The sequence below is a fragment of the Streptomyces sp. 8N114 genome (assembly GCF_052245835.1).
Lineage (GTDB): Bacteria > Actinomycetota > Actinomycetes > Streptomycetales > Streptomycetaceae > Streptomyces.
In genome coordinates, this window is the sequence record NZ_JBQQBT010000022.1 from 56,400 (window position 1) to 98,179 (window position 41,780).

At 69.5% G+C, this 41,780-nt stretch carries 38 protein-coding genes, 1 tRNA gene and 1 pseudogene (1 of these 40 only partly in view); 28 read left to right on the forward strand and 12 right to left on the reverse strand.

The features are described from left to right. Positions 1-123, reverse strand: the 5' end (the start) of a protein-coding gene (locus ACTWQF_RS30080; RefSeq protein WP_443282897.1) for an NAD(P)-dependent oxidoreductase. The gene continues 771 nt to the left of window position 1, outside the view; 123 of the gene's 894 nt are visible here — the first part of the coding sequence; the start codon lies at positions 121-123; the stop codon falls past the left edge of the window. A gap of 206 nt (positions 124-329) precedes the next feature. On the opposite strand from ACTWQF_RS30080, the gene ACTWQF_RS30085 reads away from it, so the two are divergent. The 3 genes from ACTWQF_RS30085 to ACTWQF_RS30095 all read left to right on the forward strand — a co-directional run bounded on the left by ACTWQF_RS30085 (position 330) and on the right by ACTWQF_RS30095 (position 2,963). After that, on the forward strand, positions 330-1,124 hold the full coding sequence (locus tag ACTWQF_RS30085; RefSeq protein WP_443282898.1) for an Fpg/Nei family DNA glycosylase: 795 nt from the start codon (positions 330-332) through the stop codon (positions 1,122-1,124). Between the two features lie 164 nt (positions 1,125-1,288). Further along, positions 1,289-2,404: a hypothetical protein gene (locus ACTWQF_RS30090; protein WP_443282899.1), complete on the forward strand. Its 1,116-nt coding sequence runs from the start codon at positions 1,289-1,291 to the stop codon at positions 2,402-2,404. Positions 2,405-2,762: 358 nt separating this feature from the next. After that, positions 2,763-2,963 (forward strand): hypothetical protein, encoded by a 201-nt coding sequence (locus ACTWQF_RS30095; protein WP_443282900.1) that lies wholly within the window; start codon positions 2,763-2,765, stop codon positions 2,961-2,963. Positions 2,964-3,089: 126 nt separating this feature from the next. Here the strand turns inward: ACTWQF_RS30095 and ACTWQF_RS30100 are convergent, their stop codons facing one another. Further along, positions 3,090-4,226, reverse strand: coding sequence for a hypothetical protein (locus tag ACTWQF_RS30100; RefSeq protein WP_443282901.1), 1,137 nt, complete (start codon positions 4,224-4,226; stop codon positions 3,090-3,092). A 243-nt stretch (positions 4,227-4,469) separates the two neighbouring features. On the opposite strand from ACTWQF_RS30100, the gene ACTWQF_RS30105 reads away from it, so the two are divergent. The 3 genes from ACTWQF_RS30105 to ACTWQF_RS30115 all read left to right on the forward strand — a co-directional run bounded on the left by ACTWQF_RS30105 (position 4,470) and on the right by ACTWQF_RS30115 (position 11,069). After that, positions 4,470-8,198, forward strand: coding sequence for an nSTAND1 domain-containing NTPase (locus ACTWQF_RS30105; protein WP_443282902.1), 3,729 nt, complete (start codon positions 4,470-4,472; stop codon positions 8,196-8,198). Positions 8,199-8,498: 300 nt separating this feature from the next. After that, a complete protein-coding gene (locus ACTWQF_RS30110) occupies positions 8,499-9,194 on the forward strand; it encodes a hypothetical protein (protein ID WP_443282903.1) in 696 nt (231 codons plus the stop codon). 1,470 nt (positions 9,195-10,664) lie between these two features. Further along, the gene (locus ACTWQF_RS30115; protein ID WP_443282904.1) at positions 10,665-11,069 is read left to right on the forward strand and encodes a hypothetical protein; all 405 of its coding nucleotides are present in this window, start codon (positions 10,665-10,667) and stop codon (positions 11,067-11,069) included. 613 nt (positions 11,070-11,682) lie between these two features. Here ACTWQF_RS30115 and ACTWQF_RS30120 read toward each other — a convergent pair. From ACTWQF_RS30120 to ACTWQF_RS30130, 3 genes are read right to left on the reverse strand one after another with little or no spacing between them, the layout of a single operon-like run. After that, positions 11,683-12,003, reverse strand: a complete 321-nt coding sequence (locus ACTWQF_RS30120) for a hypothetical protein (RefSeq protein WP_443282905.1) — start codon at positions 12,001-12,003, stop codon at positions 11,683-11,685. Further along, a complete protein-coding gene (locus ACTWQF_RS30125) occupies positions 12,000-12,464 on the reverse strand; it encodes an ATP-binding protein (RefSeq protein WP_443282906.1) in 465 nt (154 codons plus the stop codon). Before ACTWQF_RS30125 ends, ACTWQF_RS30120 begins: the two co-directional genes overlap by 4 nt. 45 nt (positions 12,465-12,509) lie before the next feature. Beyond that, a complete protein-coding gene (locus ACTWQF_RS30130) occupies positions 12,510-12,917 on the reverse strand; it encodes an NUDIX hydrolase (RefSeq protein WP_443282934.1) in 408 nt (135 codons plus the stop codon). Between the two features lie 114 nt (positions 12,918-13,031). Between ACTWQF_RS30130 and ACTWQF_RS30135 the strand changes: the two genes are divergently transcribed. From ACTWQF_RS30135 to ACTWQF_RS30180, 10 genes and pseudogenes are all read left to right on the forward strand, one after another. Beyond that, the gene (locus tag ACTWQF_RS30135; protein ID WP_443282907.1) at positions 13,032-13,820 is read left to right on the forward strand and encodes a GntR family transcriptional regulator; all 789 of its coding nucleotides are present in this window, start codon (positions 13,032-13,034) and stop codon (positions 13,818-13,820) included. Between the two features lie 205 nt (positions 13,821-14,025). Continuing rightward, positions 14,026-14,376, forward strand: a complete 351-nt coding sequence (locus tag ACTWQF_RS30140; RefSeq protein ID WP_443282908.1) for an SCO3933 family regulatory protein — start codon at positions 14,026-14,028, stop codon at positions 14,374-14,376. Between the two features lie 3 nt (positions 14,377-14,379). Continuing rightward, positions 14,380-15,745 (forward strand): annotated as a pseudogene (locus tag ACTWQF_RS30145) (FtsK/SpoIIIE domain-containing protein). 86 nt (positions 15,746-15,831) lie between these two features. Beyond that, positions 15,832-16,452 (forward strand): DUF2637 domain-containing protein, encoded by a 621-nt coding sequence (locus ACTWQF_RS30150; RefSeq protein ID WP_443282909.1) that lies wholly within the window; start codon positions 15,832-15,834, stop codon positions 16,450-16,452. 19 nt (positions 16,453-16,471) lie between these two features. Beyond that, the gene (locus ACTWQF_RS30155; protein WP_443282910.1) at positions 16,472-16,663 is read left to right on the forward strand and encodes a mobile element transfer protein; all 192 of its coding nucleotides are present in this window, start codon (positions 16,472-16,474) and stop codon (positions 16,661-16,663) included. 21 nt (positions 16,664-16,684) lie between these two features. Next, complete coding sequence (locus tag ACTWQF_RS30160; RefSeq protein ID WP_443282911.1) at positions 16,685-16,879, forward strand: hypothetical protein; 195 nt, start codon at positions 16,685-16,687, stop codon at positions 16,877-16,879. Positions 16,880-16,892: 13 nt separating this feature from the next. Further along, complete coding sequence (locus ACTWQF_RS30165; protein ID WP_443282912.1) at positions 16,893-17,177, forward strand: hypothetical protein; 285 nt, start codon at positions 16,893-16,895, stop codon at positions 17,175-17,177. A 156-nt stretch (positions 17,178-17,333) separates the two neighbouring features. Next, the gene (locus tag ACTWQF_RS30170; protein WP_443282913.1) at positions 17,334-18,644 is read left to right on the forward strand and encodes a replication initiator; all 1,311 of its coding nucleotides are present in this window, start codon (positions 17,334-17,336) and stop codon (positions 18,642-18,644) included. Beyond that, complete coding sequence (locus ACTWQF_RS30175) at positions 18,641-18,853, forward strand: excisionase family DNA-binding protein (protein WP_436585464.1); 213 nt, start codon at positions 18,641-18,643, stop codon at positions 18,851-18,853. The genes ACTWQF_RS30170 and ACTWQF_RS30175 overlap by 4 nt, the downstream gene beginning before the upstream one ends. Then, positions 18,853-20,034: a tyrosine-type recombinase/integrase gene (locus tag ACTWQF_RS30180; protein ID WP_443282914.1), complete on the forward strand. Its 1,182-nt coding sequence runs from the start codon at positions 18,853-18,855 to the stop codon at positions 20,032-20,034. The genes ACTWQF_RS30175 and ACTWQF_RS30180 overlap by 1 nt, the downstream gene beginning before the upstream one ends. A gap of 51 nt (positions 20,035-20,085) precedes the next feature. Here the strand turns inward: ACTWQF_RS30180 and ACTWQF_RS30185 are convergent. Beyond that, a tRNA-Gly gene (locus ACTWQF_RS30185) sits at positions 20,086-20,159 on the reverse strand. Positions 20,160-20,680: 521 nt separating this feature from the next. Between ACTWQF_RS30185 and dcd the strand changes: the two genes are divergently transcribed. The 3 genes from dcd to ACTWQF_RS30200 all read left to right on the forward strand — a co-directional run bounded on the left by dcd (position 20,681) and on the right by ACTWQF_RS30200 (position 23,498). After that, a complete protein-coding gene (dcd, locus tag ACTWQF_RS30190) occupies positions 20,681-21,256 on the forward strand; it encodes a dCTP deaminase (RefSeq protein WP_443282915.1) in 576 nt (191 codons plus the stop codon). 25 nt (positions 21,257-21,281) lie between these two features. Then, positions 21,282-21,785 carry a phosphoribosyltransferase gene (locus ACTWQF_RS30195; protein ID WP_443282916.1) on the forward strand — a complete coding sequence of 168 codons (504 nt, stop codon included), beginning with the start codon at positions 21,282-21,284 and terminating at the stop codon, positions 21,783-21,785. A 174-nt stretch (positions 21,786-21,959) separates the two neighbouring features. Continuing rightward, a complete protein-coding gene (locus ACTWQF_RS30200; RefSeq protein ID WP_443282917.1) occupies positions 21,960-23,498 on the forward strand; it encodes a ricin-type beta-trefoil lectin domain protein in 1,539 nt (512 codons plus the stop codon). 75 nt (positions 23,499-23,573) lie between these two features. On the opposite strand, the gene ACTWQF_RS30205 is transcribed toward ACTWQF_RS30200, so the two are convergent. From ACTWQF_RS30205 to ACTWQF_RS30220, 4 genes are all read right to left on the reverse strand, one after another. Next, a complete protein-coding gene (locus ACTWQF_RS30205; RefSeq protein ID WP_443282918.1) occupies positions 23,574-24,515 on the reverse strand; it encodes a YIP1 family protein in 942 nt (313 codons plus the stop codon). A gap of 159 nt (positions 24,516-24,674) precedes the next feature. Beyond that, entirely contained in the window at positions 24,675-25,079 is a 405-nt protein-coding gene (locus ACTWQF_RS30210; protein ID WP_443247557.1) for an ATP-binding protein, read from the reverse strand. Beyond that, entirely contained in the window at positions 25,073-25,225 is a 153-nt protein-coding gene (locus ACTWQF_RS30215; RefSeq protein ID WP_443282919.1) for a hypothetical protein, read from the reverse strand. The genes ACTWQF_RS30210 and ACTWQF_RS30215 overlap by 7 nt, the downstream gene beginning before the upstream one ends. Positions 25,226-25,484: 259 nt before the next feature. Continuing rightward, complete coding sequence (locus ACTWQF_RS30220; protein WP_443282920.1) at positions 25,485-27,824, reverse strand: (Fe-S)-binding protein; 2,340 nt, start codon at positions 27,822-27,824, stop codon at positions 25,485-25,487. Positions 27,825-28,095: 271 nt separating this feature from the next. Between ACTWQF_RS30220 and dnaK the strand changes: the two genes are divergently transcribed. From dnaK to ACTWQF_RS30240, 4 genes are read left to right on the forward strand one after another with little or no spacing between them, the layout of a single operon-like run. After that, on the forward strand, positions 28,096-29,967 hold the full coding sequence (gene dnaK, locus ACTWQF_RS30225; protein WP_443282921.1) for a molecular chaperone DnaK: 1,872 nt from the start codon (positions 28,096-28,098) through the stop codon (positions 29,965-29,967). Next, complete coding sequence (gene grpE, locus ACTWQF_RS30230; protein ID WP_443282922.1) at positions 29,964-30,701, forward strand: nucleotide exchange factor GrpE; 738 nt, start codon at positions 29,964-29,966, stop codon at positions 30,699-30,701. Before dnaK ends, grpE begins: the two co-directional genes overlap by 4 nt. 27 nt (positions 30,702-30,728) lie before the next feature. After that, complete coding sequence (gene dnaJ, locus ACTWQF_RS30235) at positions 30,729-31,940, forward strand: molecular chaperone DnaJ (protein ID WP_443282923.1); 1,212 nt, start codon at positions 30,729-30,731, stop codon at positions 31,938-31,940. Between the two features lies 1 nt (position 31,941). Further along, a complete protein-coding gene (locus tag ACTWQF_RS30240) occupies positions 31,942-32,415 on the forward strand; it encodes a heat shock protein transcriptional repressor HspR (protein WP_443282924.1) in 474 nt (157 codons plus the stop codon). Between the two features lie 63 nt (positions 32,416-32,478). On the opposite strand, the gene ACTWQF_RS30245 is transcribed toward ACTWQF_RS30240, so the two are convergent. Next, positions 32,479-33,426, reverse strand: a complete 948-nt coding sequence (locus ACTWQF_RS30245; protein WP_443282925.1) for a D-alanyl-D-alanine carboxypeptidase family protein — start codon at positions 33,424-33,426, stop codon at positions 32,479-32,481. Positions 33,427-33,648: 222 nt separating this feature from the next. On the opposite strand from ACTWQF_RS30245, the gene clpB reads away from it, so the two are divergent. Both clpB and ACTWQF_RS30255 read left to right on the forward strand, forming a co-directional pair. Further along, a complete protein-coding gene (gene clpB / locus ACTWQF_RS30250; protein WP_443282926.1) occupies positions 33,649-36,288 on the forward strand; it encodes an ATP-dependent chaperone ClpB in 2,640 nt (879 codons plus the stop codon). Between the two features lie 137 nt (positions 36,289-36,425). Continuing rightward, positions 36,426-36,956, forward strand: coding sequence for a YbjN domain-containing protein (locus ACTWQF_RS30255; protein ID WP_443282927.1), 531 nt, complete (start codon positions 36,426-36,428; stop codon positions 36,954-36,956). A gap of 243 nt (positions 36,957-37,199) precedes the next feature. Here the strand turns inward: ACTWQF_RS30255 and ACTWQF_RS30260 are convergent, their stop codons facing one another. Beyond that, positions 37,200-38,414 (reverse strand): pyridoxal phosphate-dependent aminotransferase, encoded by a 1,215-nt coding sequence (locus ACTWQF_RS30260; protein WP_443282928.1) that lies wholly within the window; start codon positions 38,412-38,414, stop codon positions 37,200-37,202. A gap of 146 nt (positions 38,415-38,560) precedes the next feature. On the opposite strand from ACTWQF_RS30260, the gene ACTWQF_RS30265 reads away from it, so the two are divergent. The 3 genes from ACTWQF_RS30265 to ACTWQF_RS30275 all read left to right on the forward strand — a co-directional run bounded on the left by ACTWQF_RS30265 (position 38,561) and on the right by ACTWQF_RS30275 (position 41,506). Next, entirely contained in the window at positions 38,561-38,833 is a 273-nt protein-coding gene (locus tag ACTWQF_RS30265; RefSeq protein WP_443282929.1) for a hypothetical protein, read from the forward strand. 542 nt (positions 38,834-39,375) lie between these two features. After that, complete coding sequence (locus tag ACTWQF_RS30270; RefSeq protein ID WP_443282930.1) at positions 39,376-39,954, forward strand: DUF2617 family protein; 579 nt, start codon at positions 39,376-39,378, stop codon at positions 39,952-39,954. Between the two features lie 55 nt (positions 39,955-40,009). Continuing rightward, a complete protein-coding gene (locus ACTWQF_RS30275) occupies positions 40,010-41,506 on the forward strand; it encodes a polyamine aminopropyltransferase (RefSeq protein ID WP_443282931.1) in 1,497 nt (498 codons plus the stop codon). The last annotated feature ends 274 nt before the right edge of the window (positions 41,507-41,780 follow it).

Below are 41,780 nucleotides of genomic sequence, written 5' to 3' on the forward strand. Positions count from 1 at the left end.
GTTCCACACCGTGGTCGGATGGCCGCCGCCCAGGAACGCCGAGGCAAGCGCCCCTCCCATCTCGCCAAGCCCCAGCACACTCACCGGTGGTGTGACGGCCGTGTGCTCGTCGGTACCGGTCATGGTTCCCCTCTCCCCGCTGCTATGCCGGGCGTGATCGCCCGTCCGTGCAGCGAGGCTCCTTCTTGAACCTGGGTTCAAGTCAACCCCCGCACGTCGCACGCACGCCCGCGGAGCCCGACCCGCTGCCCGTCTGCCCACATGCGGCGGACCCCGGGCGCTCTTACGCTGGTCGAGTCCGCGACCACCGGCAGCGAGGTGCGGTGACCATGCCAGAACTCCCCGACGTAGAGGGCTTCCGGCGGGTACTGGCCGACTGTGCGCAGGGCCGGACGATCCAGCGGGTCGAGGTGCGGGACGCAGGCGTCCTGCACGGCGTCAGCGCGCGCCGGCTCAGCAGCGATCTGGAGGGCCGGAAGTTCACCGAGCCGGAGCGGCACGGCAAATGGCTCCTCGCGCACACCGGCGGGCCCACCCTTCTGCTGCACTTCGGCATGACCGGCCGCCTCGTCTGCGCAGCCGCCGACGACGAGCCGCACCGCCACGACCGCGTACTGTTCACGCTCGGCGACGAGCGCCAGCTCCGCTACCGTGACCAGCGCAAACTCAAGGGCATCTGGCTCGCCGACGACCCCGAGGCCGCCCGGCTCCTCGACGACCAGGGCCCCGACGCGCAGACCGTCCCGCGCACCGACTTCGACGCCGCCCTCACCGGCCGCCGCGGACGCCTCAAGGCAGCGCTGACCGACCAGTCGGTACTCGCCGGGCTGGGCAATCTGCTGGCCGACGAGATCCTGTGGCAGTCCCGGCTGCACCCCTCCCGCCCCACCGGCTCCCTCACCGACGACGAGCGGGCCACCCTCTACCGGACGATGCGCCGGGTGCTGCGTACTTCCGTGGAAGCCGAGTGCGTCCCGCCCCGCGACAACTGGCTGACCGGCCACCGCGACGACCCGGGCCGAGCACCCTGCCCGCGCTGCGGCACCCGGCTGCGCTCGGCCCGCGTCGCCGGCCGCACCACGCTCTGGTGCCCGCACTGCCAGCCGGATCCGGCCTCGTCGTAGCAGCACTTGCGGCAGTGCAGCCCGTGCAGGCAGCGCATCGCCCTCGAGGCCCGGGAGACATCGCCCTCAAGGCCCAAGACCAGTACCTCTTTCGCCTGAAGTACCCGGAGCAAGCGGCCCTCGCGGACCGCCGTTCAGCCGTAGCAGTCGTAAGGATCAGCGGCATGAGCAGCGACAGCAGTCCCCCCTTGCCCGGGCCGGAAGAGAACGCTGACAACGAGAACGGGAAAAGGATCCCGGCGAGGGAGTACGGCCCGTGGGAACTTCGCCAGGTCCTCCTCGCGCGTACCAACGAACTCCAGGCCCTCCTCGAAGACCGGTGGCGTACGCACGGCAAGGACCGGAACGACCTGCTCGACAAGGCGAAGGACGAGCTGAACCGCGCCCGCAGCGTGCTGTCCCATGCGCACAAGAGAAAAAGAGCCGCCTCGCATATTGCGGTGGGGCAGATCCATGTCGACACCGCGCACAATCTCTTGCTGCGCCTTTCCGACCCCGAAGAGATCGTGTCGATGATGCCGGGAGTGCTGGCGTCGGTACGCGAGGCACTGCCCGCCGAGGACCCCCGCCGTGTCGCCGTCGAGAGAATCTCCCGGTCCCCCGCGAAAATCACGGAGTCCGAGCGGGAGTCGCTCCTGGACGCGGTAAGCGTGGCCCGGCACGTCCGCATCCAGAAGACGCTGCGTGTCCGCAGTTTCGTCAACATCGTGCGCTGGGTCGCGGGGGGCCTGGCGGTCGGTGTGGTGCTGGTGGCCGTCCTGGGATGGTTCTTCGACGACACCGTCCCGCTGTGCTTCTCGCCCGACCGGGTTTCAGGCGGCGACGAGTACCACGTCGTCTGCCCGACGAGATCGTCCCCGGACGCGAAGGCGAAACGCGTCGACGCGAGCCTTGCGACAACGACCGCCCCCGCGGACTATTTGGCCGTCGAATTCGTCGGGCTGGTGGCCGCCGGAATTGCGGCAGCCGCCACCATCAGGCGTATCGGCGGAACCGCGGAACCGTACAACGTGCCCTTCGCCCTTGCCCTGCTGAAGCTTCCCATGGGTGCGCTGACCGCCGTACTCGGACTACTCCTGATGCGCGGCGGATTCGTCCCCGGGCTGACCGCGCTTGATTCCTCCGCGCAGATCATCTCCTGGGCCATCATCTTCGGTTACGCCCAGCAGATCTTCACGCGGCTCGTCGACACCCAGGCCAGAAACGTCCTCGCCGCCGCAAGCGGCTCGTCAACCCCCACCCGCCCTCCACCGCCAAAACCCGCCAACCAGGGGGACTGACAGCCGGTGGATCGTCACCTGGGGCAGCCCGGGAGCCTGTCGGGCCACGTCCCCGGCGCGGCCCGCGGAGCGTGGCCGAATCATGACGCTGGACCGGATTGGCTCTGTACCGGAGGGGTGCCAGGCCGCTAAAGTAAGACCGCTCTCACAATTCTACGGAGAAGGAGAGGAGGAGTGCCGTGCTGATTCATATGCGTGACTGGGCCACCAAGAGTCCCCGACGGGGAAGCGTGAGCCGTAAGTGGCGGGAAGCTGCTGGAAGGGCCGGATCCTTCATCTTCTCCGCCCCAGGAATTCAATTCCTGTCAGAGTGAATCGCAGAGAGCGCGCCCGGCCCGTGCGCGGGGAGGCGAGCGCGATGTTCCTCGAACTTCTTACAGCCTTGGGTACTTTCTTCGGCGGCCTCGGTGCTCTTATCGCGGCTACCACTCAACTCCTCACCTTCTTGAAGAAGAAGGATGGTGCGAGGGAGATTGAACAGAGCGGTGTCGGTGGCGACGGGCCGAACCCGTGGATGATTCCTGCAGCGGCGGTCATACACCTGGCCGTAGCAGCTTGACGGCTCCTCCTCAAGGTCCCGTTCGGGCGCGCCAGAAATTGCGAGGAGACGCGAACAAGATGAGACAGCGAATAAACGGAGGGCGGGACCACTCGCCCTCCGTTTATTCGCGCTGACGATCAGCCGCTAATGCTGATCGGCTCGGCCTTCGGTGGCGTCCTTCAGCGCGTGGTAAGCCTTGACGTCGGGTGAGGACTCGGCGTCCTCGAGCCTGCTGGTCCGCGCGTCGAAGAACGCCATTTCCACCACGCGGATCTCGCCGGGGTCGTCGTGGTCCGCGATCTGCGGGAGGCTGCCCCGCACGCTGTCGATGCAGTCCGCGCGATGCTGCGCGTTCCCGCGGCCCTCCAGATCGCACCCGTACTCGGCGAAGATGTGCGGCTTCGACGCGTAGTCGTGCTTCTCGTCCGACCAGTCCTCGAACCATCGCTTCCGTTGGACCATGCGTTTGCCCAGTTCGGCGGCCGGGGTGCCCTGCGCGATGTACGGGTCCTGGCCCACGATGTCCACCTTGTCGTTTCCGGGCCACAGATTCGCGTGGAAGTCCTTGTCGTTCCGCCAGCCCTGGACGATCCAGACCAGCCGCACCTTGTCCGCGCCCACCGCTTTCCGGGCCTTCGCGACCTGGTTCCACATCCCACGGAAGTCGGCGTACTGATAGCCCTCGCAGGGCTTGATCTCGCCGCAGTTCTCCCGGAAGTCCAGCTCCGGTTCATGGGCGATGGACAGCCAGATGTCCGAACAGGTGTCGTGCTGCTCGCAGGTGGCCTGCAGTCGTCGCATCACGTTGCGGAGCTTCTGTGCGTTGGCGCCGCTTGCCGTATAGGCCCAGTTCTGGCCGGCGGGGTAGGGGCGCCAGGAAAGGTGCAGTTGCTTACCGGCGGCGAGCGCGGACCTCTCGTCGTCCCCCGTCGGCTTGTCGTCGAGAGGTTCTTCGCCCGGCGGACGGTAGTTGCGCCAGTGTCCGGCGAACGGTCCGTACTGGTCCTCCGCCGCACGCATCCGGTCCCCCCACGTCCCTCGATCCGCGGGGTGGTTGTTACGGAAGTGCCCCAGCACCGGCAGCCCTTGCTGCGCGGCCCGGGGCGACGCGGTCTCGGCCCGCCCGGTCTCGGCCCGCCCGGTCTCGGCCCGCGCGGTCTCGGCCCGCGTTGTGGCCGACGCGGTCTCGGCCGGCGCAGTCCTGCCCTGTGCGCCCAGTGAGGTGGCCAGCAGCGCCGCGGCGCCCAGAACCGCGGCCGTACGCGCAAATGAAACCGGCATCGTCTGCCTTCCCTTCTGTGCCGTTGGGTGGCGGTCACAGGTGCTGCTGCCGGGCCCCCCGACCCGGCAGCAGCGCTCCCCCGTGTCCCCCGTGGTCCCTCGTCCCACCTTCTTGCTTCTCGCGCTTCGCTGATCCCGACTCTCGTTGCCCCGAGCATTGTCTGTAAGCCCAGTTCGGGGGGTAGACAAAGGGGCATCGCGTGGCGGACGGGGCCGCCGCCAGGGGCAAGGGGGAACGGGGCAATGCCGGGACGGACGGAGAATCCGCTGGATCCGTCGGAGGGGCCGGTGCAGCGGTTCGCGTACGAGCTGCGCAAGCTGCGGCAAGAGGCCGGGGGGCCGACCTATCGGGCAATGGCACGGCGGGTGCCCTATGCGACGGCGACGCTCGCGCAGGCCGCCGCCGGTCGGAAACTGCCCTCACTGCCCGTAGCCCTGGCGTATGTGGCCGCGTGCGGCGGCGCCGCGGAGGAGTGGGAGCGGCGCTGGCACGAGGCGGAAGCGGCGCAGCGGGACGAGCCGCGGCCCGCCGCCGAAGACGCCGTACCGCCCTACCCGGGGCTGCGGCGCTTTCAGCCGGAGGACCGGGAGCGGTTCTTCGGCCGGGAGCAACTCACCGCCGACCTGATCGCGTTGGTACGGGCACAACGGCTCACGGCCCTCGTCGGGCCCTCCGGCAGCGGGAAGTCCTCGTTGCTGCGCGCCGGACTGATCCCCGCACTGCGCGAAACGGCGGCGCCGGGGGAGCGGCCCGTCGCCGCACTGCGCGAAACGGCGGCGCCCGGGGAGCGGCCCGCCGCCATCCGGATCCTCGCACCCGGCCCGCATCCCGCCCGTACCCATGCGCGGCTGCTGACGCCGGACCCGGCGGGCGGCGACACGGTCGTGGTGATCGACCAGTTCGAAGAGATCTTCACCCTGTGCCACGACGCGGCGGAGCGGGCGGAGTTCATCGGGCTGCTGCTGACGGCCTGCCGGCCCGGAAGCCGCTTACGGGTCGTCCTCGCCGTACGGGCCGATTTCTTCGGCCACTGCGCCGGACACCGGGAGCTCGCCGACGCGCTGCGCGATGCCACCCTGCTGGTCGGGCCGATGACGCCGGAGGAACTACGGAAGGCCGTCGTCGGACCGGCCACGGCCGCTGGCCTGACCGTGGAACGCGCCCTGACCGCACGGATCGTGGAGGAGGTCAGCGGTGAACCGGGCGCGCTTCCGCTGATGTCCCACGCGCTGCTGGAAACGTGGCACCGCCGCAGCGGCGGACGGCTGGGCGTCGCCGGATACGAGGCGGCGGGCGGCCTGCACGGCGCCGTCGCGCGTACCGCCGAGGAGGTCTACCGGCAGCTCCCGCCGGAGCAGGCCGCATGCGCGCGCCGGATCCTGCTGCTCCTGGTCACCCCCGGCGAAGGCGCCCAGGACACCCGGCGCACCGTCGGCCGTACGGAACTGGAGCACGGCCCCGGGGAGGAGGAGGGCGTCGTCGGCGCCGTCCTGGATCGCCTCGCGCGCGCCCGGCTGCTCAGCCTCGACGACGGCACCGTGGACCTCGCCCACGAGGCGCTGATCACCTCCTGGCCCCGGCTGCGCGGCTGGATCGAGGAGGACCGCGAGCATCTGCTGGTGCACCGGCGGCTGACCGGGGCCGCCGCCGAGTGGGAGGCGCTGGCGCGCGACCACGGCGCGCTGTACCGGGGCAGCCGCCTGGCCACGGCCGAGGAACACTTCGCGGAGACCGGGCGCGAGGCCGAACTGACCGAGCGTGAGGCCGCATTCCTCGCTGCGAGCATCGAGGCGCGGGACGAGGAACAGCGCGCCGCCGTACGGCGAGGCCGTCGGCTGCGCGCCCTGACGATCGGCCTCGCGGTGCTGTTGGTCGTGGTCACAGGCGTCGGTCTGATCGCGGTGCAGCAGCGGCAGCGCGCAACGGACACCCGGCGGGACGCCGTCTCCCGCCAACTTGCCGCACAGGCGATGCAACTGGCCGACCACCAGCCCGGAACGGCCATGCTGCTGAGTGTGGAGGCGTACCGTACGGCGCCCACGCCCGAGGCGCGCGGCGCACTGTTGACGATGTCAGCGCATCGGTCCTACCGGAAGGAAATCGTCGCGCACCCGCAGGCGCTGACCGGCGTTGCCTTCAGCCGGGACGGCGCCCTGGCCACCGCGAGCGGGGAGGAGGTACGGCTGTGGAACCCCGACCGCCGCAGCCGGCGGCCGATGGCCACCCTGCCTACGAAGTCACCGGTTCAGGCGGTGACGTTCAGCCCGGACGGACGGCTGCTGGCCACCGGCGGCGACAACGGGGACCTGGTCCTATGGGACGTGGAAAAGCGTGCGAAGGCGGCAACCCTGCGCGGGCACGACGAGGCCGTCAGAAGCGTCGCCTTCAGCCCGGACGGCCACCGCGCGGCCAGCGGCGGCGCTGACGGAACCGTACGGCTGTGGGACGTCGAGGACCGCACCTCGCGTGACACGCTCACGGAATCCGAAGGGCCGGTCAACGCGGTGGCCTTCAGCCCGGACGGCCGTACGGTGTCGGCGGTCGGCAACGACGGCGCGGTACGCATCTGGTCCGCGGGCCCGTCCACCGCTACCGGTAAGCGGCTCGCCACCCTGAAGGGCCACACCGGACCCCTCGACACGGTGGCGTTCAGTCCGGACGGCGACCACCTCGCCACCGCCGGGCGGGACAACGCCGTACGGCTGTGGGACGTGCGGCGCCGCGAGAGCGACGGCGTGCTCAGCGGGCGCAGCCAACGGGTCAGGGCCCTCGCGTTCAGCCCGAACGGGCACACCCTGGCCACGGCCGGGAACGACACCACGGTCACGCTCTGGGACACCGGACGCCGGGCCCGCAAAGCCACCCTCAGGGGGCATACCCGCAACATCTACGGGCTCGCGTTCCACCCGAAGCGCAATCAGTTGGCCTCGGCCGACGAGGGCGGGCGCGTCATTCTGTGGGACCCGTCGCAGATCCCGCTGTCCGGACACCGCACCCGGCTGAACGACGTCGCCTTCGACCCTGACGGCAGATCACTCGCCACCGCCAGCGACGATGCGACGCTCGCCGTGTGGGACACCCGGCGGCGCACCCGCAGCACCCTGCTGGGCCGGGGCAGGGGGCCCGTACACGCCGTGGCGTTCAGCCACGACGGGCACACCGTCGCCGCAGCCACCGGCGATCCCCGGTGGCCCAGAACCTCCACACTCACCCTGCGGAATCCCAAGGGCGACTCCCGCCCCGTCCGGCTCACCTCCGGCCACAAGGGCCGCGTCATGGGCGTCGCCTTCAGCCCGGACGGCCGTACGGTCGCGACGGTGGGCATCGACGGGAAGGTCGTACTCTGGAACGCCCGCCGCCACACCCGGCTGGCCACTTTCGACAGCGGAGCCCGCTGGAGCGACGCCGTGACCTTCAGCCCGGACGGCCGCCTGCTCGCCAGTACGCACAACACCGGAACCATCCTCTGGAACGTGGCGGAACGCACTCGCGCGGCGACCCTCCGCAGACACAAGAGCTGGGTCACGGATGCCGCGTTCAGCCCGGACGGCCGTACGCTCGCCACCTCGGGGCGGGACGAGCGGGTGATCCTGTGGGACGTGGCCGACCGCGAGCCGAAGGCCACGCTGACCGGCAGCACGGGACCCGCGATGGACGTCGCGTTCAGCCCGGACGGCCGTACGCTCGCCACCGCCGGCGCGCACAGCGCGGTCACCCTGTGGGACATCGATGACCGCGAGATCCTGGCCACTCTGTCCGGCCACACCCAGCTCGTCACCGCGCTCGACTTCAGCCCCGACGGCCGCACCCTCGCGACCGCGAGCAACGACACCACGGCCCGCCTGTGGGACACCGACCCGCAGCGCGTGACAGCCCAGCTGTGCGCCGCCCTCGACCGCAACCTCACCCACGAAGAATGGCGGCGCTTCCTGCCCGACTCCCCCTACCACCACACCTGCGTACCCCGCTGAAACCCAACTCGCGAACTGCCACGGCGAAGCCGGGCACCCACGAAGCAGTAGCGCACGCGCCAAGTCCCTCCACCGTGGCTTCCGCCAGACCGATCTGGCGGACCGACAGACCGTCCAAGCCAGAGGGCGGTCGGGCCTCTCAGCACCCGCCCCGCGTATCGCGCGTGCGCCACACGGCTCTCCGAGCGATCACGGAGGTCGATTCGAGTCGTCAGTCGGTGATCCGAGGGGCGGTGACCTTTACGTGAGCGTCGCGGAATCCCCCGCTTCGCAGGCTGGTGTGCACGTTAACGTCTGCGTGTGCGATACGACGATGACAACTGGCCCTCCTCCTGGGCGGGTCCGCTCCCTGACGAGGACGCCGAGTGGTTCGACATCACAGGCCGGGGCATCGTGCCCTCCGTCGTGATGTCCTGCGTGGCGCTGGTGATCGGCTGCGCCGCGCTGCGGCTCGTCTTCGCGGATGGCAGCGAGGTCTCCTCCAGGGTGGTGCTCTGCGTCATCGCCCTGCTGCTCCTCGGGGTTGCCTACGGCTTGCTGCGCACCGTGGTGAGTGTTCTGCGCAAGGGCCGTATCCGCTTCGGTGTCGACGGGCACGGGGTGTGGTGGTGGATGAAGGACGGCGCGGCCTTGGTGCCGTGGGAGGAGATGCACGGACTAGGCACCGCGAAGCTGGAGCGGCCGCTCGGCACGGCGGGCAAGATGCGGTTCACCGACCGCGTGGAGGTCTTCCCGTACGCGGCACCGGACGCCCGGCATCAGGTACTCCGCCACTTCCACCGCGGCGGCGAACCCGCGCGGGAGGGGCTTCGGGGGCCGTACCTGCAACTCGTCCTCCCCTCCTCCACCGCCCCCGGTTCCTCCCGGCGTAGCCGGGCCTCGATCCGCGTGGAGGAGGCCGTACGCCGCCGCTGCCCCGCCCAGTGGCTTGGGCACGAGACCCGGCAACTCACTCCCGACGACCGCGCGGTGACGACCCCCGGCACCCGCCGGTAGCGGCGAGGTCACCGCCGGGCCGGCTGGCTGGTGCGCGCCGAGCGGAAGAAGGCCACAACCAGCGACACCGACGACGGCGAACCGCCTTCTGGCACGGATCTGGCACGAGACGCCTGAACCGGTCCGGACAACAAACAACCCCCGGGCCGCCTGGCCTGGGGGTTCGCATTGGAGCGGGCGACGGGAATCGAACCCGCGCTCTGAGCTTGGGAATCACGGGGCGGGTGCGGCTGATTGCGAGACTGAGCTGGGCAGATGCCGGATTCACTGGATCACCGCGAGGTGCCTCGATGTCCGGTGTTGACCGCTGATCACCGGTCGTTCTGGTGCGCATCTGGTGCGGCAGTCATGCGCAGAATCGCGATGTGGGAACGCCCGGGTTGCCTTACGATCGTCCCGCCTGCGTCGGCCGGACGCTGTAGGCCCGGAGCCCCGGCCCGTTGTGGAGGGGGCCAGCCCGTTCGAGCCGGGCCAGGTGGGCTGACACCTGCTTTAGGAGTTTGATCGGGCGGCCTCGTGGGTTGGCTGCTGCGACGCCTGCATGACGTTGACGGCCGCCCGATGTTGCTGGTGTTCGGCGTCGTTGATGTCAGCCGTGGATGTCACGATGCCCTCTATCGTCCTGGTCCGCTGAGTCTTACAGTCCGAGGCATGGGAGGACTTGGTGCGTTCTTAAAGAAGCAGTGGGGCGTGGTGATCCTCGTACTCGGGATCCTGGCCTGGGCTGCGGACGTTATCGGGCCCCAGGTATTCATCTTGGTGGCCGTCGTGTCGGTCTTCTACTTCTTGATGGCTGCTCCGCTCAGATGTATCGCCAGGGGGCGACAGGGGCGATGCCGGAACAACGCCCAGGGGCTTCTGCGAGGGTGCTGGATCCGAGAGCACAAGTGGCAGGGACTGAAGGCGCTTCGTGGCGCAGAGGGGGAGTCGCAGGGGCCGCGTACTGCACTCATGCAGGATAGGCAGCAGGTGAGCGCATCCCTGGGCGTTGCGGTTGGGGTGCTGTCAGCGATCGTCGCGTGCGCGGACTTCATCTTTAAATGATCTCGAAGGTCTGTCGTGGCAGCGATGTGTGGGGCCAAATCCCACTGCCTTTCGCCGCCATGAGGAGAGGACCACGGCCCCCGCCCAGTGGATGGACGGGGGCTTTCCCTTTGTGCGTCCGCTGTGGGCGCCCGGTCTTCCCCGCGGCTTTCCGGCGGATCGGGCGCGAGGTGCCACTTGGGCCTCAGCTGTGGAGAGGTCGGTCGGTGGGGTTCATACCGGTCGCGCGGTGCCCCGAAAGGAACGCTACCGGATGCTACTGGTTGCTGTGGTTGCTGTACTGCGTTGCTGTACGCCCGTGCGACTGGCTCCACCCCTTGGCTGGCCGCCTCGGTGAGGCGTCAATGCTAAGGGGCTACTGCGCCTCAAGGTCCCCCGCACTGGCTGGTTAACCTGTCCTGTAATCACCTCAGTTGGGGAGGACAGGTGTCTGATGTTACCGATTGGCTCGCGGCTGCGGGGGGCATCGTGGGCGCGATTGGTGGTCCTGCTGGGCTTTGGGCCGCTCGGAATCAACACCGAGCGAACAACAAACCACCGGCCGAGTTGTTCGATGCTCTGTTTGCTGTTGAGCGTGCAGCAATCGAGATCGCAGTGGCGCACGAACCCTCGGCCCACGGTATCGAGTGGTTCGAGGCACGACACGACGATCGCTTGGAGCAGCTGAGCATGAAGATCCGCAACTCTGAGCTATCTCGTGCTGTATGGGACCTGTGCCTCATGTGCAAGTCGATGCCTTATATGCCGTCAAACTCGGCAGCGCGAAATGAGGTTTTGAAGGTTGCAGACGAGGCGAAACGAGTCACCTTGCTGGCTCGTAAGCACCTGTGATCTGCGTCCGGGCTGGCGCGCCACGACGGTCGACCGAGCGCATACACGCGGCCGAGCGAGCGGCTTTGAGTACTGGCTGCTTGGGCGCGAGAGAGCGGAGGACTACCGACCGCCGACGGAAGGGGACGGGCTCCTCACCGGCGCGCAGTGCCGACTCTTCGAGGGCCTGACCCCTCAAGCGGAGAAAGTCAGCCACGACGGCGGGACACACGCCGAGCACCAGCTCGTGGTCCCCTCAGCCACCCACCGACATCAGCCACGCTTATGGTCTTTGATCTTTGACCTGCAGACGCCTCCGCGAAGCCCCCAGCCGACCACTCAGCGATGGCGCGACCGGCCCGCAGACCGTGATGAGACCGGGCGCCGCGCCACGGGCCTTGTCGGCGTCGTGCACCTGGTCGTGCTCGTGCTGGCGGGCGTCCGACCGATGACCGAGCCTTATCGAATGAAGCGGGCCGTGCTTCTGCGACTGGCTGGTTGATGTTCCGGGTTGCGCGCTGAGCGGCCCGGGGTCGGCGCGGAGCGGGGCGGAGACAGGAGCGGGCGGCGGCCCCGGGCCGCCAGCGCGCGCGGCCCGCGTCAGCGGGCCGCCTTGAAGTCGTAGAGAAAGTTGTTACGCACGCGCCTCGTGCGCTGGTGGGCAGGCTATCGGGCTTACCGTCCAAGTGGCTGCTGTGGTGCGCTGCTTGAGGGTAAGGGTGTGCCGCTTTCCCTGTTCGAGTTCACGGGCTGCTGCTGGTTGGCCGTGGTCGAGCCATGCTCGGGCTTCTCGGTAGGGTTCTTCGTCCAGCGTGACGGCGATCATCATGAGGCTGATGCGGACCCAACGCAGGGCTTCGCGGGGGTTGTAGGCGTCGTAGGTGCCGAGTCGGCGTTCGTTGACGTAGCACTCGCAGTAGTAGACCCAGTTCGGCGGAAGCGGTTGGGCGGTCATGGTGTCGGCCTCCGTGCGGGCAGTGCCATGCGTCCGCCTGGCAGAGCTGGTTCGTCAGGCTCGTCAGCCATCTCGACGGTGACCGTCCGGCCGTAGTCGTCTCCGCTGACCCGTACACGGCTGGCCAGTGCTGTCACGAGGCCGAGACCGCGGCCGTTGGTGTCGTCCTCGCCCGGCGTCTCGACGTGAGGCTTCGTCGTACTGCCACCTGTGTCCGTGACCGCCAGGACGACGGTTCCGAGTGAGCGGTGCAGGGAGACGTGGAAGCTGCCGTTGGGGCTGCCGCTCGCCGAGTGCATCAGCGCGTTGGAGCCCAGCTCGCTCACGATCAGTGCGGCGTCGTCGGCGGCCGGGCTGTCGCGGAGGACATCGCGGGTCCAGCGACGGGCTCGGCCGATCTCTTCGGGGAGTCCTGGGCAGGTGAGTTCCCAGATCCGCCAGTCACTCATATACTCGTGCATACAAGTTCCTCCATGCTGGTGGCCGCTATGGGTAGTGGAAGTGTTCTAGATGAGTCGCACGCCGTCGTGCGCCCGGACGGCCGGCGGGGATGCCCCGTCGAGCGCATCCAGGACGCGGACCGCGTATGCCTCGTCGGCAAGCTGGGTGACCTCTTCGCGGGTGGCCCAGCGAAGCGCGTAGGTCTCCTCGCCCGTCGTCGCGGAGCCGTCGGCCGCCTCGCAGCGGAAGACCATCGAGACGATCAAGCCGGTCATGTTCTTGTAGACGCCGGTCAGCGTCGCCGGGAGTGCGATCTTGAACCCGGTCTCTTCGAGGACCTCGCGCTGGAGCGCGTCGGGGATGGTCTCCCCGGGCTCCAGGATGCCGCCGGGCGGCTCCCACTGGCCGTTGTCGCGGCGCTGGATGAGCAGCGCTCGGCCCGCGTCGTCAACGATGACCCCTGCGACGCTCACGGAGTGGGGGCGCTCTGCGCTACTCACGTTCCTCGGTCCCCTCAGATGGCTAGGCTTCTCCACCGTAGCAACAGCACTCAGCATCTCGTCTAGATATCCAAAGGAGTACACACCATGGCGGCTCTTCCCTCCGGCATTCTCGGGGCGCTGGACCCCACCAGCGACCGAGCGGTCTTCCGGCAGATCGCCGACCAGATCCGGGAAGCCATCGACAAGGGCCGCTTCAAGGAGGGCGCCAAGCTGCCGTCGGAAGCGGAGCTGGTCGAGCACTTCGGGGTGTCCCGGATGACCGTCCGCAACGCACTGTCCATCCTCCAGAGTGAAGGGCTGGTCTCCTCCGAGCACGGCAAGGGCGTCTTCGTCCGGCCACGGCCCCCGGTGCGGCGGCTGGCCTCCGACCGGTTCGCTCGGCGTCATCGTGATCAGGGGAAGTCTGCGTTCACGGTGGAGGCGGAAGCCGTGGGGAGCAAGCCTGAGGTGGACAGCCTGGAGGTGAGGGAAGAGAAGCCGACCCCGGACATCTCCGCGCGGCTCGGATCGGCCCGTAAGGTCCTCGCCCGGCGTCGGCGCTATCTGCTGGACGGTCGGCCGGTCGAGTTCGCCGTCTCGTACCTGCCTCTGGATCTGGCGCGCGGTACACAGATCGCCGAACCCAACCCCGGCCCTGGTGGCATCTACGCCCGGCTGGAAGAGCTGGGGCACCGCCTGGACCACTTTGACGAAGAGGTCCGCGCACGGATGCCCTCCCCTGCCGAGGTGAAGACGCTGCGGCTGTCCTCCGGGGTGCCCGTGATCAGCCTGATCCGCACCGCCTACGACACCGAGGGCCGAGCGGTCGAGGTCTGCGACACCGTAATGGCCGCCGACGCCTATGTGCTGGCCTACCAACTCCCCGCCAACTGAGGCTACTTGGGGGCTCTGGCAACCATGGCGCTGGGTCATCTCTCCGGACTCGTACACACCCAGAGGCATACTCGTATAGACGAGTGGGCAAGAGTTGTGGCACAGTGGTTCGCACCCCGGCGGCTCGCCGGGGATCTACCACGAGAGAGCTTGTCTAGACGACTAGCTCTCGCCCCTCGGTGTACGTACGAAGGAGAGAACGACCTTGCGCACCATCCGAGTTGAGACCTCTACCGCCACAATCCTGCTGACCGAAGCACCTGCGCCGAAGGTGCGGGACCGCCAGACGGGCGAGGTGGCAAAGGACGCCACCAGCGGCGAGACGCTGATGAAGGTCGGCGTTGTCTACATCGATGAAGGTGAGTCCTCGCTGATCCACGTGACCGTGCCTGAGAGCGGCATTACCGAAGGGCTGACGCTGGGGGCTCCGGTCTCCCTGCCGGGTCTGGTGGCTCGGCCGTGGGAGTCGGTGTTCAACGGTCAGCAGCGGCACGGCATTGCCTACCGGGCTGCCGCAGTCGCCCCGGGCGCTGTTCCGGCTGGTGTGGGGGCCTGACCCGTGTCCGAGCTGATGACGCTGATGGAGGTGGGCGGCCCGGTTGCCGCACTGGGTGGCGGTGCTGCCTACCTCCGGGCTCGGCACCCGGCCGCGTACTGGTCCACGGTGGGCATGCCTGCCTCGGCTCTGCGCCTGGTGGGCTCGTACGGGTCGGTCATGGACTCGTGCGGGCTGACGGTGGAGCCCTCCCGCCTGCGTGCCCTGGCTGTGCGTGCGACCACGCGCCGTGAAGTGCGCCCGGTACCGCCTCGGCGGGGGATGCTGCGGCCGACTTCGACTGGTCTGCGGCTGCGGCTCCGGCTCGCGCCGGGCCAAGAGCCTGCCGACGTGGCCGCCTCTGCGGAGCGGCTGCGGCATGCCTGGGGTGTGCATGGCGTCTACGTCGAGCCGGTCAAGCCCGGTGTGATCGAGCTGCGGCTGGTCGGCTTCGACGTCCTGCGTCGCGTGCGAATGCCACGTAAGTCGGGAGGCGGGTTTCTGCGGGTGCCGTTGGCGCTGCGGGAGGATGCGACCGCGTTCGTACGGGACTTCCGCGCTGTTCCGCATGAGCTGGTGCTCGGGGCCACGTTGTCGGGCAAGTCGATGTACCTGCGGCACCTGATCGCCGGGCTCGCCACTCAGCCGGTGGCGCTGGCAGGTATCGACTGCAAGCGCGGGGTGGAGCTGGCACCGTTCGCACCCCGACTGTCCGCTCTGGCCACCGATCCGGCGCAGGCTGCTGAGCTGCTGCCCGTACTCGTACGGGAGATGGAGGACCGCTACGACCTGATACGCGCTCGGCAAGGCATAGCCCCGTCCACCCCGGATGAAGAAATCACCTCGGATGTGTGGGGCCTGCCGGAGAGTGAACGGCCGGTGCCGATCGTGCTGTTCGTGGACGAGGTGGCCGAACTGTTCCTCGTCGCCTCCCGCAAGGACGAGGAACGGCGAGACGAGATGGTCACCCAGCTCATCCGCCTCGCCCAGCTCGGCCGCGCTGCCGGAATCTATCTGGAGGTGTGCGGCCAGCGCTTCGGCGCCGAACTGGGCAAAGGCGCCACCATGCTCCGTGCCCAGCTCTCCGGCCGCGTCTGCCACCGCGTCAACGACGAACCCTCGGCCAAGATGGCGCTCGGCGACATCGCCCCCGAAGCGGTCGGCGCCGCCTGCACCATCGCACCCGAACGCCCCGGGCTCGCCGTGATCGGCGACACCTCCGGCGGCTGGTCCCGCATCCGCCCCCTACCTGTCCCTAGCCGACGCCGCCGCCCGCTGTGAGAGCACCGCGCACTTGGCGCCGGACCTGCCTGCGCTCCAGCCCTTCCGGCCCGCCGTCCCCATCGCCCGGCCTCCCTCGCTGACCAAGACTCGGCCCGCTACCGCCTGACCTTCCCTTCTCCGATTCGGCCGGCGCGTCCGCGTCGCGCCAATTCCCTGCCCCTCCCATGCCGAAAACAGAAAGGAGGTGCCCCGATGCGCGCCCAACTCGCCCGCGTCGATGCCGTGCTCGTGCAAGCGGTCATCGCTGCCGCGCTGTCCTTCGCCCACCTGCACGACCTGGCCTCGGCCGCCGGGCAAGACGGCTGGAAAGCCTGGGCCTACCCGGTCTCAGTCGACCTGCTGTTGGTCGCGGCCTGGCGTCGGCTGCGCTCCGGGCGTGACCGTGTGGCGAGCTGGTGCTGGTTCCTGGTCGCCCTGGCCGCTTCCCTGGGGGCCAACGTCGCCACTGCTGGGCTCCTCGACCTGGGTGACGTGCCCGACTGGTTGCGCATTCTCGTGGCCGGGTGGCCTGCGCTGGCGTTCCTCGGCGGAACCCTCCTCGCCCACAGCACCGAAGAGCCCGCGCCTGACACCGCCGACGAACCAGAGCCCATGCCTGCCGCCGAGCATTCGCCTTCGTCCCTGGATTCGGACGCACCAGCCGCGCCCGCACAGTCGAGCGCCCTGGTACCAGCTGCCCTCATCGAGCACGCCCGCAAGATCGCAGACAACCATCAGACACGCACCGGCACCCCCATCGACGCTGACACTCTCCGCGCTCGTCTCGGCGTCCCAGCGCCCCTCGCCGACCAGATCGCCGCCCAACTCACCTGACCGAACTGGAGGCCTCGCCATGCCCCTCAACCGCCGCTTTCGCGCCGTGACCCGTATCGGCCCCGTACAGGTCGGCACCGCCAATGACGGCCGGGGCCGTGAGAAGCACACCGCCGCCTGCACCGCCCCGCGCTGCGGCTTCTCCGCCGACTACGACTCCCGCGCAGCCGCCGAGCTGGCCGCCCGCACCCACCGCTGCCCCGTCCGCTGACCCGCGAAAGGAAACCCATCCGTGAACGTAGAGCTGCCCCTGGTCGTCGTCCTCGGCCTGCTCGTGTGGGGCGCTGTGAAGTTCCTCGGCGTCCGCGTCTGGCTCGTCGCCGTGATCGCCCTGTTCGGCTTCTACCTCGCAGACACCTTCCTCGCCCCCGCCATCGACAACGGCACCCGCAACGGGGTCGAGACCGTCAACGGCAATCACGACTGAACGGAGATCCGCCATGCTCCTTCGTCCGCAACTCCCGGAAACGCCAACCCCAACGCCCCCGGCCACGACAACGCAGCACACACACGCACCCGCTTGCTCCTGTCAGCACTCGCACATGCCTACTGCTCCGGCTCGCCGGTCGCTGCCCTCTCCCAGCACACGTGCTGTCGGCCTAGTTCTGGTTGGCGGCGTCGTCCTGACCGCGCTCCTGACGGCTGTTGCCGTCTCGGCCATCTCCGTAGCCGTTGCCGCCGTCGTCCTGCGCTCGCTGCTGAGCGCCCAGAACCGCCGCCGCTGAACGGCTCCCGGGGCGGCCATGAAGCCGCCAAGCATCCGCCGCCCCGGCAGCCCAGCCCCTTCCCGACCCGTAAGCCTGAGAAGGAGTACAGCCATCATCACCCGCGCCACCCCGCCCCCGCTCCCAGAGCTGGCGAACCTTGCCGCAACCGGCGCCTTGCCCGGTATCCTTCGCCAGCTCTCCGGCCTGGGCGGCTGCACCAATCCCATCCGCCTGGCCGGCCACCGCACCGAACACCAGGTAGACACCACAACCGGTGAGATCGGCCCGGCCCTGCGCCGCCTCGACTCCGCAGAGCTGCCCGCCGGTGACCTCCTGGTCCGCTGCGGCAACCGCCGCACCACCCGCTGCGCTGCCTGCGCCGAGACCTATCGCCGCGACACCTTCCACCTGATCACCGCTGGCCTGCGCGGCGGCAAGGGCACTCCAGAAGACGTCACGACGCACCCGCGCGTCTTCGCGACGTTCACTGCCCCGAGCTTCGGCCCGGTCCACAACCGCCCCGGCACCCGCGCCTGCCGCTGCGGCCGTCAACACGTCCCCGACGACATGGCTCTAGGCGCACCGCTGAACCCGGAACGGTACGACTACGAATCCGCGGTGCTCTGGAACGCCCACGCGGGCGCACTCTGGCGCCGCTTCACCATCCACCTCCGCCGGGAGATCGCACGCCGCGCCGGACTCACCCAACGGGAGCTCCCAGAACGCGCCCGGGTCTCCTTCGCCAAAGTTGCCGAGTACCAGAAGCGCGGCGCCGTCCACTTCCACGCCGTCATCCGCCTCGACGGCCCGGCAGGCGGCGAGTCGCGGCCCCCGCACTGGGCCTCCGCCGAGCTGCTGACCGACGCCATCCGCGCCGCCGCATCTCGCGCGGTCGTGCCCGGCCCGGTCCTCGACGGCCGCACCCACACCTTCGCCTTCGGCCACCAGCTCGACATCCGCACCATCCACGGCCCCGACCTCGACGGCGGCCAAGCACTCACCGACCGCGCTGTTGCGGCCTACATCGCCAAGTACGCCACCAAGGGCTCCGAGACGGCGACGGGCACCCTCGACCGCCGTCTGCGCTTCATCGCCGAACTGGCAGGCATGAACCTGCCCGCACACGCCGAACGCCTCATCCGCACCACCTGGGCCCTCGGCGCCCGAAAAGACCTCGCCCACCTCCGCCTACGCGCCTGGGCTCACATGCTCGGCTTCCGGGGCCACTTCTCCACCAAAACCCGCCGCTACTCCACCACCCTCGGAGCGCTCCGCACCGCCCGCGCCGAGTGGCAACGCCTCCAAGCCGCAATCGCACGCGGAGACAACCCACACCCTGTGGACGACGCAGACGAGACGACGACGCTCGTCCTCGCCCACTGGACCTACGCCGGAACCGGCCTCACCCCCGCCGAGCAATGGCTATCCGCCTCCCTCGCGGATACCCCCAACACCGGCACCCCGGAAGGAGACGACGCCCGATGACGGACCGATACCTCAGCGTCGACCAGGTCGCCGAAGTCCTCGGCACCACACCGCGCTTCCCGCGCCGTCTCATCGCGGAACGCCGCATCACCTTCGTCAAGGTCGGCCGTCACGTCCGTATCCCGGAAAGCGCACTGGTCGCGTACATCGAAGCGCACACAGTCCAGCCGCTCCGCCCCCGCCGTTCTCGCTACCGGAAGGCTGCCTGATGGGGAACAAGAAGGGTTCTCGTCGCCGCTTCGGTGCCGTCCGTCAGTACCGGTCCGGGCGCTGGACTGCGAGCTACCTCGACCAGTCCGGGCAGGAGCATCGGGCACCCCAGACCTTCGCCACGAAGAAGGACGCCGAGATCTGGCTCTCGCAGATCGAAGCGGACCTAACCCGGGGCGACTGGCGTGACCCGGACGCGGGGGCGGTGAACTTCGGGGAGTACGCCCTTGAATGGCTCGACCAGAGGGGCCTCGCGCCCACCACGGAGGAGCTGTACCGGCGGCTGCTCCGGCTGCATCTCCTGCCCACCTTCGAGACGTACGACCTGGACGAGATCACCCCGCCCCGCGTCCGCGCATGGCGCACGGAACGGCTCAAGACCACGGACGCCAAGACCACGGTGGCCAAGTCCTACCGGCTGCTGAAAGCCATCATGGAGACGGCCGTCGATGACGAGCTGATCCGCCGCAACCCATGCCGCGTCAAGGGCGCAGGCAAGGAGAGGGCAGCCGAACGGCGCGTCGCCACCGTCGCCCAGGTGGACGCCATCGCGGACGCCATGGGTCCGCGCTGGCGCCTCATGGTCTACATCGCCGCGTACGGTCCGGCCCGGCCGGAGGAACAGGCCGCGCTGCGTCGCCCGGATGTGGACCTCGACCGCGTCGGCGTCTGGATCCGGACCGCCGAGCCAGAGCTGTGCACCGGCCGCCGCGCACCTGGCGAGACCAAATCAGACGCAGGGAAGCGGTTCCTCGTCTTCCCCGGCTTCATGAAGAAGGACCTCGAACGGCACCTCGCCTGGTTCGCCGAGCAGGAGCCGGACGGGCTTCTCTTCGTGGGGGAGCGGGGCGGTGCTTTCCGCCGTTCCACTTTTGGCCGGAAATGGCGACGGGCGCGCCAGAAGGCTGGTCTCCCGGACGACTTCCGGTTCTACGACCTTCGTCACACCGGGCACACCCTGTCCACCCGATCCGGGGCCACTCTGAAGGACACGATGGTCCGAGCCGGCCAGTCGTCCGAGCGAGCGGCGCTGATCTATCAGCACTCCGACGACGACCGTCAGACGGAGGTCGCCGCCGGGCTCGACAAGCTGGTGCGTGCCGAGCGGCAGAAGGCCACAACCAGCGACACCGACGACGGCGAACCGCCTTCTGGTGCGCATCTGGTGCAAGGTGCCTGAACCGCCCCCGACAACAAACAAGACCCAGGTCGCTGACCTGGGTCTTCGTCGTGGAGCGGGCGACGGGAATCGAACCCGCGCTCTGAGCTTGGGAAGCTCATGTTCTACCATTAAACTACGCCCGCGAGGAGCCGGATGTGGTGGTGGCTCGTCGTCGGACACTGTACCTCATGGGAGACCCTGGCCGCATATGGCCTGGGTCTTTCTGCTGTTCCGAGGGGGTTGCCGGATCTGTTCCGTGGGGCGTGGCAAGTGAGTTGGGGGACGTACGGTGGGGGTGGAGTGCCGGTCGCGGGGGCGTCGGACTCATCCCCTAACGTGGCTTTTGTCGTCCACGCATCCACGTGACTGGGGAGAGGGAAGCGATGGAATCCACTGTCGTCCGGTGTGCCGAGGGGCATGTGTTCAGCACCATGACGTTCCCGATGCAGCAGCTCGGATCCTCCCGGATCGGACCAGGACGGCTGTTGCGCTGTCCCCGGTGCGGGCGGCTGCGGCAGGCGGTGCCTGTGGGGCGGCAGCGGAAGAGCTGAGGGCTGCGGCCCGAGGGCTGAGACGGTCGTTCGGGGGATGCCTGCGGGCTCCCTCACCGTGGCGGGGCCGGTCCGATTGGGCCGGCCCCGCTTCGTGCGCGTAGTCTCGGCCCGTGCTTCTCTCAGACAAGGACATCCGGGCCGAGATCGATGCCGGCCGGGTGCGGATCGATCCGTACGATCCGGCCATGGTGCAGCCCTCCAGCATCGACGTCCGGCTGGACCGCTTCTTCCGGGTGTTCGAGAACCACCGCTACCCGCACATCGACCCCGCCGTGGAACAGCCCGATCTGACGCGGCTGATCGAGGCCGAGGGCGACGAGCCGTTCATCCTGCACCCCGGGGAGTTCGTGCTGGCGTCCACGTACGAGGTGATCTCGCTGCCGGAGGACGTGGCCTCGCGGCTGGAGGGGAAGAGCTCGCTGGGGCGGCTGGGGCTGCTGACGCATTCGACGGCCGGGTTCATCGACCCGGGCTTCTCCGGTCATGTGACCCTGGAGCTCTCGAATGTCGCGACGCTGCCCATGAAGCTGTGGCCGGGGATGAAGATCGGCCAGTTGTGCATGTTCCGGCTGACGTCGCCCGCGGAGTATCCGTACGGGTCGGCGCAGTACGGTTCCCGCTATCAGGACCAGCGCGGGCCCACCCCCTCCCGTTCGTACATGAATTTCCACCGGACCCACGTCTGAGCGCGAAAGGGTAAGAGAGCCACCTGTGAGTGACGAGCGCGAGCGCGAGAACCTGACGTACAGCCTCTTCGGCCAGGCCATCCGGGAGCTGGCGCAGCGGGTGGCCGACGACGGGTACGAGCCGGACATCATCCTCTCGATCGCCCGCGGCGGCCTCTTCGTGGCGGGTGGACTCGGCTACGCGCTCGACGTGAAGAACCTCCATGTGATGAACGTGGAGTTCTATACCGGTGTGGGGGAGACGCTCGCCATGCCGGTGATGCTGCCTCCCGTGCCGAACGTCGTCGACCTCAGCCGTAAGAAGGTGCTCATCGCCGACGACGTCGCCGACACCGGCAAGACGCTCAAGCTGGTGCAGGACTTCTGTGCCGAGCATGTGGCCGAGGCACGCAGCGCGGTGGTCTACGAGAAGTCGCACTCGCTGGTGAAGTGCGACTACGTCTGGAAGCGGACGGATCTGTGGATCAACTTTCCCTGGTCCGTCGAGCAGCCCGTCGTCCGCCGTGCGGGTCAGGTTCTCGACGCCTGAAAGTGGCCTGAGAGCGGGGCGAGGAGAGTCAACTCCCCGGCGTCCGGAGGGCGTCGGGGTTTGAGTGCTGCGCAGTGTTCTCCGCACGGGTGGTTCCCTTCTTCGGTACCTGCGGGTAGGTACCGCTGGTAACAACAAAGTTGCCGGCCGTAGGGAGATCACCTGATGGCGCGTATGGCGCGTATGAGACCCGTGACAGCGCTCGCGGCAGCTCTGCTCATGGTGTTCGGGGGTGCGGGTGCGGTGGCTGCCGTGCCCGTGAGCGGGGCGGGAACGAAGGCCGGTACGGGCAGCAGCGCGAGCACGCCGCTGCCGGCCGAACTGGAGAAGATCCGGGCCGCGGAGGCCCGGAAGCTCTACGGCAGCCCGGACGAGCGGCCCATGGCCGACCGCAAGACCGGCCTCATCTCATTGGGCGACAGCGAGATCTCGGGCGAGGGCGTCGGTACGTACGAGCCGGGCACGAACGGGCCGGACAACTGGTGCCACAGGTCGCCCGATGCGGCCGTACACCGTACGGGTGTCGGCGCGGACGTGACGTACAACGTCGCCTGCTCCGGTGCGAGCACCGAGAACGTCCGGATCGGCGGCACCAAGCAGTACGCCGACGAACTGGTGCAGAGCGACAGCCTCGCCATCAAGGCCCGCAACACGCGGCTCAAGCAGATCATGCTCGTCGTCGGCGCCAACGACGATCTCCAGTTCGGGCCGGTGATGACCGACTGCGTCACCCGCTACCTCACGCTCCAGGGACCGTGCGAGCCCAAGTACGACTCCGGCTGGCAGGCCCGTATCGACGGGCTCGTACCCAAGGTGGAGCGCACCGTGGGGGACCTCAAGTCCGTGATGCGCAACGCCGGTTACGCCGACGGCGACTACCAACTCGTCCTGATGGCCTACCCCAGTCCCATCGGCCCCGACATCAAGGACAACCCCAAGTTCCCCGGCAAGCTCGTCGGTGGCTGCGTCGGCTACACCAGTGACGCCGCCTGGGGCCGTAACGCGGCGGTGCCGAAGTTCGAGAAGGGCATCCGGACGGTCGCCCAGCGCACCGGCGTCAGCTATCTGGACGCCTCGCGCCTCTTCCACGGCCACGAGGTGTGCATGGAGAACCCCTGGGCGCGCGGACTGTACGTGGACCTCAGCAACCCGTTCCCGCCCGACTCCAACTCGGTGCGCCAGTCCTTCCACCCGAACGAGCGGGGGCACGGCGCGTTCGCCGAGTGCTTCACCAAGATGTACCAGGCGGGGCAGCAGGGCGTACGCGAAGCCTCCTGCGCCGACCCCGTGGGCGCCGGGCAGCCGAAGCTGTACCAGCTCGCCTGGGACGACACGTTCAAGCCGCTGCGCAACGAGGGCACCGGCAGCTGTCTGGACGCCGACGGCGCCGCCAGCGCGGTCGGCACCGATGTGCGGGGCTGGGCCTGCGCGGCGGACAAGCGGAACCAGCAGTGGTGGTACGACGCGGCGGGCAAGGCGCTCTACGCGGGGCAGACGCACGACCGGTGCGTGCAGAGCGAGGGCGGCGTCAAGGAGGGGGCCGGGCTGGAGCTCGGCAACTGCTCCGGGGCCGGTGCCCAGCAGTTCGTACGGAACGGGGCGACCCTGCGGCCCGCCTCGGACACCGGGCTGTGTGTGACGTTGCCGGGCGCGGAGGCGCGGGCGAAGCTCGCCACCTGTGACGGCTCGGCCGCGCAGCGGTTCAGCAGCTGAGGGGCGGCAGACGAACGCCGGGCGGGCTCTTCACAGCCTGCCCGGCGTTCCCGGCGTCACGGCCCGCCCGGCGTCTTACAGCGTGCCGAGCTTGATCAGGAAGAGCAGGGCCAGCAGCTGGATCGCCGAGGCGCCCAGCGCCTTGGGCCAGGGCAGGTCGTGCGAACGGCTCACCATCGAGGTGAACAGGAACCCGGCGAGCACCCAGGTCGCCCACCCGAGGGCCTGCACGAGGGTGGCCGTCCCGCCCAGGAACAGCGCGAACACCAGTCGCGGCGCATCCGACAGCGACATGATCAGCATGGCGAGCCCGACCGTGGGCTGCCAGGCCCCGTCCCCGCCGAACTGGCGGGCCAGCGTGTGGGTGACGGCTCCCAGTACGAGTCCGGCCATCACCACGGCGACGCCGGTGACCAGCACATACGGAACGGCCTGCGAGAGCGTCGTGTTGAGGACGTCTGCGCGGGCCTTGTCGAGGCCGAAGACCGCCAGCAGCCCGTAGACGAACGTGACGATCAGCGCGGGGCCCCACATCGCGTAGTCCCGCATCTGCCAGAACGTGGCGTTCGGCCGCAGGACGACGCCGGTCAGCAGCTCCTTCCAGTGCAGCCGGGGCCCGGACGGCGGCGCGGGGGTGTTGCCCGCGTGGTACATGGCGCCGTCGGTGTACCCGCCGTCCTGGCCGCCGCCCTGCGGACCGTGCCCGTCGTCGGGGCCGTACGGGTCGTGGATGCTGAACGACTGGGTGTGGCCGGGGTTGTTGGCGTACGGGTCCTGCCCGTGCCAGCCCTGTGGCCCCCCGGGCTGCGTTCCGTGCTGACCGGGACCCTGCGGCGCCCCGTAGTGCGGCGGTTGCTGCGCGTGCGGGTCACCGAAATACTCCGGCTCGTCATTCCTCGGGCCCCCCTGCCACGGACCCTGCTGCGGGTACGGCGGACCCGAGGGGTGCTGAGGGTACTGCCCATGCTGCTGCGCGCCCCGGGAGTCCCGGCCGCGTCCGCTCCTGAAACCAGCCACGCGATTGAACGTACCGTGTTCCATGGCCTCTGCGTGCCACAGCCGGGCGAGATGGCCGGACATCGCTGCTGACCTGTGACATCCCCTAGGGGAACCCGGCCGTGCGGCCCCCACCAAGGGTGGAGAAGCCCCCACCGGGCCCTCACCCAGGAGGAGGGCTCACTCCCCCGGAAGGCGGACGGCGAAGGTGACGACGGAGCCCTGGCCCGCGGCGTCCGCGACGGTGAGCCGGTCGGTCACCAGCCTGGCCAGCCACAGCCCTCGGCCGCTGGTCGCCCCGTCCAGGCCGGGCAGCAGCTCCGGGATGACGTCCTCGGTGAAGCCGGGGCCGGAGTCGGCGACCTGGCACTCCAGCTCGTCGCCGAGGTGCCGCAGCACGAGCTGGCCGCCGCCGCCCGCGTGCTCGACGGCGTTGGTGGCCACGGCGTCGACGGCGACGACGAACTCGCCCCTGCGCGGCTCGTTCAGTCCCGCCGACGCGGCCCGCGCCTCGACCTCGGCGCGCAGCCTGGGCAGGTCGCGCAGGGTGAAGCGGAGGCGGCACAGCAGCTCGGGGGTCAGCATCCGGCACCCTCCCGTACGGCGGGCAGTGGCCGGGCCCGTACAGCACGCAGGAAGCCGGTGACCGCGCTCGGGTCGTGGCCCGGGGGCCGGTCGTCTTCGGCCGGTCCGTCCTGGGCCGTACGACCCGGGGCCTCACGGTCCGCCACCTGGTGCTCCTCCTCGCCTTTCCAGCCGCTCCGCCGCGTGCGTGAGCGCGGTTAGGAGGCTAGGCCCGGCACGCTGCAATGGGTATACCGCGACAGCGGTTTGGCTCGTGTGGTGCATTAACTGATCGCATTTGACCACGACTTGCCGGAAAACGCGCAACGGCCGGCCCCGTGGGTACGGGACCGGCCGTTGCGGACGGTATGAAGCGCTCGGTTCAGGCCATCGGAGGCTCGCGGGCCGGGCGGCCGAACCAGGTGGCTACTTCGCGGGCTCCGGTTCCGGGTCGGGCTGCGGCTCCGGGTCCTTCGCCGTCTCGCCGTCCGCCGCCGGCGGCTCGCCGGGCGTCCTGACCGAGTCCAGCAGCAGCTGGGCCACGTCCACGACCTGGAGTTTCTCCTTCGCGGCGGCACCCGTGGCGGAGTCACTGCCGGCAGCGGCCTTCTTGCCGTTGACCGAGTCGGTCAGCATGACGAGGCAGAACGGGCAGGCCGTCGAGATGATGTCGGGGTTGAGGGACAGCGCCTCGTCCACGCGCTCGTTGTTGATGCGCTTGCCGATCCGCTCCTCCATCCACATACGGGCGCCGCCGGCGCCGCAGCAGAAGCCGCGCTCCTTGTGCCGGTGCATCTCCTCGTTCCGCAGGCCGGGTACCTTGCCGATGATCTCGCGCGGGGGCGTGTAGACCTTGTTGTGGCGGCCCAGGTAGCACGGGTCGTGATAGGTGATCAGCCCCTCGACCGGGGTGACCGGCACCAGCTTGCCCTCGTCGATGAGGTGCTGGAGCAGCTGCGTGTGGTGGATGACCTCGTAGTGGCCGCCCAGCTGCGGGTACTCGTTGGCGAGCGTGTTGAAGCAGTGCGGGCAGGTGGCGACGATCTTCTTCGCGGATTTCGGCTTCTGGGTGGAAGGGTCGTCGTCGTCTTCACCGAAGGCGGCGTTGAGCGTGCCGACGTTCTCCTCGCCCAGCTGCTGGAAGAGGAACTCGTTGCCCAGGCGGCGGGCCGAGTCGCCGGTGCACTTCTCGTCGCCGCCCATGATGGCGAAGTTGACGCCGGCGATGTGCAGCAGCTCCGCGAACGCCTTGGTGGTCTTCTTGGCGCGGTCCTCCAGGGCGCCCGCGCAGCCGACCCAGTACAGGTACTCGACCTCGGTGAGGTCCTCGATCGTCTTGCCGACGATCGGCACCTCGAAGCCCGCCTCCTTCTGGAGCTCCTTCGTCCACTCCAGCCGCTGCTTCTTGGCCAGACCCCAAGGGTTGCCCTTCTTCTCCAGGTTCTTGAGCATCGTCCCGGCCTCGGAGGGGAACGCGCTCTCGATCATCACCTGGTAGCGGCGCATGTCGACGATGTGGTCGACGTGCTCGATGTCCACGGGGCACTGCTCGACGCAGGCGCCGCAGGTGGTGCAGGACCACAGCACGTCCGGGTCGACGACGCCGCCCTCTGCGGCGGTGCCGACCAGGGGGCGCTCGGCCTCGTCCAGCGCGCTCTGCGGAACGCCCTTCAGCTGCTCCTCGGTGGCCTTCTCCTCGCCCTCCATCGTCTTGCCGCCGCCGGCCAGCAGATACGGCGCCTTGGCATGGGCGTGGTCCCGCAGCGACATGATCAGCAGCTTGGGCGAGAGGGGCTTGCCGGTGTTCCAGGCGGGGCACTGCGACTGGCAACGCCCGCACTCGGTGCAGGTGGAGAAGTCGAGGATGCCCTTCCAGGAGAAGTCCTCGACCTGGGAGGCGCCGAAGCGGACCTCCTCCTCGTTGTCGTCGTCGAGGGCCGTCTCGAAGTCGATGACCTTGCCGCCGGACATCATCGGCTGAAGCGCGCCGAGGGCCGCTTCGCCCTTGGCGTCCCGCTTGAACCAGATGTTGAAGAAGGCCAGGAAGCGGTGCCAGGCCACACCCATGTTGGTGTTCAGGCCGACCGTGATCATCCAGATCATGGTCGTGCCCAGCTTGATCAGAGCCCAGAAGTAGACGAGATTCTGGAGCGTGCCGACGCCCAGCCCGTGGTACGCCGCCACCAGCGGATACGAGAGGAAGTACGCGGGCTCGTAGCTGTCCACATGGTGCAGCGCGCCCTCCAGGCCGCGCAGCATGAGAATGGCGACGCCGATGATGAAGATGATGTACTCGACGAAGTAGCCCTGCCACATCTTCGAGCCCGTGAAGCGGGACTTGCGGCCCGCCCGGGAGGGCAGGCTCAGCAGCCGGATCACCATCAGGACCGCGATGCCGACGGTGGTGCCGGCGCCGATGAAGTCGATGTACATCTCGTACGGCAGCCAGCCGCCGATGACCGGCAGCGTCCAGTCGGCCTGGAACAGCTGGCCGTAGGCGTTGATGATGGTCGGCGGCAGGGTGAGGAAGCCGATCGCCACGAACCAGTGGGCCACGCCGACGACGCCCCACTTGTTCATCTTCGTATGCCCGAGGAACTCCTTGACCAGCGTGGCCGTTCGCTGCTTGGGACTGTCCTTACGGACGCCCGCGGGCAGTGGCTGCCCCAGCTGGACGAAGCGGTAGATCTGCGCGATGGCACGGGCGAACAGCGCAACGCCGACCGCGGTGAGCAGCAGCGTGACGACGATCGCGGCGAGTTGCATAGCGGCTCCTCGGAGCACGGAGGCGGCGTTTACTAAGCAGTAACTTATCCGGTCCGTTCGAGACTACCCACTTGTCGCAGATCGCTGTACCGCAAGCCTCGGTGATTTGCGTCGCCCCGTCGGCCAAGGGCCCGATACTCCGTCGCAGGCGGCCATGCGCGCACCGTAATCACACACCTTGAGTCGCCCCGACTCAGTCTTCTTGACGCAATTTCCCCGGTCGTGCACTCTTGAGTCAGCTTCACTCAAGACCAAGCTGGAGGAACCCGAAATGGCACGTGCGGTCGGCATCGACCTGGGTACGACGAACTCCGTCGTCAGTGTTCTCGAGGGCGGTGAGTCCACCGTCATCACCAATGCCGAGGGCGCCAGGACCACGCCGTCCGTCGTGGCCTTCGCGAAGAACGGCGAAGTGCTCGTCGGGGAGGTGGCCAAGCGGCAGGCGGTCACCAACGTCGACCGGACCATCCGGTCGGTCAAGCGGCACATGGGTACCGACTGGAAGATCGGTATCGACGAGAAGCCCTTCAACCCGCAGCAGATCAGCGCGTTCGTGCTCCAGAAGCTGAAGCGGGACGCCGAGTCGTACCTGGGCGAGAAGGTCGCCGACGCGGTCATCACCGTGCCGGCGTACTTCAACGACGCCGAGCGGCAGGCCACCAAGGAGGCCGGCGAGATCGCGGGCCTGAACGTGCTGCGGATCGTCAACGAGCCGACCGCCGCGGCCCTCGCCTACGGGCTGGAGAAGGAGGACCAGACGATCCTGGTCTTCGACCTCGGTGGCGGTACCTTCGACGTCTCGCTGCTGGAGATCGGCGACGGTGTCGTCGAGGTCAAGGCGACCAACGGTGACAACCACCTCGGTGGTGACGACTGGGACCAGCGGATCGTCGACTACCTGGTCAAGCAGTTCCAGTCCGGCCACGGCGTGGACCTGGGCAAGGACAAGATGGCCCTCCAGCGGCTCCGTGAGGCCGCGGAGAAGGCGAAGATCGAGCTGTCCTCGTCCACCGAGACGACGATCAACCTGCCCTACATCACCGCGTCCGCCGAGGGCCCGCTGCACCTGGACGAGAAGCTGACCCGCGCGCAGTTCCAGCAGCTGACCCAGGACCTGCTGGAGCGCTGCAAGACGCCGTTCCACAACGTGATCAAGGACGCGGGCATCCAGCTCGGCGAGATCGACCACGTGGTGCTCGTCGGCGGCTCCACCCGGATGCCGGCCGTCGCGGAGCTCGTCAAGCAGCTGACCGGCGGCAAGGACGCCAACAAGGGCGTGAACCCGGACGAGGTCGTCGCCATCGGTGCCTCCCTCCAGGCGGGCGTGCTCAAGGGTGAGGTCAAGGACGTCCTGCTGCTGGATGTCACCCCGCTGTCCCTCGGTATCGAGACCAAGGGCGGCATCATGACCAAGCTGATCGAGCGCAACACCACGATTCCGACGAAGCGTTCGGAGACCTTCACCACGGCCGAGGACAACCAGCCCTCGGTGCAGATCCAGGTCTTCCAGGGTGAGCGGGAGATCGCGGCGTACAACAAGAAGCTGGGCATGTTCGAGCTGACGGGTCTGCCGCCGGCTCCGCGCAATGTGCCGCAGATCGAGGTCACCTTCGACATCGACGCCAACGGCATCATGCACGTCTCCGCCAAGGACCTGGGGACGGGCAAGGAACAGAAGATGCAGGTCACCGGCGGCTCCAGCCTGCCCAAGGACGACATCGAGCGCATGATGCGCGAGGCGGAGCAGTACGCCGAGGAGGACCACAAGCGCCGCGAGGCCGCCGAGACGCGGAACCAGGCCGAGCAGCTGGTCTACACGACCGAGAAGTTCCTCAAGGACAACGAGGAGAAGGTCCCCGCCGACACCAAGTCGGAGGTGGAGTCCGCCCTTGAGGACCTGAAGGAGAAGCTCAAGGGCGACGACACCGCGGTGATCCGTGAGGCGTCCGAGAAGGTCGCGGCCACCAGCCAGAAGCTGGGCCAGGCCCTCTACGCCGAGGCCCAGCAGGCCCAGGCCGGCGGTGCCGAGGCCGGTGCCGACGCGGCCGGCGCGGGTGCGGGCAAGCCCGAGGGCGGCGAGGATGACGTCGTGGACGCCGAGATCGTCGACGAGGACCAGAAGCCGAAGGATGGTGCGGCGTGACGGAGGAGACCGCGGGCTTCCAGGAGCCCGACGTTCCCGCCGACGCCGGTGAGCTGACCGATGCCGACCGGACCGCCGCCGAGCAGGAGGCGGCCGGTGCGGCGCCGCCGGCCGGCGAAGCGCACGGCAGTGAGGCCGAAGTGAGCGCGCAGGACCTGCGGGAGGCGGAAGGCGCAGGCCCGGAGGGCGAGGCCGCCGAGGGCGGCCCGGCCACCGAGCTGGAGGCCACCAGAAAGGCTCTCAACGAGCGCACCCAGGACCTGCAGCGGCTCCAGGCGGAGTTCCAGAACTACCGCCGCCGCGTCGAGCGGGACCGTGTGGCGGTCAAGGAGATCGCCGTCGCGAACCTGCTGACGGAGCTGCTGCCGGTGCTGGACGACATCGGCCGGGCGCGGGACCACGGTGAGCTGGTGGGCGGCTTCAAGTCGGTCGCCGAGTCGCTGGAGATGGTCGCGGCAAAGATGGGCCTGATGCAGTTCGGCAAGGAGGGCGAGCCCTTCGACCCGACGGTCCACGAGGCGCTGATGCACTCGTACTCTCCGGATGTCACGGAGACGACGTGCGTGCAGATCCTCCAGCCCGGGTACCGAATCGGCGAACGGACCATCCGTCCCGCACGGGTCGGGGTCGCCGAGCCGCAGCCCGGTGCCGCCGGCGGTACGGGCGGCAAGGGCGAGGCCGGTGCCGAGACGTCGGCCGCTGAAGAGGAGAACGGTGGCCCGGACGAGGGCTGACCGCGTACGGGAGGAGGGACGTCGAGGATGAGTACCAAGGACTTCATCGAGAAGGACTACTACAAGGTCCTCGGCGTCCCCAAGGACGCTACCGAAGCCGAGATCAAGAAGGCGTACCGCAAGCTGGCCCGGGAGAACCACCCCGACGCCAACGCCGGTGACCCCAAGGCCGAGGAGCGCTTCAAGGACGCCTCCGAGGCGTACGACGTGCTCGGCGACCCGAAGCGGCGCAAGGAGTACGACGAGGCGCGCACCCTCTTCGGCAACGGTGCCCTCTTCGACAGGCAGGGTCGGCCGGGCGGCGGTCCGGGCGGGCCCGGCGGCGCCGGAACGTTCAACTTCGACCTGAGCGACCTGTTCGGTGGCGGTCAGGGCGGGGGCGGCGGTGCCGGCGGACCGGGCGGGTTCGGCGGCGGGCTCGGCGACGTCTTCGGCGGGCTGTTCAACCGCGGCGGCACCGGGACCCGTACGCAGCCCAGGCGCGGCCAGGACATCGAGTCCGAGGTGACGCTCAGCTTCACCGAGGCGGTGGACGGGGCCACGGTCCCGCTGCGGATGTCCTCCAGCGCCGCGTGCAAGGAGTGCGCCGGAACGGGGGACAAGAACGGCACCCCGCGGGTCTGCCCCACCTGTGTGGGCACCGGGCAGGTCTCGCGTGGCACGGGCGGCGGCTTCTCGCTGACCGACCCGTGCGTGGACTGCAAGGGGCGCGGCCTGATCGCGCAGGACCCGTGCGACACCTGCAAGGGGTCCGGGCGGGCGACCAGTTCGCGGACGATGCAGGTCCGGATTCCCGCGGGCGTCACCGACGGGCAGCGCATCCGGCTGCGCGGCAAGGGCGCCCCGGGCGAGCGGGGCGGACCCAGCGGTGACCTGTATGTCGTCGTGCACGTCGACAAGCACCCGGTGTTCGGGCGCAAGGGCGACAATCTGACGGTCACCGTGCCGGTCACCTTCCCCGAGGCCGCACTCGGCGGCGAGGTGAAGGTCCCCACGCTCGGCGGGCCGCCCGTCACGCTGAAGATCCCGCCGGGTACGCCGTCCGGGCGCACCATGCGGGCCCGGGGCAAGGGCGCGGTCCGCAAGGACGGAACCCGCGGCGACCTACTGGTGACAGTGGAGGTCGCGGTGCCCAAGAATTTGGCCGACAAGGCGAAGGACTCCCTGGAGTCCTACCGGGACGCGACAGCGGGAGAGGATCCGCGGGCCGCGTTGTTCAAGGCAGCGAAGGGAGACTGAGGTGGACGGCCGGGACGGACGCAGACGAGCATTCGCGGCTGGGCGCTCTGCGGCGTACGAGCTGACGGAAGAATCTCCGGTCTACGTCATCTCGGTCGCCGCCCAGCTCTCGGGTCTGCACCCGCAGACCCTGCGGCAGTACGACCGGCTGGGGCTGGTCTCGCCCGACCGCACGCCCGGGCGGGGCCGGCGCTACTCGGCGCGGGACATCGAGCAGCTGCGCGAGGTGCAGCGGCTCAGCCAGGACGAGGGCATCAACCTCGCCGGGATCAAGCGGATCATCGAACTGGAGAACCAGGTCGCGGCGCTTCAGCAGCGGGTGGCGGAGCTGTCCGCCGCGGTCGAGGGCGCCGCGGCGGCGATGCAGCAGCGCGAGGCGCAGGTGCATGCCTCGTACCGGCGCGATCTGGTGCCGTACGAGGATGTGCGCCAGTCCAGCGCGCTGGTCGTCTGGCGCCCCAAACCGAGGGAGTAGCCCTCTCGGGCCCCCGGCCCCCGGTGTGGGCGGCGCCCACACCGGGGGGCAAGGGATGAGGGCCTACTGCTTGAAGCCGTAGGACAGGATCTTGGTGGCGTCCTTGGTGCGGTTCGTGGCGGAGGAAGACGCCAGCACGGTGCCGATCAGCGTCTTGCCGCCACGCTCGGCGGCGAAGACGAGGCAGTACTTGGCCTCGGGCCCGGAGCCGGTCTTGACGCCGAGCGCCCCCGAGTAGCCGCCCAGCAGCGGATTGGTGTTGGTCCAGGTCATATAGCGGTAGCCGCCGCTCTTGGTGACCGTCTTCTGCTTGGTGGAGCGGGTCTTCACGGTCGAGCGGAAGGTCGAGTAGGTCATCGCGTTGCGGGCGAGCTTCGTCAGATCGCGCGGGGTGGAATAGTTGCTGCCCTTGCCGATGCCGTCGAACGAGTCGAAGTGCGTGTTCTTCAGGCCGAGGTTCCGGGCCGTGGTGTTCATCTGGCCGATGAAGGACTTCACCCGTGCTTTGCGGGTGCTGCCCTTGCCGAACGTGTCGGCGAGCGCATAGGCCGCGTCGCAGCCCGAGGGCAGCATCAGTCCGTAGAGCAGCTGGCGGACGGTGACCTTGTCGCCGACGATCAGCCGTGCCGAGGAGGCGGTGTTGCGGACGATGTAGTCGCTGTACGCCTTCTGGATGGTGACCTTGCGGTTCAGGTTGAGGTTCTTCTGGGCCAGCACCACCCGGGCGGTCATGATCTTGGTGGTCGAGCCGGTGGAACGCCGGGTGTCGGCGGCCTTGGCGTAAAGGCTCTTCCCCGTGCCGCTGTTCATCGCATAGCCGCCGCGGGCGGTGATGGACGGCTTCGCCGCGGCGGCGCGTACGTGGGCCGCGGCCGGCGCCGAAGCGGGCGCGGCGGTGGCGGCGGGGGACGCCGTGGCGGCCGGGGCGGCCAGCGCGCCCGTCGTCAGCACGGCTCCGGAGGTGAGCATCACCGTGGCGACACGGTGGGTGCCAGCAATGCCAATCTTCACTTCTGTCAGCTCCAAATGCCGCTGCGATGCGGCTCGTTGGGCGGGTACCCGGGTCAGGAAGCGGCCGGGAACTAAGAGTGATAGTAGACCTATGCGAATTGAGTGGAATAGACTCAACTTGTTGCATGCTGTAGGTAGCAAGTGCCATCGCGGGGCACGGGCACAGCCGGGACGCAGGGGCGCCCGGTGCCTACGGACAGCACTGGAGGAGGAGCGCAGGAAGTGGACGCGGAGCTGACCAACAAGAGCCGGGACGCCATCAGCGCGGCCAACGACCGGGCGGTGACCGACGGCCACCCCGACATCACGCCGGCCCATCTGCTCCTCGCCCTGCTCACGGGCGAGGACAACGAGAACATCCAGGACCTGATCGCGGCCGTCGAGGCCGACCAGGCGGCGCTGCGCTCCGGCGCCGAGCGGCAGCTCGCGGCGCTCCCCACCGTGCAGGGCCAGACCGTCAGCCGACCGCAGGCCGACCGCGACCTGCTCGCCGTCATCGCGGACGCCGCACAGCGCGCCAAGGACCTCGGCGACAGCTTTGTCTCCACCGAGCACCTGCTGATCGCGCTGGCCGCCAAGGGCGGGACCGTCGCCGAACTGCTGAAGCAGCAGGGCGCCGACGACAGGAAGCTGCTGGACGCCTTCAGCGCGCAGCGCGGCAGCAGGCGCGTCACCAGCCCGGACCCCGAGGGCACCTACAAGGCCCTGGCGAAGTTCGGCACCGACCTGACCGCCGCGGCCCGCGACGGCAAGCTGGACCCGGTTATCGGCCGGGACCAGGAGATCCGCCGCGTGGTCCAGGTGCTCTCCCGGCGTACGAAGAACAACCCCGTCCTCATCGGCGAGCCCGGCGTCGGCAAGACCGCCGTCGTCGAAGGGCTGGCCCAGCGCGTGGTGAAGGGCGACGTACCGGAATCGCTGCGGAACAAGCGGCTGGTCGCCCTCGATCTGGGCGCCATGGTGGCGGGCGCCAAGTACCGGGGCGAGTTCGAGGAACGGCTCAAGACCGTGCTCTCCGAGATCAAGGAGAGCGACGGCCAGATCATCACCTTCATCGACGAGCTGCACACCGTCGTCGGCGCGGGCGCGGGTGGCGACTCGGCCATGGACGCGGGCAACATGCTCAAGCCGATGCTGGCCCGCGGCGAGCTGCGGATGGTCGGCGCCACCACGCTGGACGAGTACCGCGAGCGGATCGAGAAGGACGCGGCCCTGGAGCGCCGGTTCCAGCAGGTGCTGGTCGCCGAGCCCACCGTCGAGGACTCCATCGCGATCCTGCGCGGGCTCAAGGGGCGCTACGAGGCGCACCACAAGGTGCAGATCTCCGACAGCGCGCTGGTGGCGGCGGCGGCGCTCTCGGACCGCTACATCACCTCCCGCTTCCTCCCCGACAAGGCCATCGACCTGGTGGACGAGGCGGCCTCCCGGCTCCGGATGGAGATCGACTCCTCACCCGTCGAGATCGACGAGCTCCAGCGCTCCGTCGACCGGCTCAGGATGGAGGAGCTGGCCCTGGAGAAGGAGACCGACCCCGCCTCCGTCGAGCGGCTGGAGCGGCTGCGCCGCGAGCTGGCCGACAAGGAGGAGGAGCTGCGCGGCCTGACCGCCCGCTGGGAGAAGGAGAAGCAGGGCCTCAACCGCGTCGGCGAGCTGAAGGAACAGCTGGACGAACTGCGCGGCCAGGCCGAGCGCGCCCAGCGCGACGGCGACTTCGACACCGCCTCCAAGCTGCTCTACGGCGAGATCCCGGCCGTCGAGCGCGAGCTCGCCGCGGCCACCGAGGAGGAGGAAGAAGCCAAGAAGGAGGCGGCGGCAGGCCAGGCCGGCAAGGGCGACAAGATGGTCAAGGAGGAGGTCGGCTCGGACGACATCGCCGACGTCGTCTCCTCCTGGACCGGCATCCCCGCGGGCCGGCTGCTGGAGGGCGAGACGCAGAAGCTGTTGCGGATGGAGGAGGAGATCGGCAGGCGGCTGATCGGTCAGACCGAGGCCGTGCGTGCCGTCTCGGACGCCGTACGCCGCAGCCGGGCCGGTATCGCCGACCCCGACCGTCCCACCGGCTCCTTCATGTTCCTCGGCCCCACCGGTGTCGGTAAGACGGAGCTGGCCAAGGCGCTCGCCGACTTCCTCTTCGACGACGAGCGGGCGATGGTCCGTATCGACATGAGCGAGTACGGCGAGAAGCACAGCGTCGCCCGGCTCGTCGGCGCGCCCCCCGGCTACGTCGGCTACGAGGAGGGCGGCCAGCTCACCGAGGCCGTTCGGCGCCGCCCGTACAGCGTCGTACTGCTGGACGAGGTGGAGAAGGCGCACCACGAGGTCTTCGACGTGCTGCTGCAGGTCCTCGACGACGGCCGGCTCACCGACGGCCAGGGCCGCACCGTGGACTTCCGTAACACCATCCTCATCCTCACCTCCAACCTGGGCAGCCAGTTCCTGATGGATCCCCTGGAGAAGCAGGAGGAGAAGCGCGAGCAGGTGCTGGCGGCGGTGCGGGCGGCCTTCCGGCCCGAGTTCCTCAACCGACTGGACGACCTGGTCGTCTTCTCCGCGCTGGCCGGGGACGAGCTGCGGCGGATCGCCCAGCTGCAGGTCGACGCGCTCCAGCAGCGGCTCGCCGAACGGCGGCTGACCCTGGATGTCACCCCGGAGGCGCTGGACTGGCTCGCCGCCGAGGGCAACGATCCGGCGTACGGGGCCCGGCCGCTGCGCCGCCTCGTCCAGACCGCCATCGGCGACCAGCTCGCGCGGGAGATCCTGGCGGGCGAGGTCCGCGACGGTGACACCGTTCGGGTGGACCGCGTCGAGGGATGGGAGGGCCTCATGGTGGGCGCCGCGGCGGGCACGCTCGCGGGGAGCTGACAGAGGGCCCCGACCGTCCCCCAGCCTCCGGCCGGGTGGGGGTACCGCCAGCGGTAGCTGGGGGAATCCCCCCAGGGTTGTCATTGCGGGGGGCGCGTGCGGGAGGATGGAAGGAGCCGTATGAAGGGAACACCCACGTGAGCATCGACCCGTCCTCGATCCCGAATTTCGGGGGCCAGCCCGACGAGCCGGACGAGTCCGGTCCGACCGGACCGATCATCCCCGACCAGGACCTCGTCAAGCAGCTCCTGGACCAGATGGAGCTGAAGTACGTCGTCGACGACGAGGGAGACCTCGCGGCGCCGTGGGAGGAGTTCCGCACCTACTTCATGTTCCGTGGGGAGGCGGAGCAGCAGGTCTTCTCGGTCCGTACGTTCTACGACCGGCCGCACACCATCGAGGACAAGCCCAAGCTCCTCGAGGCCATCGACGACTGGAACCGCCGCACCCTGTGGCCCAAGGTCTACAGCCACACCCACGACGACGGCAGCGTCCGCCTCATCGGCGAGGCGCAGATGCTGGTCGGCACAGGCGTCTCGCTGGAGCACTTCGTCTCCTCCACGGTGAGCTGGGTGCGTGCCTCCATCGAGTTCGACAAGTGGCTGGTGGAGCAGTTCGGTCTGGAGAAGGACATCGACTCCTCCGAGGGCGAAGGCGACGACGCCTAGCCCGTCGTCGGCACCCCGCACACCGAGGGGCCGGGCGCACACTCCGAGTGCGCCCGGCCCCTCGTGCTGCGTCGCCGGCCGCCCCCCTGACACCCGTCAGGTACCACGCAGGATCCCGGGCCGGGAGACTCGTGGGCAGAGCGCGGGACCCGCCTACGGGGGAAGCACGGGGGAACAGGGGGTCCCGCGCACGGGGGTCGCGGGCGCACTCGGGGGCGCTCGCGAGCGCTGCGGGGTGGCGGGTCAGCCGGTGCCCGCCACACCGCGCAGCCGCTGTGCCGCCTCGGCCAGCACGTCCTCCCGTTTGCAGAACGCGAAGCGGACGTACGGTGCACCTGCCTCGGCGTGGTCGTAGAAGACCTGGGTCGGGACGGCGACGACGCCCACCCGCTCGGGGAGCGCAAGGCAGAACGAAACACCGTCCTTCGCGCCCAGCGGGCGGATGTCGGTGGTGATGAAGTACGTGCCCGAAGGCCGGAAGACCTCGAAACCGGCCGCACGCAACCCCTCGGCCAGCAGATCCCGCCGGGCGCGCAGTCCCTCCCGCAGAGCCGTGTAGTAGCTGTCGGGCAGCGCCAGCGCCTCGGCGATGGCGTACTGGAAGGGGCCCGCTGAGACATACGTCAGATACTGCTTGGCCGAGCGCACCGCGGTGACCAGCGCGGGCGTTCCGGTGACCCAGCCGACCTTCCAGCCGGTCAGCGAGAACGTCTTGCCGCTGGAGGAGATGGTGACCGTGCGCTCGCGCATCCCCGGGAAGCTCGCCAGCGGGTGGTGCTCGCCGTCGAAGACGAGGTGTTCGTAGACCTCGTCGGTGACGGCGAGCAGATCGCGCTCCACGCACAGTTCGGCGACGGCCGCCAGCTCGTCACGGCCCAGCACGGTGCCGGTGGGGTTGTGCGGGGTGTTGAGAAGGATGAGCCGGGTGCGGTCGGTGACCGCGTCGCGCAGCTCGTCCAGATCCAGGTGGTACGCGCCGTCGCGCGGGCGCAGCGTGACCGGCACCCGTATGCCGCCCGCCATCGCGATGGAGGCGGCATACGAGTCGTAGTACGGCTCCAGCGCGATCACCTCGTCCCCGGGCTCGACCAGCGCGAGCAGCGAGGCGGCGATGGCCTCGGTGGCACCCGCGGTGATCAGCACTTCGGTTTCCGGGTCGTACGACAGGCCGTAGAAGCGCTGCTGATGCTCGGCCACGGCGTTGCGCAGCTCGGGGATGCCGGGGCCAGGCGGGTACTGGTTGCCGCGCCCGTCCCGCAGGGCGCGCACCGCCGCCTCGCGGATCTCCTCCGGACCGTCCGTGTCGGGGAAGCCTTGACCCAGGTTGATCGCGCCGGTCCGGACGGCGAGCGCGGACATCTCGGCGAAGATCGTGGTGCCGAACTTGGCGAGGCGGTGGTTGAGCAGCGGACGCCCACGTTCCCGCGCGCCGGGGACAGCAGCTTGGCCAGCAGTCATGGCTGTCATCCTCGGGCAAGCTCTTATCTTCCTCAACCCTGCTTTGCGGCGCTGCCACCCCGGGCAGGAGCCGCCTACGCCCGCGGACGGCAACACGGAAGTACGGAAAGGAAGTTGCCGTCCAAGGACCTCAAGGGGGAAATGTAATGAACCAAGTCCTGGCATTCATCGGCATAGTGGTCGTCTTCGCGATCATCGCCGCGCTCGCCAAGTCGGCCGGTTCCGGTGGCGCCGGCCGGTCCGGTCGCCCCCGCCGCAACAGCGGCTCGTGGTGGGCCGGCGGCGGTGGCACCGGTGGCGGTGGCTGCGGAGGAGGAGGCGGCGGCTGCGGCGGTGGTTCCTCTTCCTGCGGCGGCGGTGGCGGCGGTGGCGGCGGTGGTGGCGGCTGCGGCGGTGGTGGCGGCGGTGGCGGGGGCTGACAGATGGAGAACGTGGCTCCGGCCTTGCTGATCGTCGGCCTCGGCATCGTCATCAACGTGATCGTCGCTCTCGTGAGAGCGGCCAACGGCTCCGGCCCCCGGCGGCGCAGGCGGCGGGGCTCGTGGTGGGCAGGGGGCGGGGGCGGCAGTTCGTGCGCCGGCGGCTCCTGCGGCGGTGGCTCCTCCTGTGGCGGCGGTGGTGGCGGCTGCGGTGGGGGCGGAGGAGGCGGAAGTTGAGGCCCACGCGGCAGGCCGGCAGCGGGAGTTGAGGCCCGTGCGCGGAGCGTGCGCGACGGCACGCTCGGCCAGGTGTGCGGCTGTGCGCGAAGCGTGCTCGCACCTGGAAGGGAACACTTGACCTGTTCCATACCTATGGGATGGAAATCCGCAGAACCTGGGTAATAGCGCTGGGGACGCAGCGCGTTCCGTGATTCGGTGAATCGTGAACTGTCGTCCCCGAGCGCTCCCGGCCCCGGCCCGGAGGCTCGGGAGCTCGAGGGGTGGGGCGGCCCACCCTCCCTGCGTGTTTGCGGAGCCGACCCATGCTCACCACCCTGAAAACCGCCTACACCGACACCCGCGCGCACGAACTCGGCTGGGACCTGGGCCGCGGGCCTCTCCCCGCCCTCGCCTGCATGGACGTCGAACTGGACGACACCCACGTTCAGCTGCGGCTGCTCGGCGCCTCGCACCAGGTACTGCTGGGCGAGGAGTACGGCAGCTGTTCGGAAACCGTCGCCTGCCTTCCGGGCCGCAGCGCCCCGCTTCCGCTCGGCGTCTCCAAGCGTTTCGGCGAGTGGGAGTACGAGTTCGCGGCGCGGGTCGAAAGACTGTCGCCCGGCTCGTTCGCCGGGCGTGCGCAGGAGTTGCTCGCGCTGGTGGCGGACCACCCCAACGGGTTCGCGGGTACCTTCCCGGGTGCGCCGAGTGCCTTCACCGCGCTGCTCGTCCAGCGGCACGAGGGGCAGATCCGCTGGCGCACCTGGCACTCCTATCCACAGGAGGGCTGTCTTGTCTCGACGCGTACCCGGGTGGCCACCAGGGCGCGCGAGGAGCGGAAGGGCGCCGGGGCTCCGCGCGAGCCGGCCACGGTCCCGGTGTGCGGCCCGGCCATGGCCTGAGCGCCACTCCTGTGAGTGACCTAGGGTGCTCATTATGTGACGTAGCGTGCATCTCATGATCGACCGTCCACAGCCCTACGTGGAGAGCGCGCGGTTGCCCGTACCCGCCGGGCTCGGGCGCGGCTTCGTCCTCGCCTCGGTCTTCGTGTGCGCCGCCTGCGGCCTCGTCTACGAGCTCGAACTCGTCGCGGTCGCCTCCTCGTTGGTCGGCGACTCCGTCACCCAGGCGTCCGTCGTGCTCTCCGTCATGGTCTTTGCGATGGGCGTCGGCTCACTGCTCGCCAAGCGCTTGCGCTGCCACGCCGCCGCGGGCTTCGGCTACGTCGAGGCGCTGCTCGCGCTGGTCGGCGGCAGCTCGGCGATGGCGCTCTACGCCTCCTTCGCCTGGCTGGGCGGGGCCCGCGTGATGCTGGTGGCCATCTCCTTCACGATCGGGGCGCTGATCGGCGCGGAGATGCCGCTGCTGATGACGCTCATCCAGCGGATCCGCGAGCAGGACCCTGGCGGTGCCCTCGCCGATCTGTTCGCGGCCGACTACGTGGGGGCCCTCGTCGGCGGACTGACCTTCCCCTTCCTCCTGCTGCCCCTCGCCGGAGAGTTGACGGGCGGACTGCTCACCGGCGTGGTGAACGCGCTGGCCGGCGGGCTGGTCGTGCAGTGGCTCTTCCGCCACGACCTGCGGTGGCGGGCGCGGTTGCGGCTGCTGGCGGCCAACGGCTGCGTACTGCTCCTGCTCCTCGTGGGCACCGCGTTCGTCGGCCCGTTCGAGCATGCCGCGCGGCAGGCCCTCTACGGCGACGATGTACGGGTTGCTGTGCACACCGACCACCAGGAGCTCGTGCTGACGGGTGGCGCGACCCGCGAGGAGTGGCCCGCGGCGGGCGAACTGCAGCTGTTCCAGGACGGCAGGCTGGCGCTGCGGGGCGGGGAAGCCCGCGCCGTCCACCGGGCTCTGGTCCGCCCCGCGATGGTGGGCGGGCCGCACACCCGGGTGCTGATCGTGGGGGGCGGCGACGGGCTTGCCCTGCGGGAGGTGTTGCGGTTCCGCGATGTGCGGGAGGTCACCGTCGTGGAGCGGGATCCCGGCGTCGTACGGCTGGCCCGCCGCGACCCCGGGCTGCGGGCCTTGAACCGCGGAGCGCTGGACGATCCGCGGGTCCGCCTTGTTCACGCGGATCCCTTCGACTGGTTGCGGGACCGGGTGCGGGGTTCCGCCATGCGGTTCGACGTGATCATCTCCGCGTTGCCCTCGCCGGGGGGCTCCGCCGGTAGTCCCAAGCTGTACTCGCAGGAGTTCTACGGGCTCGCTGCGCGGGGCCTCGGCGACGAGGGGCGCCTCGCCCTTCGTGCGGGCTCGCCCACTGGGCGAGCCCGTGACTTCTGGACGGTTCACGCCACCCTGCGGGCCGCGGGGCTGCGGCCTTGCCCCTACGCCGGTGGACGGGGCTTCGTGCTGGCCCGCCCCGCCCGGCCGGCGCCCCCCACCTGCCTCCGCGAGGGCCACACCCACCTCCCTCCCTCCACCCTGATGCACCCCCGCTACGCGGGGTGACGTCGCTTGTGGGGGCACCCCGTGAGGGCCCCGTCGCTTGTGGGTGCACGCCTTCTTGTCTTTTGGCTGCCGCCGGGTGCGTTCGGTTGTGGACGCACGCCTTGTTTCGTTTTCGGCTGCCGCCGACAGGTCGTGTCGGGGGGCTCCGCCCCCCAACGGCCCCCCGCCAGGTGGGCTTCGCCCCCCTAGAACCCCCCTTCCGCAAATCCCGGAGCCATTGACGTAAGACGGCTCCGTTTCGCGGCGGGGGCCGAGATGCACTGCCGGTGGCGCC

What these genes read in the sequence shown, in the direction of transcription:
- ACTWQF_RS30085 (WP_443282898.1), top strand. Translation starts at nt 330, where the DNA reads ATGCCAGAACTCCCCGACGTAGAGGGCTTCCGGCGGGTACTGGCCGAC.
- ACTWQF_RS30090 (WP_443282899.1), top strand. Translation starts at nt 1,289, where the DNA reads ATGAGCAGCGACAGCAGTCCCCCCTTGCCCGGGCCGGAAGAGAACGCT.
- ACTWQF_RS30095 (WP_443282900.1), top strand. Translation starts at nt 2,763, where the DNA reads ATGTTCCTCGAACTTCTTACAGCCTTGGGTACTTTCTTCGGCGGCCTC.
- ACTWQF_RS30100 (WP_443282901.1), bottom strand. Translation starts at nt 4,226, where the DNA reads ATGCCGGTTTCATTTGCGCGTACGGCCGCGGTTCTGGGCGCCGCGGCG.
- ACTWQF_RS30105 (WP_443282902.1), top strand. Translation starts at nt 4,470, where the DNA reads ATGCCGGGACGGACGGAGAATCCGCTGGATCCGTCGGAGGGGCCGGTG.
- ACTWQF_RS30120 (WP_443282905.1), bottom strand. Translation starts at nt 12,003, where the DNA reads ATGACCGCCCAACCGCTTCCGCCGAACTGGGTCTACTACTGCGAGTGC.
- ACTWQF_RS30125 (WP_443282906.1), bottom strand. Translation starts at nt 12,464, where the DNA reads ATGCACGAGTATATGAGTGACTGGCGGATCTGGGAACTCACCTGCCCA.
- ACTWQF_RS30135 (WP_443282907.1), top strand. Translation starts at nt 13,032, where the DNA reads ATGGCGGCTCTTCCCTCCGGCATTCTCGGGGCGCTGGACCCCACCAGC.
- ACTWQF_RS30150 (WP_443282909.1), top strand. Translation starts at nt 15,832, where the DNA reads ATGCGCGCCCAACTCGCCCGCGTCGATGCCGTGCTCGTGCAAGCGGTC.
- ACTWQF_RS30155 (WP_443282910.1), top strand. Translation starts at nt 16,472, where the DNA reads ATGCCCCTCAACCGCCGCTTTCGCGCCGTGACCCGTATCGGCCCCGTA.
- ACTWQF_RS30165 (WP_443282912.1), top strand. Translation starts at nt 16,893, where the DNA reads ATGCTCCTTCGTCCGCAACTCCCGGAAACGCCAACCCCAACGCCCCCG.
- ACTWQF_RS30175 (WP_436585464.1), top strand. Translation starts at nt 18,641, where the DNA reads ATGACGGACCGATACCTCAGCGTCGACCAGGTCGCCGAAGTCCTCGGC.
- ACTWQF_RS30180 (WP_443282914.1), top strand. Translation starts at nt 18,853, where the DNA reads ATGGGGAACAAGAAGGGTTCTCGTCGCCGCTTCGGTGCCGTCCGTCAG.
- ACTWQF_RS30200 (WP_443282917.1), top strand. Translation starts at nt 21,960, where the DNA reads ATGGCGCGTATGAGACCCGTGACAGCGCTCGCGGCAGCTCTGCTCATG.
- ACTWQF_RS30210 (WP_443247557.1), bottom strand. Translation starts at nt 25,079, where the DNA reads ATGCTGACCCCCGAGCTGCTGTGCCGCCTCCGCTTCACCCTGCGCGAC.
- ACTWQF_RS30220 (WP_443282920.1), bottom strand. Translation starts at nt 27,824, where the DNA reads ATGCAACTCGCCGCGATCGTCGTCACGCTGCTGCTCACCGCGGTCGGC.
- dnaK (WP_443282921.1), top strand. Translation starts at nt 28,096, where the DNA reads ATGGCACGTGCGGTCGGCATCGACCTGGGTACGACGAACTCCGTCGTC.
- dnaJ (WP_443282923.1), top strand. Translation starts at nt 30,729, where the DNA reads ATGAGTACCAAGGACTTCATCGAGAAGGACTACTACAAGGTCCTCGGC.
- ACTWQF_RS30260 (WP_443282928.1), bottom strand. Translation starts at nt 38,414, where the DNA reads ATGACTGCTGGCCAAGCTGCTGTCCCCGGCGCGCGGGAACGTGGGCGT.
- ACTWQF_RS30265 (WP_443282929.1), top strand. Translation starts at nt 38,561, where the DNA reads ATGAACCAAGTCCTGGCATTCATCGGCATAGTGGTCGTCTTCGCGATC.
- ACTWQF_RS30270 (WP_443282930.1), top strand. Translation starts at nt 39,376, where the DNA reads ATGCTCACCACCCTGAAAACCGCCTACACCGACACCCGCGCGCACGAA.
- ACTWQF_RS30275 (WP_443282931.1), top strand. Translation starts at nt 40,010, where the DNA reads ATGATCGACCGTCCACAGCCCTACGTGGAGAGCGCGCGGTTGCCCGTA.